The organism is Cyclobacterium qasimii M12-11B, from assembly GCF_000427295.1.
GTDB lineage: Bacteria > Bacteroidota > Bacteroidia > Cytophagales > Cyclobacteriaceae > Cyclobacterium > Cyclobacterium qasimii.
Map to the genome: position 1 here is coordinate 57,672 of NZ_ATNM01000003.1, position 49,679 is coordinate 107,350.

A 49,679-nucleotide genomic window follows, 5' to 3' on the forward strand; every position below is an offset into this window, starting at 1 on the left:
TTGGTATGCTTGTGTTTTTCATTGGAAAAAGGCTTTGCCCAAAAAATCATTTTAGACCCAGAGATGCATCATTTGCGTTTTGGAGACAGCCCGGAATGGGCGGATTTCTCCCGGGAATCAGAAGGTAATCGTATAGAAATTCCTTTTGTGGTAAAAAATTCTGCTGGAAATAAAACCCTACAAATCCGGCAACAGGATATAAAACAAACATGGCAGGTAAAGCTCAATGGCAATCAACTGGGGAATTTGGATAGGGATGAGAAGGACAAAATCATTTACCTGGAAATCCCCTCTGGATTACTCAACCCAGGCCATAATAGTATCCAAATTGAACAGCAGGGAACGGTGCCTGATGATATAATGGTTGGCCATATAGTCTTAGATGATAGGCCTTTGACAGAAGTATTATCGGAAGGTACGCTCCATATAGAAGTCTATGATAAAACAAGTGCCAATTTGCTTCCCTCTATAATTACCGTAGTAAACACCGAGGGAGCCCTGCAAACTGTAGGAGCATCGTCCTCTGATGATCTTGCGGTAAGACCAGGTGTTGTCTACACAGGAAATGGAAAGGCTTCGTTTGGACTTCCCTCAGGAGATTTTACCATTTATGCTACCCGAGGCTTTGAGTACGGAGTTGACTCTCTTCAATTGACCATAAAACCAGGAGATCGAATCCATAAAAAACTTTACATTAATCAGGAAGTTCCAACGGAGGGTTGGATCAGTAGTGACACCCATATCCATACCTTTACTCACTCTGGGCATGGTGACGCCACAATGCAGGAACGGGCCATTACCATTGCTGCTGAAGGGATTGAATTGCCAATCATGACCGATCACAATGTGCATATTAATATTGAACCCGCCTCCTGGGAAATGCGGGTGAATGCCTACTTCACCCCGGTTATTGGTAATGAAGTAACTACTCGCTTCGGACATTTCAATATTTTCCCTGTAACCGAAGAAGCTCCTATACCGGAAATAAAAGCGGAAAACTGGGATATGCTCTATCGAAACATGCAAAAAACAGTAGGCCAGGGAATCATCATATTGAACCATGCACGTGATGTACACGGTGGATTCCGACCCTTTGATCAGGAAAGACATATTGGGGATGCTGGAGTTAATCTGGAAGGTTGGGAAGTCCCTGCCAATGCGATGGAGGTGATCAATTCAGGTGCCCTTCAAACGGACATTATGCGTCTCTATAAAGACTGGTTTGGCATGCTAAATAGGGGATATTCAATAACACCTATTGGGGCCAGTGACTCTCATGATGTTAATAGGTATCGGGTGGGGCAAGCCAGAACCTATATTCGAAGCCAAAGTAAAGATCCAGGGAAAATAGACGTAGGTGAAGCCATTCAAAATATCCGTGAAGGAAAGGTTATGGTGAATTTTAGTCTTTTGGCTGAAATGGTCATAGATCAACAATATGAATCAGGGGATCTGGCTCCTAATGCGGGAGAGATCAATGTAGCTGTACGCGTTTTGGGTCCTGGCTGGTTAGATGCCGATACGGTAAGCCTCTACGCAAACGGTATAAAAGTACGTGAAGCAATCATTTCAGGGGAAAGCGAAAGTGGGACAGGAATAAAATGGACCGGCACCTGGACCCTTCCCAAGCCAGCGCATGATGTTTTTCTTGTAGTCATTGCCACAGGACCAGGAAAGCCCTTGCCTTTTTGGCAAATAGGCAAGCCTTACCAACCGGATTCACCTTTGTGGAAACCAAAGATAATGGGTTCATCAGGTGCCGTTTGGATTGACGCCGATGGTGATGGCCTCCGCACAAGCGCATACGAATACGCTCTTAAGTTATGGAAAAATACTGATGGTGAAATTATTAGCTTTATAGAAAAACTAGAACCCTATGATAAAGCGGTTGCAATACAGGCAGCTTCGATTTTAATGAAAGAGGGGTTTTTAGGTAAATTAATGAATAGCGAAAAACCATTGCATCAGGCATCACCAGCAATAAAGGCTGGATTTCATAAATATTATAAGGCATGGATGCTTTCAGAAGGTATTAAAGAAAATCCTTAACGGAAGAAATATTAACCAATGTCATATAGGTAGGATGACCCTCTAATGAAGAATAATAAACCCAGTCAATAAAAATTCAAATATGAAAAAACCATTTTATTTCTCAGCATTAGGACTTGTATGCCTTCTATTCTCTGTTTCTTGTTCTCCTAAGGAAGAAGAAACAGAGAATATCAAAAGGCCTAATATACTTTTTGCCATTGCGGATGATGCGTCCTTTCCCCATATGGGTGCCTATGGAACCAGTTGGGTAAATACGCCAGCATTTGACAGAGTCGCCAAAGAAGGCATTCTGTTTATGAATGCCTATACCCCAAATGCCAAATGTGCACCTTCAAGGGCATGTATCTTAACAGGCAGAAATTCCTGGCAGTTGGAAGAAGCCGCCAATCACAGCCCTAATTTCCCTGCCAAGTTCACAACTTTTATGGAGGCCCTCAAAAAAAATGGGTACTATACAGGCCATACAGCCAAGGGTTGGGCTCCTGGCAACCCCGGAGAAGTTGACGGAAAAAAGAGGGAACTGACAGGTCAAGCGTTTAACAAGCACAAGACCACTGCACCCACTAAAGCCATTAACCTCACTGATTACGCTGCCAATTTTGAGGATTTCCTGGATCAGAGACCTGAGGGTGAGCCCTTTACTTTCTGGTATGGCTCCACCGAACCACACCGGGCTTATGAATTCCGCTCGGGTATTGAAAAAGGAGGCAAGAAACTGGAAGATATTGATAAAGTACCCTCCTTTTGGCCGGATAACGATACGATAAGAGCAGATATGCTGGATTATGCCTATGAAATAGAATATTTCGATCAGCATTTACAAAAGATGCTTGAAGTACTGGAGGAAAGAGGAGAACTTGAAAACACCATTGTGGTGGTTACAGCTGATAATGGAATGCCTTTTCCTCGGATAAAAGGCCAGGAATATGAATATTCCAATCATTTGCCACTGGCAATCATGTGGCCAGCAGGAATCAAGAATCCCGGTCGAAAAGTGGACGATTTCATCTCATTCGTTGATTTTTCTCCCACATTTCTGGAGGTAGCCCAGGTTAGTGAGGAAGAGGGAAATATGCAGCCTATAACAGGGAAGAGCTTAACAACTATTTTCTCCAGTGAAAAGTCAGGCAAAGTGGATCCCAGTAGGAATGCTGTAGTGATAGGGAAAGAAAGACATGATGTGGGACGGCCACATGATTGGGGTTATCCCATCAGAGGAATAGTAACGGATGAGTACATTTACCTACATAATTTTGAACCGGATCGTTGGCCAGCAGGAAACCCTGAATCAGGCTATTTGAATACCGATGGTAGCCCTACTAAAACCTTTATTCTAAACCATAGAAGGAATACGGGGTCCACAAAGTACTGGGGGCCTTCTTTCGGCAAAAGGCCTCAGGAAGAACTTTACCACATCAGCAAGGATCCAGATTGCATGGAAAACCTAGCCATACACCCTGAATACCTGGCGGTGAAAAAGGAATTGAAGGAAAGCTTGTTTGAACAATTAAAGGGACAGGATGATCCAAGGATGTTTGGTAATGGTCATATTTTTGATGAGTATGAATACATAGGAGCCTCCTCCAATAGTTTTTATGAACGCTATATGAATGGAGAAGAAATGAAAGCGGGCTGGGTAAATGACACTGATTTTGAAAAAGACTTTGTCGAAAAAGATCAATAAAATGCTTTGTAAGGAATAAGGAAAGGGATCCGTCCCGTTACGGCGAATCCCTTTCCATTTAGGGGCTAAACCAACATAAAACGCAGGTTTTTAATAATTTTTTTACAGTCGGTCCAGAACAAAAATGGGCTGAGCAATTTATTTCAGTAAAAGTACAAAATTAAAAATAAGAAGCTTTTTGGTGCTCTACTTTCATCATTAACTTGTTATTTCGACCAAGAAATATCAATATGAAGCAAGTCATGAATAATTTCTATCTGGACACCCCATTAAAACCCAGTTAATTCTAAGATTCCAAAAGATTATTATAACTAAGTTTCTGATTAAGAAAAATAGAATCGGTTTTGCGAAAAATTGAAATAAAATCAAGAGACTTAAATAAAAAAGTGGCTTTATAAATTAATTCCCATTTTTTTTGTAGAAATTACAGTCAAGGAGAAATTTTTAGGATTCCATATTTTTCTTTATATAAATAATTCCGGCTAATTAAGAAAGGGTTGACTCTCAACTATCTTACTTGGATAACAAAAGAAATTTAGACCAAATAAAAAATGCCAATAAAAAGATTTACAGAAAATTCACCGCCTTTCCATGAACCAGAAGAAAATATCGATCTTGCTAGATATTTGGACATTACTAAGTTCTTGTCCCTACTTAAGAATAAGCAGTTGTTCTTTTGCCGACTTGATAAGTTAGAAGATAAATTTGAAGGGTCTATGCCAATAACATCAAGAAAAAATATGATTGATTGGTATAAACACATGAGAGATGTTGAAAACTTTTTTACAGATCCACCTACAAATGAAACTATTGATCAAATGGTAACTGAGGATTTAAAGTCTAAAGACAAGATAAAATCACTTACTTGTATTAATTGCTGGAATGAATTTAAAGATGAATCATACGCCTTGTGGAAGATTTATTCCGATCTCAACCAAGGCATTATGATTAAGTCTACTTTTGCAAGGATAATTAAAGCATTCCATGAGTCAGATGAAGAAATATATTGTAGCAGAATAAAATATATTGATTACGAAAATGATTCTTTTCCTCTAGGGAATTCGATAACCCCTTTCATACATAAGCATAAAGCATATTCCTACGAGGAGGAAATTCGTCTTATACATGAAGTAACACAAAAAGGATGGGAACACAATTGGGAAAAAGAAAAATATAATAATGGAGTAATGATTAATGTAAATGTTCAGGAGCTGATAAGTGAAATTGTGATTAGTCCCTTCTCTCCAGATTGGTTCCAAGAGTTAATTGAAGATATTCTTACTAAATACTCTATCGATTGTAAATTGCTTAGTTCGAAACTAAAATGATATTTAAATAAGAAAAAGTGATTCCTCATTTCCTAATTCTAAAATAACATGTCGGCAAATTTAGTGCAGAAAACGTAGCATTAACTTAACCAGATTTAATTAATACGGCAAGTACATCCATATTAAGCAAATACCTAAAACAGCCAAAAAATCAGCTTTATAAATATTTTTCCTTAAATTAATTCGTAGGTATCGTTTGGGCTTAGAATTTTTAGCCCACAATACCTACAAAAATGCTTTTAACCCCACCCCACTAAGCAATCACCTCATGAAAATTAGATATTACCTGCTATTACCTATAGTATTGTTAGCCTTTGCCTGTCAGAGCAATACGAAGAAAAAAACCATCACCGAAGAAAGTAAAAAAGCTGTTCCGGAAGGAGTTACCTTCAACAAGGAAACTTTAAAAAGATTGGGTGCTAGTGGTGACAATTGGTGTCTTACCTGGACAGCTGATGGTTCGCAAATGGTTTCAATGTGTGATGGCAACTGGCTGGATCAAAAAAATTACGCTTCACAAATTCACAACCACCTCTACAGAATAAAAGGAGGCCCGGAAAATTTTGAAAGGGAAGACCTGCCCAATTACCCTGAATTCAGTGGCAAGGAAGGCAGCTGGTTTGGCTATGGCATAGTGGCTGTAAATGGCACAATTTATTCTGCAGTATCCAAAACTCCGGGATCCGCTTGGTCAGGGCCCTTTACTGGCGTAAAACTTTTGAAGTCAACTGACAATGGGGAATCCTGGTCCCGTGTAGACAGGGAAGGAAATGAACTTTTACTTACTGCCATGGACAGCATGAGAAATGTAGTCAATGAACAGGAGATGTTTTCTTTAAAGGAGCATGGACTACCACATCAAACGCAGGAAGCCTACCCTTTTTCCTTTTTCGATTTTGTACAAAACGGCAAAGACAATTCCGCTGCCAAGGATGAATACGTATATATTTATTCCCCCGAGGGAGCCGCTGCCCATCAACTGACCTTAGCACGAGTACCTCATGATAAAATAGATTTTCGAAGTGAATGGCAATATTTCACAAAGTATGACCAAAACAACGAACCCCAATGGTCAAATAAAATTACTGATAGAGGTTATGTGCATACTTTTCCAGAAAAAAGTAGCAAAGACCATTACTTTGGATGGTATTCCTGGTTGCCTTCTGTAGTATGGAATGAAGGACTCGGACTTTACATCATGGTCAATGGAGGAACCTATGGCGGTCATGGCATGAGCAATTCGGATGAAGATTATTACCACAGTTGGATGCATACTGAGACGGGCAGCCTGGGTTTTTGGTATTCAGAAAATGCTTATGGACCATGGACGCAGTTTTATTATACGGATTATTGGACCGTTGATGACACAAAAAACAGGACCTACCAACCAAAGCTATCCCCAAAATGGATCAGTGAAGACGGTGAAAAAATGAACCTGATCTGGTCCGATGCGATGAAAAACGATCAGGGAAATTCTCATTCGATCAACTATATATGGAACCAAATGGAGATTGAGATTAAGGTTAAATAAAGCTGAACCCAAAATTAAGAATCAGCCATTCTATAACCGGATATAAACTAAATTCAGATATTTAATTATGTTCGGGTTGGTTGGCAAATCTATTGTTTCCAAATAAATAAAACGATACTTTTAACGCCAGTCCTATAATAATCCCAATATGAAATATATACCCAATCTCCTATTGCCTATTCTTTTGCTCGCTTTTGCTTGTAACAATAACACTGGTGAAAAATCTGATAATGATGTAACAGAGGATCCTTTAGAATTAGTAGCTTCCGCGGAGAAAATATTTCACTTAAATGATTCGACAGCACCTACATCAACTTGTTTTCAATTTGTTCCTGAATTGAACGATTATTTAATGTTAAATGAATTCACAAATGAGATCATTTTTTATGATTATGATAATGGTTCTATTGTGAATAAAATTCACTTCCCAGCACAGGGTCCAAATGGGATTGGGAAAAAAGGATTAAGTTTCCTTTATGCAAACAAAGATTCTATATTTATATCAAATTCTTGGACAAACAAAATATTTTTATTCGATGAAAAGGGAATTTACAAAAACTCCTATCTCCTAGAAAGAGAAGGATTGGAGGAAGGGTTTATGACTGGGAAGGATAATTTAATGTTTCTCATGAATGGCACCCTTTATATCCCAGCTGGAATGACGGGTGCACTTCTTGACGATAATACAGCGCTTAAAAATTTCTATAAATTAGATTTAACCACAGGGAATTTTTCAAAAGAATACAATCGGCCTGACATCTATAATAATGGGAACTGGGGAGCAAATTGTATGATGGACTTTAGTTATTCTGCAGTTAACCGTAAAGATGATTTTATCATTCGCTCATTTCCGATCGATGCTAATATTTACGTTTATCAAAATGATCAACTTATTGAAAAGCATCAAGTAAAGAGTCAATTTTTTGATGCAGTTCCTCCTATGTCAATGAACAGAGACAAGGTAATGGATTGGAAAGAATCGGTGGTCTACGATTATTCAACCTCCCACTATTACAATATCATTTATGATGAATACAGGGATGTCTACTATAGACTTACCCTACTTGGAAACACGATAGATGAAATAAGCAATCCAGAAATCCAATACGACCAGGAATTTACCATCATGGTATTGGACGACAAGTTTAAAGTATTAGGAGAAACAAAATTTCAAAGAAACAAATACTTGGTTTATAATACCTTTGTAAACGAAAATGGGCTTCACATCCAATTGAATCCAAAAAACTATACCGATGAGAATCAAATGGAATTTGAGGTACTTTCTTTTACCCGAAATTTGTTATAAGTACTAATAAATCTTTTACTTCCAGGCAGGGGTAAATTGTAAGCTAAAAAAACCAATTTGCTCTAACCAGATCATGATTTATGGTGCAGGACTTTTCCCTCATGGTATAATCACCTTTTCCAACATTCTTTCCATCACAGGCTTTTTTGGATTTCACTTTTAATATTTTGCGGGATGGAACATTCTTGATTCCTAAGGGTACCTACAAAAACAGAGGATATTCCGTAGAAGCTCCCTCTGCTCCATATAGAAAAATAGGTGGTACAACCACCCTTACCAATATAGAATTTTGGACAGGAAGACAAGTACAACTGGATGCAGATGTTTTTATTAGATCTTTCACCGGACTTGACATGACTCCAGCGTATAACTATAGTAGTGTCAATCTGGAACAAGGAAATTTTAAGCTTACCAAACTAGAATTGATCAAACCATAAGGGTTAAAATAAAACCTGCCCGAGCATACGAAGAAAATAGGCCTCTTATGGGACATAAATGAATCTTTCTTTCAGATTTCCTATTCAAAAAGTTTCAGAATTTAGGCATCAAAATTGGTAGAAGGGTGGTATTGAAAAGGCTTAGAAAATAGGTAAGTCTTTTCTAAGGTTAATCCGTAAAATCATAAAAATCTTCAAGGTGTTGGTTCTTATAATTAGGGGCGATCTTTTTAAATTAAACGAAACTTCATGATCGTAAATAAATCCATAAAAGGACTTCATATAATACTGCATGAGTCACATGGTTTGTTGGCTGGTAAAATTGCTAACGAAATTAAAGAAATTCATAGACCCATTCATTGGTTTGAAACCCTAATAGCCATTTGTGAGCATGATGACAGGCAACTTGACTTAAACGAAAAAGAGTACCTTTCTGATCTTGGCGTACCAATGGATTTTACTGAAGAAAGTTATCGAGTGGATGAAGTTATGGAAAGAATGCAGCGTATTTTAAGAACTTCAGAAAATAAGTCTCAATGGATAAAGTTATTGATTTCCTACCATTTGGAATTTATTTATGGCCCGTTCAAAAAAAAGAGCAAAAGAATTTCAGCGTTTTTTCAACAGCAAGCGTCGGAACGGAAAACAATGATCAAGCATTTTGGCCTCACTAATGCAAAAGCGAAGGAATACTATGCGTTCCTGCGCTTCTGTGATCGATTATCCCTAATACTATGCAAGGATGAAACTCCTGAATTGGAACGTCAGCTGGAAATCAACACCTCCATTGGTGGTAAAACCTATTTCATCAAAAAATCAGAGAATGGACATTTGATTATTACACCATGGATTTTTCAGAAAGATACTTTTGAATTATCAGTTGAAGAACGGATTTTAAATCAAACGCAGTTTAGCTCTTCAAAAAGCTTTAAAGAATCTCTCAAACAAACCATGCCAAATCTAAAAAGCTGGATACTTACAAAGGGATAATAAATTGATTGGTTTAGGCTGTTTATAAATAAATAAGTACCTATTTAATTATATTTTTATCAATATTCTTTTGGCAGTAACACCATGAAGAATGATTGAGAATAAAATAACCAATGAAACTATTGAATAGAGTTGATAATTTTCTCCGAAACTCCCATTTTTAAACGCATAGGTTAAATAAAACACAGAACCGATTCCTCGAACACCTAAAAAGGAGACTGCCATTTTCTTTTTTCGGGTCAAAGAGGTTTTAAATAGACTTACATACCCTAAAACAGGCCTTATAACCAATACAAGCAATATGGAAAATACTATCATTGGAATTGAGATGAAATTCAGTATTCCTGCCATTATAGAACCACCAAAAAAAACAATCCAGAACACTATTAAGACTTTTTCCAGATTAGTTATAAATTTTAAACCAGGCTCACTATGCATTGTAATGTTATGGGTGTGCATATGATAATGTGCAAAAAGTCCCGCAAAAAAGACACTCAAGAACCCATAACTATTTGCCATTTCAGCAATACTATAGGCAATTAGTGTAAGCGCAATGGCCACAAACTCATGATGGATAATTTTTCCCCTTTCGTCGGACAAGTTTTTAGTACACCAGCTATATAGAAAGCCGATGAAAATCCCAATTAAGGTCCCTACTACTATTTTATAAATCACATAATAACCAATCCATTCCATCCAAGTATCAAAACCAAAATTTGCATTTGAGGACCATAAAATAGCCAGGTACACAAATGGAAAAGCCAGTCCATCGTTAAGTCCTGCCTCTGCTGTAAGGTTGAATTTGACACCAACGCTCTTCTTTGCATCGGATTGTTTCTCGTTCAGTTGAATTTCAGAAGCCAATGCTGGGTCTGTAGGTGCCAAAACAGATGCTAGCAACAGCGAAATGGAACCACCAAAATCTAATAAAAAGTACGAAACTGAAAAGATGACCCCCATATACAATGGCATGGTAAAGACCAAAAGCCTTAAGGGTGTTTTCCACTCTTTCCAAGTATAATTGAGCCCAATTTTAAGACCTGCTATCATCAAACTGATAATGATAACCAGTTCTGAAAAACGCAACGACAATTCTACAGGCCAAACTGGGTCTGGCATAGGCAAGGGTGCATTGAGGCAATACAGTATGGCTCCAAAAATAAGCAGAAAAATCGTGTAGCTGAATTTGAAAATATCCTTGACTATCGGTAGAAAACTTACCATAAGTAATGTTCCCCCAATTATTAGAAATACCAAAAGAAAAATATCCATTAAAATGATATTAAGTTTGCCACTTAAAATACTAAGATTGTAAACTCATCTAAACAATGAATCAAATGGCTGCTGGATTTAGATGAGCTAAAATAAAATTAGATTTTTAAACAAGTGAAATTGATAATATCCCCCCGCATTTAAGATCATTATTGATAAAAAAATGACCCTTAAAAAAATTTAATAGGTAAAGAAAAAATTATTATTCTATGTAATTGGTAAAAATTCTCTCACTCCTTTTTTAAACAACCAAAAGGTGCTTTCCCTTATATCAACCTTCCTCTTTCAGGCTGAAGTTCTTTTGAAAAGGCAAGGAATGTAGGGTAACTTGATACGAGAATTTTCAAAAAGAAGGTAATACATCAACAACTTCCATTGCTGTTATCCGTATGTGCTCAATAAACGCACTATCAGCCAAATCTGGTTGGTACGTTGTCTCTGTGGGATTTTCACCAAACAAGAATGAATACCAAATGAGTGATCCAAGATAGCAGCCATAGGCATTAGCATGATTTGAGTCCAACCTAAGTACTTTTTCATTATTCCATTGGTATCCGACATGCAATGAATGGTCCTGTTTGGGCAATTCAGGATGTAGGTAATTGCTGAGGCTAACAGTTTCATCTTTCTCGTAGCCATACCTAGGATGTTGCCCAGCATACCAAAACCCATCGCCAACCGGTACCATGCGGACTCCCAATTCTGCAGCAATCGTATGATATGCCCGACGAGAAGCTTGCCACATCTCGTATTCAGTCGAGGTGTGTAAAGTATCTTTCAAGTTCCCAAAGCGAATAGCATCTGCACGATAAGCCCAAGTTTGATGAATAACCACCTCAGCATCGGGCACAAGCTCTTTAATGTATTCGTACATATTATGAGCATAGGGTCTGTAGGTAGAAATATTGGTAGAATTCATTGAATTTTGCTGAATAGAGACGAAATCCCAAGGTTCCTCAAGTAGTAAAGTTCGCAATGCCTTCCCTTTATATGCCCCTTGTGTACTATCTCCTTCCGCTTCCTCAACAAGTCTCCAGTGCCGTTCTAAGGAACAGCCTCCCAATTCCGCGCGGCCAATTATCAAGTGTTTTCCTTGTTCAGAAGCTATTTGCTGCAAATATGCTGTAGCATTTTTGGAAAAACTGTTCCCCACCAACATCAGCCGAACGGTATCACCGTTAGAAATTCGAGTCTGATCGGAATTTCCAGCCTCCAATTTGATCGAGCAAAACAAGATAATAATCAAAGCAACAAGATTTTTCATGACGCAAGCTAAAATTAAAAATTTAATTACCAACCAATTGGCAACACTATTCTAGTCAAAGAATTAGTGCATTTCCCATTAAGGCGACATAAATATCACGCGCATTATTTCCGCTGGTTTTAGTACGCTATTTTAATGTACGGGAAACCGATTCAATAAACAAAACAAGGAGTGACTCCATATTCGTCGGATTGTCCTATAGGTGATCCGGCAGGGGCTGCAAGTGGTTCCAGGAGTTTAAATTTTTCATTCGGATCCTTTTGGAATTTCTTCAGTTGATCCAGGCAATAAGCTCTATGCGCTATTTGAGCAAAATCACCATTCTTTCTCATACCAATCCAGTCTTTTAATGCCATTGCCTTTGCCATCGAAATGGCTCGAACCTGCACACTTCCTGCTGGATTTGTGGCCAATTCCATCAAGTGTTGAAGCACTAATTTCTCTACAGATCGCTTAATTTCTGCAGAATATCCAGATAGGCTTTGGCCTTTCCAAGTAGCTTCTATTATATAATCAAGGTATTCATCCAGCCGGAGTTGCTGCACATCCAGTGCACTTTGGGCTACCAGTCGGGAGGCCCTTTCGGGATGAAACAAGAATGTCAGGGTATGATGTGCCGCAATTTCAGCAGGTGCGAGCGGGTCAAAAACCAATCCCGTATGTCTTTTGAAAACTTCTCTTTCATCCGGTGCATAACCATATGGTCTGGGAGGAATCTGTTGGAGTATGGACAATGGTATGGCCAGTATATCGGGTTTTAGGGTTTGTAACAATTGATTCAAGGCATCCAATTGTCTCTTTCGTGAGACTACCTGATGACTTTCTCTAGCATCTCCTTTAACAGTATATCCATAATTAACCCCAGCAATTACTTTTGATGTAGCCTCCACCTGATAGCGGTGCAAAAGGTAAATCGGCACTAGCAATTCTTCCAATTCGGCAAGTGGCATTCCCTTGGAAATATTTTTCAATCCAAAATCATCCAGAGCTAACTTTCGAACTTCAAGCACATGCGCCAACTGCGCCACAGGATCGGTTCCATTGTCCCAAAGGTGGGTTTCCGGATGGGCGGATCCGGAAGGGCGGGCATCCTGATCGGACAGGAAATCCAAGCCCTGAGCAAGGTATTCGCTTATCCACTGATCCAAGACTTCCTGTTCCTCCAAACCTTCTGGAATGGAGGCATAGGCCATTTTAATGGCAACAATATCCCAACTGCCTATGCCCTCTGCATAAGCAGTTGAAAGATCAATGGCTCCATCTTTTATGGATAGGTAAGGATGAGGATAATCCATTACCGAAGTAAGGCCTTTGGCACTGGCAATGTAATTATGAGGCAATCCCAGCGTATGCCCCACTTCGTGAGCCGCCAATTGTCTCATTCGGGCCAAAGCCATGTCCATTAAAACTGCATTTTCTGGATTAGATGCATCAAAATTACCCGCCAACGCCTGAGCGATCAGGTAGTCTTGCCGCACCCGAAGAGATCCCAGGGTAACTTTGCCCTTTATTATTTCTCCGGTTCTCGGGTCCGTTACCCCACCCCCATAGGACCAACCTCTGCTGGATCTGTGTACCCATTGGACGAGGTTATACCTCACATCCATGGGATCGGCATCTTCAGGAAGTAATTTCACCTGAAAAGCGTTTTTAAATCCTGCAGCCTCAAAAGCTTCTGCCCACCAAGCGGTACCATCCATTAATGCAGTGCGTATGGGTTCAGGTGTTCCGGGATCTATGTAATAGATGATGGGTTTTACCACCTCACTCAAGGCGGCCGAGGGATCTTTCTTCACTAAGCGGTGTCTTCTAACTGTCTTTTTTTCAAAGTCTTGATCTATCGGAGAGGAGTAATCAAAATAAGTTATTGCATTCACCCCTGCTCTCGGATCGAAAGTTCGGCTATCAAATCCTGCCTCGGGTAATGCCACAAATGAATGATGAATGCGTAAACTAATGGCTTTGGGAACAGGCACAATCTGGCGAATGTAATTTCCAGGTTGTTCTCCAGTATAGGTAATGGTAGCCTCTATCTCTGTATTTTCAGGAAAACTTTTGGTTCTGGGTTTGTAAATGGCTGATCGGGAGAGGTCTGTTTTGTAGTTTCCCTGTCCTGACCTCTTTATGGCATCACTGGCCTCGATGACATCCTGAAGAAAAAAATTTGTCCCATCCACCAAAATTCGATCATTTTCTTTAACAGCTATTTTAAAACCCCAAATTACCGAAGCAGCAAAAGATTCTTCCACGGCTCGCTTTTCCAAAAGGTTTTGAGCCGAGGCGCGAAAGGTGTAATTTTCAGCCTGAAGAAGTAACTTGTCTCCTACAGGAATAAAGCGGACAATTTGAGCTGGATAGACCCTCCCCCTATCCAGCCCGATATCATTGGATCCCAAGCCAGCGGCTAATGAGGGATAATACAACAATTCTTTTCCATGGTCAGGAATTGCCATCCAAATCTTGCCCAAACGACTATCCCAATAGAGGTCAATTAACCCTTCCTGTTTTTCCATCCCTTCCGTGAATTTGGAAATGGTGGTCGCAGATGTAGCCGGCGAACCCGTGGGTTGCGCAGCAATTTTCATAATCTGAAAATAACTGCAAATAAGTAAGACAACTAGTTGGAGAGACCTTGAAGCATTCATGTTCATCAGTGTTAGTTCGAAATAAAAATAAACCAATTATCTGCAAATACCAATAAACTTAGACCTGCAAACCTTCCAGCTTTTATTGATAATCAGCCTGATGTTAAAATTAGGTAAGTGAAACCTAGGAGGTTTCACCCCTATATTAAATATTTGGTGAATTCGAGAATTTGATTTTGTTTTGGGGTTAAACATTCCCAAAACAATGATTTTATGAGGTTGATTTCCTATTTTCACAAATATTTACGACATCTCTGGCTTAAAACATTTAGGTAATGATCAAGATGAAAAAAATAAATTACGCTTTATTTCTACTACTATTTGCCAACAATTTATTTGCGCAGGCTCCATGGAAATTTCATGGTTCCCTCGAGGTCGCATCGAATGGGCATTATATCACACATCAAGATGGCACCCCCTTCCTTTGGATTGGAGATACGGGATGGGGTTTGTTCCAACAACTCAATAGAGAGGAGGTGGATAAATACTTGGATCACAGGCAAAAAACCGGTTTCAATGTCATTCAATCTGTGGCCTTTTGGTACCCACATGGCGGAGGAATAGATAGTGGCCCACACAACGCTGCAAATGCATACGGGCACCGCCCTTTTACTGGAGGAGAAGATTCACCAAATACATCAGAGCCATTAATAGTGGCTGGTGGGAGTCCTAGTGCCCCAAATGATTATTGGGACCATGCAGATTACATTATCCAAGGAATTAAAAAACGCAACATGTACATTGCCCTGCTACCAAACTGGGGAAGGTCCTATATCACTACTCAATTTGGAGGAACCCATTCCGAATTTAATATACAGGAAGCCAAGGAATACGGGGCTTTTCTTGGTAAAAGGTATAAAAATGAACCTCATATTCTTTGGGTGTTGGGAGGAGATGCCAAAGGTATTTCAACAGATAGTGAAAAAAACTTTGATTCAAGAGCAATTTTCAGAGCCATGGCTGAAGGTATTGTTCAGGGAGTCACCAATCAATCTCCAAAATGGAATGAAGCAGACCCTGCATGGAAAAAAGTTTTCATCACTTATCACCCAGATGGGGACGCAGACAAGAACTCCTCAAATTGGTTTCACGAGGATAAATGGCTTACGGCAAATGGAGTAGAAGTATGGAAGGAAGTAGAAGAAGTTTATCCCAGCATGTTGAGGGAATACAATTTGGATCATCCAAAAAAGCCAAGTTTATTCTTAGAAGGCTCTTATGAGTTTAGTGCTTATGGACATGATTGTGGTTGGGTTTCTCCAGTAAGGATCCGCCGACAAGTTTATCACACTTTTTTTGCTGGGGGAGCTGGACACACATATGGTGCAGGCCCTATTTGGCCGATGCGAGGTAATAAAGGAAACTACAGTTGTGGGTACACTTGGCAACAAGCCTTGGATTTCCCCGGCGCTTTTCAATTTGCTCAACTCGCAAAAAACTTTCTTGTCTCACACCAATGGGCAGAATGGGTACCCGATCAAAGCATTTTGCAAGGGACAGCCAGCGAGGGTGAAAGCCTTAGAGCAGCTGTAAAACTAGGCAATAGTGAAATGCTATTGGTCTATTTTTCCAATAACTCCAATGGAACAGTAAAAAACACTTTGACAAAACCTGCAGAAGCCAAATGGTTTGACCCAAGCGAAGGACGGGAAACAAAAGCAGATGCATTTGAACCTGATGAGCAACGTGAAATAAAACCTCCTTCGGGATGGGAAGATGCTATATTGGTCTTAACAGCAAAGAAGTAATTAAAAGTGGGAATTTCACCATCATTTTACTACATAGTCTTTCCTGTATTACCATTTAAAATTGCGCAATAGGTATTGGAAAATCACATACAATGGATCTCCTGCACTAACTCGGTAAAAAAGGGCTATTATTAGTGTATATTAATGGAGCGTTTAATTGATTTTCAATTACATCCTTCAGTCATAAATTTGTACTAACCAGAAAACCCTAAAAATTATTAATTGGCATCATTTTTATCTAATTTAATCCCAACCTCAACCAACAAAATAATTATGAATGAAGCTTATCAAAAACTAAAAGAGCTCTTAATGGGTGATCTGGAAAGTGTAGAGCAATTGGCCATTTCAATTTTCTTTGGGGCTTTGATCTTGATTTTCTTTATTTACCTATCCCGATGGATAAAAAACCTTGTCAGCAATAGACTGACTAGAAATACAGATGACAGGCTACTTGCCGATTTTATCAGCGCTGCCATTAGAAGCCTGGTGATGATTTTTGGGTTGGTCCTTTTGCTACGCTTTTTAGGGTTGACAGGTGTGGTTAATAGTATACTTGCCGGTGCGGGTATCACCGCTTTTATTATTGGTTTTGCCCTTAAAGACATCGGTGAAAATTTCCTTGCAGGGATTCTACTTGCCTTCAAAAGACCTTTTAAGATTGGTGACATGGTGGAAATCAATGGGATTAACGGAAAAGTGCTGGCCCTGAACCTTCGGGACACACAGGTCAAAACCGTAGATGGCAAAGATGTCTTTATCCCCAATGCCTCCATCATAAAAAACCCAATGATCAATTATACCATTGATGGTTACCTGAGCTACAGTTTCACTGTGGGCCTGGATTACGGATCCAACTATGTCGCCGCAATGAAATTGATTTCCGAACTCATTCAATCCATTCCTGGAGTACTGGATGGAGACAAAAAACCTACCGTTTTGGTGAAAGAGCTGGCCTCTTCTACCCTGAATGTGAAAGTCACCTATTGGGTAAACACCTATAATTATGACCAAACGGATGCCAAAATACATTCCAATGCCATCCTGAAAGTACTCACAGGTTTGGAACAAGAAGGCTTTAATCTCCCTGGGAATATCGTAGAAGTTAAAAACCGCTAATAATTACCACCAATAATAGCCTGATCAATCTTGAAAACAGGGTTAAACCCAGATTCTAAGACTTGGAGGGGATGTAATGACGCTAAAATAAGTTAATATCCATTTATAAAACCACGGGCTAAATCCGTGGTTTTAATTTTTCACCCTTTCGGGGCTGATAAATTCGTGCAATGACTCAATTTTACCATGATTACGCTAAGTCTATTGAGCGTTAGATGATATAATGTGACAGGGTTTACCTCAGAGATTAATCCTCTCCCAAGGCCCCCACTTGCCTATCTTCCTCTATGTATTTAATGCCCGAGATTTTCAAGTCGTCCAACTTGCTTTCATTTCCGGAACTACAGCCAGTGATGATTCCGGAAAGCTTCAAAATCTGCTTGATGGTACAGCCTTTTTGTCTTAATTCTCCTGCAATCTGCTCGATCTTTCCTGAAGCATTTTCTTCAACCGACGCAATAAAGTTTCTTTTCATGGTTTTTGAATTTATTGCGGTGCTTGCACTAGTCCTGTTCCGGCATCTCTGGCTGGTAAGCCCACATTTCGTGCACTAGTAGTAAGTTTGTTCCAAATCTCCTTTGGACTGGCATCCGGATAGGCTTCACACAATAAGGCTGCCACACCGGCTACATAAGGTGTGGCCATGCTTGTGCCACTAATGATGGCATACTCCTGAGGCTTCTTCCATGAGCTGTAAATCTCCACCCCCGGTCCAGCTATATCCACACTTCCTCCATCTGGGTTTAAACCTCCACATGAAAAATTGGCGATAGCAGAATTCTGGTCCAAAGCTCCTACCGCTATGATATTGGGGCAATTCCCAGGATGATTGACAGGTTTTATAGAGTCATGGCTTCGCTGACTGTCATTTCCCGCTGCGGCAATAATCAGCGTCCCCATGTCCATGGATCTTTTGGCCAGGTCATTGTAGATATTGGAATACCTGTCATTCTCTCCTACAGAGGCCCCAAGCGACATCGAAATTACCTTGCAGCCGTTATTCACCGCCCATTCCATTCCTGCCAATATTCCGCTATCGCTGCCCACACCTTTATTGGACAACACTTTCCCAGCATAAAGCGTGGCTTCACTGGCGGTTCCATATCGAATACCAGTGCTGGCATTTACACCCCCTGTGGCTATCCCCGCACAATGTGTACCATGTCCATTAAAATCATCAACTGTCTCACCAGCTATAAAGGATTTAGAGAATACCTCACGGTTTAGAAAATCAGGATGATCAAGGGTCATGCCCGTGTCCAATATGGCTAAATTTACACCCCTACCTGTTTTGTTACTTTGCAATGCACCCAAGGCATGAATGGCCCAGTAAGCCACAGCATCGTTTTCAAAAACTGGAGGAACCACCACAGGTGGATCAGTAGGCCCAGCCACTGGCTTTTTGACGCCGAAAATCTGGCAAATAAAATTCCAAAGCAACATCCCTATATTTGTTTGCGGGGGAGCATCCAAAGCATAAACAAAGCGCTCTGGTTCCATGTATTGAAAGGATTGTTTTGCTGCCATCAGGCTATTCACCTGCTCATCATGGTCCGCATTGATAACGGCTACATTGAATTTTTCAAAGACAATACCGTCGCCTTCTGAAAAAGCTTTTTCATAGTCTTCTTCCTTGCTTTTGTAAGCCCCGGAAGGCGCCAACCTAAGTGCAGCTCCTGTAGCCTCTTCATTGATGTTTTTAAAACTTGCATCAGGATGAAGCAAAACCAATTTTTTACCAGTGAACTTAGGCTTGTTGCCCGAAGCTGCCTGGTTGTTGATATAGGGATTCATAATATGTAGTGGTTAAAGGGTTTGGTACTAAAATTAAAAACTTAAATCACTGTTAAGTTAACAAAAAATTCGTGAATTCAACCAGCCAAAAACCACATAACTTACTGAATTACTGATTAATTCAAGGGAGTTCCTGTTGGGGTTATTCCACAAGGTGTGCATTTCAATAAAGAAAATCGGGAGTTTTTTAATTAGCTATTCGAATGACTATCTATTCCGAGATGGAATCAATTCAAATTCTTGGTCAGAAGAAAATAACCAAATCATTTTAATAAATATTAACCTCCATTTATGATGGCTAAACCTTCGTGAGCCAGTTCCATTGTTTCAATGGCTATTTCGCCGGTATCCGAGTTTAAGTCTGTCCCAGTGATTTTGGTTGGCCAGGCGTTGGATAAGTTCCAGGTCATTGTAGGATTTCCGGATTCATCTACCAATTCAATAATGACATTCTCCCGTTTTACCGAATTCATCTTAAAAGAATTGAACCAATCATTGAATTTACCCTCATTTGAAAAAACGCCTTTTTTCAGGTTTACAATGCCACTATTTGAAATTCCCGGCAATTTTATGGTGGAAAAAGTCTTGCTTCCACCCTTTCTGTATTCCAAAGGAGCTGCTTCTGTATCCAAACCTGAAACCTCCTGAAAAGACACCGGGCTATCAAGTGTTTTAAACTTTATAGTAAAGTAAAACTTAGGTTGTGGCCAAACTGAATCCTGTATTTCTCCTGCCATAATTTATTAGGTTTATAACTAAGGACTAAATTAATGTTTGCAATTGTTTACCAGGGCTTGTTTGAGTCGCTCCGGCTCAGCGGTTCCCACCATCACCCTCTTACTTTTCCCATTGCTTTTGTACTTTATCCGCAATGCTTTCCAGCCATGTATGCTGTAAAGCATGCCTTTTGGCGTAATCCTAATTCCAATACCATAATACCATGGCACCCTGATAATCTCCGTTTCTTCCAATTCATCAATATCAAATTTGAAGTTTATTAGCCCGATGCCATAGGACAGTCTGAGCGTAGCTCCATTAACTTCAACCGTAAGTTTGTGGAGCATAAATCCCAAAATAACAAGAAATGAACTTAGTACCAGAAATGGAGTAAAAGTAAGTGGATTGTCTCCCCACTGCAGCGCGTAGGCCAGGCAGAGAAAAACAACCAATAGTGTAAACAGTATGATTACAACCCATCCGAATTGCGATTGCTTGTATTTCATAAGTGACTGATATTAAAACCGGTATGACAGACCAATATATTGATTTATCTTAGCATTTCCATTTTATTGTAGCGCATTCTAAACAATAAGTAATCGACTATAATAAAACATTCCAATGCCCCAATTTCCTTGCCTACATAAGGTATGATGATTTGGCAAACCACAAATCTCACTTATTAAAAAAATAAAAGTTAACAGTTTTACCGCTATTAAAACCGTTTGTTTTACTTCCTTAATCTCTGTTTTAGTGTTTATTAGTTAAAACTTTTAAAATTTCGACGGGTGTCATCCTTTCTGTATAATTGGCTTCAACATGTGAAGCAATTACCCTGAAATCTTTACCTATTACAAAAGTTGCTGGGACAGGAAGGGTTATTGAACCATCACCATTTAGGGCAGAAAGATCTCGTCTCTGGTGATAGTCTTTACCAGGGTCAAATTGCAGATTATATGCCTTGATTACCTCTTGATCACTATCGCTTAATACTTCAAATCCAAGTTCATTTTTTTGAGTAATGGTTAGCGCATCATCAGGTTTCTGTGGGCTTATTGCTATTACTTTTGTATTAAATCCATTGAATTGATCCACATATTGTTGAATTTCTCTCAGGTCAAGATTACATATGGGACACCATTCTCCTCTGTAAAATTTTAATATAACTGGCCCTGATTTCAAACAATCAGAAAGTGAAATCATATTACCAAACGCATTGGGTAAAACAAAGTCTGGAGCCCTATCTCCAACCTTTAATCCTTTTACGTTGGAAGCATTCGCTATAACTAATTTCTGGAATTCTTGTAATTTACTCATGAATATTTTTTAATGTAACAATACCATTTTAAAAATTAAAACGCTTTATAAATGTCACTGAAATTCAAAGTGAAATTATTGATTGTAAACGCTATTAATTTCCTTTGTTCCAATGAAGGATATCAGTCAGGTAAAGCCTACCCTGCTCTTTATTCGCCTTATAACTCACCACTAAACTAACTAAGTTCACATGATTATGAAAATATTGGTTAAAGCTAGAGATAGCATTTTTTTATGGGTAACATTTCACCTCCTTAATTACGAATTCACAAATTGGCCTTTCTACCCAAGAGGTTTATTAAAATTGACCAAATGCAATGGTTAGAATTCACTAGGCATGTTTAATCCCCATTAACAATAGTCTAATCTCCAAGGCTATCATTTGGTTAAACCCTAAGCTGTTGAAAATCCCATGGCACCTCAAGCTCAAGCAGGAAGCTATTCAATATCAAAGCCCTATATCTTATCTTACTGCCTTTACCTTAACTCTTTATAAAAAAAAATCAATGGGAATAGACTTTAGTCCATTTATAAGAGGGTATTTTTAAAACCCTGTCTTTAGCTAAAAATTACCCGATAAATTGGTTTTTAATAAACCCCAATTTGTCGGCAGCTTAGGTCCATTACCTGCTATTTATTCCTCTAAAAAAAAAGCGTCTAAGGGAGGAAACTTTTCCTCCCTTAGACGCTAAAAGCCAAACGGTATTCTTGATGTGTTCGGTTTAATTTATTTTTTCAAAAATCAGTTACCTTCTTCCTCCCTCACCTGGTTCTCCTGTAGGTCCCAATTCCCCTCCGATTTGGTTAACCGTACTATTAATGGTAAAGGATACACCTGAATCTGTTCCCCCATTGTAGGTTCCAGCCGTATACAATCCATTTACTTCAGTACCTCCACTGACGGTTCCCCCAGTGTAGATAGCATAGCTAGTACCCGTTACTAATTTTGCATTGGAATAAATGATGGTATTTACCCTATTTGGCACTTCAAAAGTTAGGGCTTCTGTACCATCTTCCGATTGGATGTTCATCAGGGTGTTGGAACTGATGCCACCAAAAATTACTGTGTTTTGTGTGCTTTCACTTACTGTTGGAAACGATGAGTTCAGCCCCAAACCTAAAATGGTTCCTCCTGTGATTTTAAATAAATTGTCATCAGTATCAAAACTACCATCAGGTTCATCTGTTCTAACTGCTATAGCAATAGTTATACCCCCTGTAATGGTAATTCCGGTATTGCTATCAATGGCATCATTGAGGGTGCTATAAACATAGGTATTCCCTCCATTTATGTACAAAGACCCAATTGCGTTAAGGCCATCATCATAGGCATTGATATTTATGGTACCTCCATTTATGGTCATTATTCCTTTTGACTCCATCCCTTCACCTTCAGTAGTATTTATCACAAAATCACCCCCATTTATGGTTACATTAGGCGTAATTGAATCATCTGGCTCGTCCTCCTCATCAATATCATAAGAGGCAGCAATGCCATCATCGATAGCATTTATGACAAAGGTACCATCGTTGATAATAACATAGCCTTCTGCGCAATCTATTCCGTCGCTAGCTGCTGTTAAATTTAGGCTACCCCCATCTACAATTATGTAATCGTTGGCATGTATAGCATCCGATGCGGCTTCAGTAACAGTGATGGTGCCACTAATTACCCTTATATAATCATCACTTGTAATACCATGCTTGAACTTTCCAGCTACAGTAAGTGCTCCGGAACCACTGAATACCAATTGTCCTTCGCTAAAAAATGTTGCTTTTGCATCCTCATCATCTGGTATATTGCTATAGCTCGAGGCATCTGTCAAGTTATTTACGCCATCCAATACAACAAAAACCGTTTTTGAGGATTGGACATTAATCGCAGGACCATCGTTATTCGTTATGCTTAAATCACTTAAGGACAACTTGAATTTCTTGTCACTATAAATTTTCAACATTCCATCAGTGGTTGTGCCTGACACTTCATAAGCCACTTTTGAAATGGTGGAATTAACCGTTACATCCGCTCCATCTTGTGTAATTACTACATCATTAGGAACGGGGTTTATTATTGTAGCTGATGTATTAGAAAACACAATTTGCACCGTGCTTTCAAAAGAAGCATTCTCCAACAAATCATCTTCATCGGCACCTGTATTACCGACGTCTCCTTCTGCCGTTCCTGTTGTGTTTGTATCTGTTATTTCAATGTCCCCTGACGTTGCAATGATTACAACATCTTCTTCGTCACTACAAGCAGTAAAAGCAGCCAATGCAATAGCTAAAACTCCTACTTTTTTTAATGCTTTGTATTTCATAATACTATAATTTAAAAATGAACTCCCTGTTTTCTTATTAGACGAATGTTTTTATAAAATCCCTCGAAAGAATTTTATTCTATGCTGGCAAAAAATCAAAAATGTGTAAAGATTTGAGTATCGATACTGATATTTTATTAAGTGTTAATAAGTAAAAGAGTGGATTTATTTATGTAATTATTTCTCGTTCATAAATGAACATGCATAAATAGACCTTTCATTTCCTTAGGTTTGAATGGATTTGACCAATTGCGATGTTTAGGGATAGTATGGCTTGTTTAGCATCCATTAATTTGAGCTTAGATTTGCCTAAAGCCAGAGCCGTAAAAAATCTTTAGACACCTCCAGCTAAAGCAGGAGGCTATTAAAAAACAGCATGCGGCACCTTTCTCTTAGGTTTTAGTCCTATCCGATGGATCAATGAGAAAACGTCTTTAGAAATCAAACACCCAAAAATCCGACGTTCAATTGCAAGCGCTAAATCTTTGCGGCTATAATTGTGGTTCACTAAAAATCAATTATTCAGCATCTCCTCCCAACTTGCTCTTGATAAAAGATGCTGCATTTTCAAGGTATGTCTGTTGTTTGTCTTTATCCATTTTATCAAGGGAATAAACCAGCATATTGGTACGGTGGTTCTTACGGAAAAAATTCTCGTGTTTCAGGACGAACCGCCAAAACATACCGTCCCATATTTCTTCCCATTCTCCACCGGGATAATTGCTCATCTTTCTTATATAATTTGACCCACCAATATACGGTTTGGTTGCAAAGGTGCCTCCATCAGCAAAAAGACACATGCCATAAACATTGGGTACCATCACCCAATCATAAGCATCAATGAACATTTCCATAAACCAACGGTAAACGGCATCGGGATCAAATTCGCAAAGAAGCATGAAATTCCCAAGCACCATAAGTCTTTCAATATGGTGGCAATAACCGGTCTGAAGGACTTTTTTAATGGTTTGGTCAATAGGAACTATTCCTGTCGTTCCTTCATAGAAGGATTGAGGTATTTTTCGTTTAAACTGCCAGAAGTTGCGCGTTCGTGAATACCGACCTTTACATTCATACATCCCCCGAATAAATTCCCGCCAACCTATAATCTGTCGGATAAACCCCTCGGTAGAGTTGATCGGAATATCCTCTTCTTGCGAAAATAAAAGCGCACGCTTTACAACTTCAGTCGGTAGTATTAGCCCGCTGTTCATCAAGGGTGAAAGCAAACTATGGTTGATAAAGGACGGCTCTTTTAATATGGCATCTTCGTATTTCCCGAAATCGTGGAAGCGATAAGTCAAAAACTGCTCCAACCAGCCCCTGGCTTCTCTGTGATTAATTGGGTATATCCTGTCCTTTGAAACATCACCTGGATTATCGCCGAACCATTTCAGGGTGTAATCACAGGCTTCTTCCCATTCCCTTGATTTTTCCGGAAAATTTATGGACGGAGGCGTTTTTCCTTTCGGGAATTTCTTCCTGTTTTCTGAATCGTAAGACCATTTTCCTCCCACAGGGTTTTGCTCTTCATCGATCAGTATTCCAAGTCTCTTGCGTTGCTGCTTGTAAAAAGTGGCCTGCAAAAATGACTTTTTCTCTTTTCTGAAAAAACCCTCCAAATCTTCTTCATTGTTTAAGAATTGTGGAGTAGGGAAAATATTGACTTTACAGATTGGGGTGAGGGATTGGATCCTTTGCATCAGCCAATCATCAACAGGGTCTATTAAGCGGATTGTCTCAATTCCTTTATCTTCAATTTCCTGGTAAAACTTTCTGATATCGGACAAGGCATTGTCGGAAGCTATATAGTGGACCTTTAAGTTCAGGTCTTGCAGGTATTTCTCATAAGCCTTCATGGAAGCCCGATGAAAAGTTATTTTCTGTTTGTGAAATTTGTATTGCCGGAAGAAAAGGTACTCTTCAATCAGGTAAGTCTCATTTCCACTTTTTATAAGTTCGCTATTTTCAAAAAGCTGATGCGGAAAAATAATATTAATGGCTTTCATGACTTTTATTTCGTTTGCACTTTTCACTGCAGTATTTCACATACTCCCAATCCCTTTCCCATTTTTTGCGCCAGCTAAAAGGGCGTTTACAGGTAAGGCAAATTTTGTTTGGAAGGTCTTTTTTCTTCATTTCATGAGTTCTTTCTTACACTTTTTCCAAAAAGAAAAAAGGAAGGATAGTACCCTGTCACGGTGCTGAGCCAATCTCTGGGCTCCTGAAAGCCTTGGTAATGCGCATTGAGCGGATGTTCTTTGTAAATGATATTCTCCGAACTTACTTGGACCAAAAGTTCATCAAGCTCTCCCACAAACACCTTGATTTCTGGAATATTTTCAGACAAACCAATCATAAAATCGATACATTTTTGATGGACAGGATAGGTTTCAAACTGAGACGGTTCCAATAGAAGCACCCGCTGGAAACTTTCACCTTTATGCCAATCCGGGTTTACATTATAGTAATTGTAAACAAGCGTAGGTTGATCCACCAACGCAGGTGACCTTTCAATATTAGGCAAATGAAGGCCTACCTTTAAAGAAATATTCTCTCTCAAAGCGATAGGAGTTTCCATGTTCTCAAAACGCTCATAAGGGACATCCAGAAAAGTGTTTTTCTGATCACTGTGAAAAAATCTATTGATATTTTCCTGATTGGCATAATATTTGTTATTGGAAAATGCACCAGCCACCCATTGCCAGCTAAGCTGATTACTCGCTATATCTCCATCCAAAAGATGTGAATACATCCATTTCGCTGGGGCCAGCCAATGAGAATGTGCCATGTTACAACAGATGGCTGCTACATACATGCGCATGTGATTGTGCATGTAGCCAGTTCTGTACAATTCTCTGATGGCGGTATCGACCACTTCAATCCCGGTGGATGCCTCCACAATTGCCTTTGGTATCTGAAAATTTGACACTGGCTTTTGCGCCTGCTTCAGGTGGGTATGAATGGCATCTCCTTTGGCTATCCATACCTGCTGCCAGTAATCTCTCCAGGCAAGCTCTTGAATAAGTTTTTCTGAAACGGCTTCTGATATTTCTAAGGAAACGATGTATTCATAAACATGACGGGTGCTAATCACCCCCCTGGAAATATAGGGACTTAGTCGTGTTACTGCTCCATCTCCATAATTTCTCGATTGGGCATAGCGTAAAGGGTCTATCTCCCTAACTCGCATTCTAATGGCTTCTATGTCGGTTGGAAAGGCTATCTTTTTGAAATTTTATTGTTGGAAATAGCTCTTTGTCTGGAAGACTTAAAACGATTAATAGCGCTACTTCTCTTGAATAGGTGCTTTTTGCTTGTCCCACTGTTTACACGCTTTCTCCAGTTTCTGAATGAACTGGGCTTTAATTCCCTGCGCATGCAGACAATCACTTCGGCTTCCGAAAGCCCAAATTGAGCACTTATGGCTTCAAATGGCGTTTTATCCTCCCATGCCATCTCGATGATTCTGTCTGTATCAGTTCCTGTCATTTCTTAGGATATAACTGATTCGTCCACGGGTTGTTTTGGAAATGCCCAGATACTTTTATGGCAATGTTTAGTGAAAAGGTTTGCGCTTAATCTTCCCTCTCAATTTTATGGGTTTTATTACCCTTGATTTTATTCATAGCCAAGTAGTGAAACCCATAAATTCTGGCTCAATATTTACATTTACGATTTCCTGTTTTTCTATAATTACTGAACACAGAAATATTTAATGCTTAAATTTAAAGAATGATGTATTTGAATTTGCCATTGTCAATGCCATAAAAAGGAAAATGATGCAAAACGGCTTTATATTATTACCCAAATTGAAAAAGAACAGTCTATTGTGCTTTACAATTCTGACCTTGGCCTGTACTAATGAAAACCATTTCAAACCTATACCTGTGGAATACCCAATTACTGAAAAATCTGATCATGTTGACCTATATTGGGGTGAAGAAATAGCCGATCCTTACCGATGGCTGGAGGACGATTATGCCGATAACACCAAAGAATGGGTCATCGCCCAAAATAAAGTCACTTTTGATTACCTTGACAAAATCCCTTTTAGGGACGCTATTAGAGACAGGCTTGAAAAAGTATGGAATTATGAGAAAGTAGGCGCTCCTTTTTTCTATGGTGACTGGACTTATTATTTTAAAAATGATGGATTGCAAAATCAGTCTATACTGTACAGATCCCGGGGAGAAGGGAATGAAGAAATCTTTTTGGATCCCAATCAGTTGTCTGAAGATGGCAGTACCTCCTTGTCCAGCATTGCTTTCACCAAAGACGGAAGCCTATTTGCTTATGCTGTTTCTGTCGCAGGATCGGATTGGAGGGATATCTACGTCATGGATACCGAAAGCAAGACATTATTGAAAGACCAAATCAAGGATGCAAAGTTCACCGGCATTTCTTGGGAAGGTAAAAAAGGCTTTTACTACAGTACCTATGCCCAACCTGACGGATCCAAACTGTCTGCATTAACCAATGACCACAGGCTTTATTTTCACCAATTGGGCACCACACAAGCTGAAGACCTATTGGTGTTTGGAAATGATGCCACACCGAGAAGGTATGTTTCTGGTAGTGTTACAGAGGATGGACATGTCCTTGTCATAAGTGCAGCTAACAGTACCACCGGAAATGAATTGTACATCAAAGATTTAAGCAAAGAAGGGAGTACCATTAAGTCAATTGTAGCAAACATGGACAACAACCATGGCGTATTGGATCATCAGGAAGGATGGCTATTGGTCCAAACCAACATGGATGCTCCCAACAACCAACTTGTGAAAATTGACCTGAACAACCCCCGACCAGAAAAATGGCAAGTCCTCATTCCTGAAATAGCACAAGTCATGCAGGTATCCAAGGGTGGCGGAAAACTATTCGCTACCTATCTAAAAGATGCCATTAGTGAAATTCGCCAATATGACTATGAAGGCAATGAAGAAAGTACAATCGAGCTTCCCGGAGCAGGGACTGTTAGTGGTTTCTCCTCCAAAAATACGCAAGACAGCATTTATTATTCCTTCACCTCCTACGTGCAACCTGGAAGCATTTATAAATATTCAATCAGAGAAGGGAAGAGTAAACTTTACCGGCAACCCCAACTGGATTTTGATCCGGAGTCCTATGAAAGCCATCAGGTTTTTTACAATTCCAAAGATGGCACGAAGGTACCTATGATCCTCACCCATAAAAAAGGCTTGGCCTTGAATGGTAAGAACCCGACGATATTGTACGGATATGGCGGTTTTAATATTAGCCTCACTCCTGCTTTCAGCATAGCCAATACCGTATGGTTAGAAAATGGTGGTATTTATGCTGTCCCTAATATCAGGGGAGGTGGAGAATATGGTGAAAATTGGCACAAGGCTGGCACTAAACTTCAGAAGCAAAATGTATTTGATGATTTCATAGCTGCTGGAGAGTATCTAATACGTGAGGGATACACTTCAAGTGAATACCTGGCCATCAAAGGTGGTAGCAATGGTGGTTTGCTCGTAGGCGCTACGATGATCCAAAGACCTGACCTGGCCAGAGTGGCCTTGCCTGCTGTGGGTGTGATGGACATGTTGAGGTATCATCAATTTACATCAGGCGCAGGCTGGGCCTATGATTATGGGACATCCGATGAGAGTGAAGAAATGTACCGATACCTTAAAAATTATTCGCCTGTTCATGCTTTGAAGCAAGGAACAGCCTACCCGGCAACTTTGGTCACTACGGCCGACCATGATGACCGTGTAGTCCCGGCCCATTCCTTTAAATTTGCTGCAGCACTACAGGAAGCACATAAGGGAGAATTGCCCGTTTTGATCCGCATCGAAACCAATGCAGGCCATGGTGCTGGTAAGCCTACTTCTAAGGTAATTGAAGAACAAGCTGATATCTTTGCCTTTACGCTTTATAATATGGGAGTTGATTTTGGTGGAAAAAGTGAGTAGAAGAGGAATGTTTGTAATCTATTTAGGTTTTAAAATAATCATTTGCGATTATTGCCAGGACGGATGATACAAGTTTTCAGAAAACCTGATATGGAATGGTAAAGTACCAATCGCCAGCAGGTATTGGTATTCGTTCATCTCTTTTAAACTCAAGTTCTTTTATTTTTTCATCTATTAGATCAACATATGGTCTTATCGGGAGAGGATAATCCTTCCATTTATAGCCTTTATTTATAGCATCTCTATACTGAATAAACCAATTTCCTCCACCGTCTTTTAATAATAACACTACCCATTCAATATTTACAATATTAGCATGGGTATCCATTTTTAAATGAGTAATAATTTTACCGTTAATTCCTTCAACACGAAGAGTAGGAGGTAATTTTAATCGAGGATAATTATTGAGACCTAGATAATAAGGATCTCCAGTTTGACCATGGGAGGTATAAATGATCATGGTTAGAAAAAATAGGATTGTAAAACTCCTCATTTAATACGCTTTAGTAAATGTGCAAAATATCGGATCTACCTCCTACTTGTTTTAATGTCACCAGTTTATAACAGACTAGCATTTACAAAAGATTTTATTTTCGGATGGATACAAGAATATGGATATTTTCCCCGTAAGCTTTGTCATCCTTTCATTCCGAGGTATTCCTTGGCAGACAATACTGGAATCTTCGAATGCTTAAAATCTTTTTGGTTTCTCGTAATGATTATTCTAACTCCATTTTCAATAGCAGAATAATACTGTATCGCATCTTCAAAATCTTTAAATTCCGAATCAAGCGCCAATTCAATCACCTTATCATCTATGGGAACAACTTCAACCAATACCTTGAACTGCCTCAGTACCTTTCTCGCACTTGAAACCTTCAATTGCTGAGAAAGGATATAATAGGTATTGGCAAAAGTAAGTGCTGACACAAATAATTTCACCTTTCCTTTATCACCCAGGGTAAATAGCTCCTGAGCCTCTTTTAAAAAACTTTCCCGTTTCCCTAATAAATCCAAAACCACATTGGTATCTACAAGTATTCTATCCATTAGTTATACTTATTGGATAAATAATCAATGTATTTTCTATTCTCTGCACCTTCTTTCAATTTAACCACACCTGTTAAACTCTCGACCAACGGGCTTACTTCTGCCTTTCCAGCATTTCCCTTTGTAAGTGTATCCAAATAATTTTCAATTAATTTTGACAAGCTAATGTTCTGTTCTTTGGCGTACATCTTCGCACGCTCAATTACACCATTATCCAGTTTTAAGGTCAGTTTTGAATCCATAGCTCTAAATTGTACGTGCAAATTTAAAAATATCATACGTTATACGCAACACTTAACTATGATTTCACTTATACGACGTTGGGTTTTATAGGACCATCAGTTTACTGCAGTAGCAGGAGTACCATCATAAAGGTTTTAAATTACAAGCAACTCTTGCTCAGGATCTTCAGTCAGTAATTTTTCTTAAGAAAGATTTTTCAGGGCCTCAATAATCTCATCGGGTTCTGAACGTGTTCTATAATCAACATTGACATAGCTCCACTTGACTACACCATCCTTTCCCAACACAAAAGTGGCAGGAATCGGCAATATACTCCCATTACCATTATTAATCTTTTCTAAATCAAGATTACGGTCTACTCGCATATGGTCTATCAAAAACTCCGGTATTTCCCAGGCAACACCATATTGTGACGCCACTTTTGCATCTTGGTCAGACAATACAATAAACTCCATTTCACTAATCTCGTTTTTTGTCATTGATCCGTCAGGTACTTCTGGGCTTATCGCAACTAAAGTAGCGCCTAGTGCATGAATGTCGCTTAGTTTAGCTTGTAAAGCCCTAAGCTGCAAGTTGCAGTACGGGCACCAGCTGCCACGGTAAAAGGTAACAACAATAGGCCCATTATCTAGTAAGGCAGATAAGGATATGGTTTCCCCATGAGGATTAGGTAGCTGAAAACTTGGTGCCTTTTCCCCTATTTTAATAGCATTTCTTCCCTCTTCGAAAGCTTTTGCTTTAATAATAATTTCATCAACACCTTTCATGAAGTCAGGATTGGCTTTTCGTCCTGCTGCAATTTTAGCGTCCGTTTGTTCTTTTAATTTTTTCATTATCTTCCTATTTATATATTACTGATAATAAAGCTATATGTCTTGTTTGCTATCGCTTCTTTCAAAGAGAAAATCGCCTTTGAATTTAGGCAACAAATTACTTTTTCAACTTCAATAGACAGTAACAAGTTACTAATTCATGTAAAAATCATTCTCAGCATTCTTATTTGCAATAAGAACCTATTGCAATGCAGTTGGGCCAAAAAACAGTAAAAATTGCGCTATCTAAAGTTAAAAAAAAATGGCATGACTTTAAAAATTTCTTAAAGCCATGCCATTAATAATGATTAATTCGGTAAAATGATTCTTCTGATCAGACTTAACACGCCCTCACAGGGTTATCACTGTATTTCCTAAGATTTAAAACCTTAGAACGCCAGTAAGTGACCCGGTTTTGATGTCATTTTCTTAATTGGCGGAGCAAATTGCGTAAGCTTAATACCCTTAATTGCGGCCATGTATTCTTCCATCGTAGGTGTTCTTCCTAAAATAGAAGAAAGAACAACAACAGGTGTTGACGCCAATAATGATTCCCCTTTCTTACGATCAGAATCTTTTACTACTCTACCTTGAAATAAACGGGTAGAAGTTGCCATAACGGTATCTCCTTTTTCCGCTTTCTCTTGGTTACCCATACATAGGTTACAACCAGGACGTTCGAGATACAATATATTGTCATATTCCGTACGTGCTACACCTTTAGGCGCTGAATCATCAAATTCAAAACCAGAATATTTTTGCAAAATTTCCCAATCTCCTTCTTCCTTCAATTCATCAATAATGTTATAAGTCGGAGCTGTCACTACCAAAGGAGCTTTAAACTCAACTTTCCCTGAATATTCTTCCAGGTTTTTCAACATCTTGGCAACAATCTTAATGTCACCTTTATGTACCATACAAGAACCTATAAAACCTAGGTCTATGTGTTTATTTCCTCCATAGAAAGAAAGTTCACGAATGGTGTCGTGCGTATAACGTTTTGATACATCTTCATTGTTAACATCCGGATCTGCAATCATTGGTTCATCAATGACATCTAAATCTACCACAAATTCTGCGTGGTATTTTGCGTTTTCGTCTGGAGTTAATGGTGGTTTTTCACCTGATTGGATATCAGCTATTCTCTTATTGGCTTTATCGATAAGACCTTGGAGAACTTGATTATCATTGTCCATTCCCTTGTCGATCATTATTTTAATTCGACCTTTGGCAATGTTTAGGGATTCGATCAAGGTATCATCTTGAGAAATACAGATAGAAGCTTTCGCTTTCATTTCTGCTGTCCAATCTGTAAAAGTAAAGGCTTGATCTGCAAGAAGTGTCCCGATATGGACTTCAATAATTCTTCCTTGAAAAACATTTTCGCCATTAAATTTCTTCAGCATTTGATATTGCGTAGCATGCACAACATCACGGAAATCCATATGGTCTTTCATTTTACCCTTGAAGGTAACCTTAACCGATTCTGGGATAGGCATAGAAGCCTCACCTGTAGCCAGTGCTAAAGCAACTGTTCCTGAGTCTGCACCAAAAGCTACGCCTTTAGACATCCTTGTGTGAGAATCTCCTCCTATAATTATAGCCCAATCATCAACAGTAAGGTCATTCAATACTTTATGGATAACATCCGTCATTGGCAGATATTTATGCTCTGGATCGCGAGCAGTAATAAGGCCAAAGTCATTCATGAACTTCATTAATTTGGGGATGTTTTCTTGCGATTTTTTATCCCAAACAGAAGCTGTATGACAACCCGATTGATATCCAGCATCTACTATTGGAGAAATGACAGTTGCAGCCATCATTTCTAATTCTTGAGAAGTCATCAAACCTGTTGTGTCTTGCGAGCCAACAATATTTACTTCTACCCGAACATAAGAACCTGCATGAAGTGTGGCACCAGAGGTACCTACAGCATTTTTATTAAAAATTTTCTCTACAGCAGTAAGTCCTTGGTTTTCTATAGAAATTTCTTTCGAAGGTGCATAAACAGTCAATACATCTATTCCGAGTGTTTTTGAAGCAAAAGCTTGTAATTTTTTCCCAAAAACAATGGCGTAAGAACCTCCAGCTTTCATGAACTCCATTTTTTGAGGAGTAAAGGCGGAAGAAATATCCATTATTTCCTTTTCGCCATCATAGAGCTTCTTTGTTTTGGTATTGATGGTAAGAACAGTACCTGTAGCTACAGAATAGATTTGCTCCAAAATAGGATCTCCATTTTCATCAAGGACAAGGTTCCCTTCTGCGTCGTATTTCTTTTTCCAGTTTTGTAAATCTAGCCCAATACCACCTGTAACACCAACGGTTGTAAGGAATATTGGCGATATACCATTAGTACCTGCAACTACTGGTGCAATATTTATGAATGGTATGTATTCACTTGCTTTCCTACCAATCCATAGTGCCACATTGTTTACACCGGACATTCTAGAAGAACCTACACCCATTGTGCCTTTTTCAGCAATTAACATCACTCGTTTGTCAGGATGTTCTGCTTGAAGTGCTAACAATTCTTTCTGCTGTTCTTTATTATGCTCAAACATACATTGACCATGTAGTTCACGATCAGATCTTGAATGCGCATCACCACCTGGAGACAGTAGATCAGTTGAGATATCACCTACACCTGCAACGAAAGTAACAAGCTTAATTTCCTCAGGAGGCTCAGGAAGTTTGGTGAAAAATTCTGCCTTGGCATAACTTTCTATTATGTCTTTAGCAATAGCATTGCCATCTTTAAATGCTTCTTCTAAACGATTAGTGTCTGCTTCATAAAGGAAAACTTGCGTTTTAAGCACTTTAGCAGCTTCTTCAGCTTTAGAAACATCCTCACCTAAAGCAACATCTAATAGTACTTCTATAGAGGGACCACCTTTCATGTGGGACAATTGCTCTAAGGCAGAAGCTGGTGAAATCTCGTCTAATACGCTTTCACCAAGAATAATTTCCTTTAAAAACTTGGCTTTAACAACAGCTGCACTGGTAGTACCCGGTAAGACATTGTAAATAAAGAAGTTAATGGATTGTTTTCTATGAATGTGCTGTAAGTCTTTAATCTGTGTTATGATTTCACTTAATAATTCAGCATCATCAATTGGTTTTGGTTGAAGATCTTGAATTTTTCTCTCTTCAATTTCTTTAAGGTATTCGCTATATCTGCTCATAAATTCTAGTTCTATTTGTAAAGTTAAAAATTAAACTCTTTTATATAGGCTAATAGGTACCATATTTTTTTAAAAAAAATGTTTAAATCTTGATTGGACTTGAATAATGAGGGCTATCATTCGGCTTTCAGTGAGATAGTTTAATGTATTGTTCTTCCAAATTCTTCAATAAAACCCCATCCCCAAATAGGGCAAAGCACAATTTATTCCTAAATCATATTCAGTTACAGAAAACCCTTCAGTGCATCATTTCAGCTAACCCTACAAAGGGTTCGTCGTAATTGAAATTTCAGGTCAAGTGAGGTTACACAAAAAAAGGCCACTGTAACAGTGGCCTTTTCATATAATAAAAGAATGTTTTTCTAATCGTTAAGCAGCATTTCTTGCGGCATTAATGATTCCAAACATGGTTCTTAAAATCAGGTTTTGTAAAGCCCTGTCTTCTTTTCCAGTATCTAATATGGTCTGAATGGCATATTGCTGGATGGTGATCAATGGCAAAACAATCCTTTCCCTAATGGCAATGGATTCTTTACTTACCGGACTGTCCTCCAATAAAGTCCCCATACCTGCTACAGCTAGAATTTTATCATATGACCTTTGGTATTCACCATACATCAACTCCCAAAAACCTCCGTATACAGGATCTTCCTTAAGGTAGGCTGTTGCTGGGTAGAATGCCTTGGCAAGAGACTGCATAGAGTTACCGAGTAGTGAGCGGAAAAACAAAGAGTCTTTGTAAAGTTGCTGCACTTCTCCTAACCTGCCTTCTTTCTCAAGCTCTTCAATGGCCTTACCTACACCATAGAAACCAGGGATATTTTGTTTCATTTGAGCCCAAGCACCCACAAATGGAATCGCTCTTAAATCCTCAAACTTCATGCTACCACCTTTACTCCTTTTAACTGGCCTTGACCCAATATTGGTCATTCCAAAGAATTTCAAAGGGGTTACTTTTTCCAAATAAGGAACAAACTGAGGATGATTTTTAAGCTCCTTGTAAGCATTATAGCTTATGTCTGCCATCTCATCAATGAGAGACTTTTGTTTCTCAGTCAGACTGTTTTCACTCGATGGATACAAATGACTTTCCATCCCAGCACTTAACAATTGTTCCAGGTTGTAGGAGCAACTTACTGGTTTGCCATAATTGGCACTAATGGTTTGTCCCTGTATCGTGATTTGAATCTCACGGTTTTCCACATTTGGTCCGAGTGAAGCATAGAAGTTATGGGTATTCCCACCACCTCTGGCAGGTGGTCCACCTCTCCCATCAAAGAAGACAACATCTATCCCATCCTGTCTGGCTACTTTCGTCAGCTCCTCCTTGGCCCTGAGTATAGACCAGTTGGCTCTTATATAACCTCCATCTTTGGTTCCATCAGAAAAGCCCAGCATAATAGATTGCTTATTGCCTCGCTTACGCAGGTGTTCTCTGTAGATTTTGTTGTTATAAAGGGCCTCCATGACGCCATGGGCAGCAGCTAAATCATCAATGGTCTCAAATAATGGTACAATGTCGAGTAAAAGATCGCCACCATTCGATAACAATAATTTATTCAACTGAAAAACTTCCAAAACATGCAGTAAAGACTGGTTGTTGGAAATAATGTACCTGTGGCACCCCATCGGTCCATTGTTTTTCTGAATATAAGCTATGGAGGATATGCTTTCAAGCATCTCTCTATGAAAAGGATCTTCCATAGAACTAATTTCTGGCAATTGCTCTACAGAAAGAATTTTTTGGATTTTTGAATCCTCATCACCTTTATGGTAAGCCTCTAAAGCTGCTTCTCCATCATTTTTAGTGATAAGGGCATCCCAAAGGTCATCATGTTTCCTGCTGTCCTGTCTTACGTCCATACTGGCAAAATGAAAGCCAAAAACCCTCACTTTTAGTATGAACTCATCCAACAACTCCAGGGACAAGCCACCATGTTCTTCAATTATACCTTTTCTTGCGGCATACAAAACTTCAAGCAATTCATCTTTAGATTTAAAGACTTCACCACTACCTTCACCTCTAAATAAGGTATTGTAAATACCCTTTTCAGCTTTGATCAGATAACTTTCCACATTATGAAAAGTTAATCTCCGTCTGACTTTTCGGATATCTCTATAGTAACATTTTAGAATACTGTTTTGAAGCTTATCTGCTACCTTTTTTGTTATTTCATGGGTAACAAAAGGATTCCCATCCCTGTCACCACCTGGCCAAAAGCCTACTTTCAGCAAGTTGGGGTTTTCCCAATCATGAAGTGGTATATTCAACTGGTTAAGGATGCGAATCATGATATCCGATATACTCGGGTAGAACACATATTCCAAAAACCAGGTTAAGCTTACCGCCTCTTCATAAGGAGAAGGTTTCTCTTTATTAATAAAAGCAGTTTTACCAAGTTGGCGAAGTAAAAGATCAACATCACCCAAGTCATTTTTCCTTATGGCTTGTTCCAGGTCAGTAATAATGGCCAGTACATTGCCAGGATAGAATTGTGTAGGATGAGCGGTTAAAGTCAATCGAACAGAAAAGGTTTTTAGCTTTTCTATGAGTTCTTCTTTTTTATGATCGTTTTCTGCCCTAGCAATCAATGCCGTCATGGTACCTTTACCTTTGATGTCATTGAATTTTTCGAAAGAAGCATCTTCTATCGAATCAAATAAAACAACCTGACGCTCGATATACTGGACCATTTTGAAAAGGAGGTCATGCCTTTCTTCTTCGGATTTATCCGTCATTAACTCCTCAAAGAATTGACGGATTATCTCTTTTGGCGTTTTATTTTTTTGAAACCCACTTTGGCATGCCTCAGATAAGATAGGCAATAGTGTGCCTGTTCTGTATATTTGGTCAAAGGGCAGGTCTAAAAACAGACTGTTATAAATCGTGAAACGCTTTGCGACTTCAGTCTCGTAGATGTTTGCCATGGTTGAAAAGGTTAAATTTATTCTTTGCTATATCTCAAAAATGCACATTTTTTTGTTTCTATGCATCAAAACTCTGGTATAATTTCGCTACTAATTGCCTCACTTAATATATTTTGCTTACAATCAGTGGCTTATTAAAGTTTCCAACTAACCATTGATGTAAAGGACAATATAAGACCTGTCTAATCACATTATTTTTCGTATTTTAGGCTTTCGTTAAACAAACTCGTTAAATAATCGCTGATGTTGATTGCTGTAATTTCGGGATTTATTTTTGCTTTAGTAATCCCACTGATCATGGGCTGGCTGAAGCCTAAATCTACCATTTGGGCTGCTATTCTGCCACTTTCCATTTTTGGGTTTTTCCTTTCAAAACTGCCGTTAATATTAGCAGGAGAAACTTTAAAGATTAGTTACCAATGGGTTCCGTCCATAGGTGTAAACCTGGACCTTTACCTTGATGGGTTGTCCTACCTTTTTGTTTTACTGATCAGTGGAATTGGTACCCTGGTATTTATTTACACTTCAGCCTACCTTAAAGGACACCATTACCTGGACAGGTTCTATGGCTACCTTTCCATGTTTATGGCTTCCATGCTTGGATTGGTATTATCAGACAATATTTATACCCTTTTTATATTCTGGGAACTTACTAGTATCAGTTCTTTCTTTTTGATCGGCTTTAATAATGACAATCCTGATTCCAGAAAATCAGCCATAACAGCTTTGGCAGTGACAGGCATTGGCGGGTTGTTTTTGATGGCAGCAATGGTCGGTCTGGGTCAAATTACAGATGTCTATCAAATATCTGCTCTTGCACCTCTAGCGGAATCCATTCAATCCAACAGCCTATATGGTTGGGTATTGTTCTTCTTATTTATTGCCGCATTTACTAAATCTGCTCAATTCCCATTTCATTTCTGGTTGCCAGGAGCAATGAAAGCCCCTACGCCTGTGTCCACTTACCTGCATTCAGCAACGATGGTGAAAGCAGGGATCTATTTATTGGCCAGGTTTACACCAATTTTGGGAAACCATGAATGGTGGAACAGTACACTTATTATAGTTGGTGCCATTACCATGACTTATGCAGCTATTCACTCATTATTCAGGTTGGATCTTAAGGGAATATTGGCCTATTCCACCATTTCGGCGCTTGGTATATTGGTTTTTCTAATTGGTCTCGGCACAGAAGAGGCTTTGCTAGCTGCTTCCGTCTTTATTTTAGTTCACGCCTTATATAAGGCAACGCTATTTTTGGTCACAGGCATTATTGACCATGAAACTGGCACCAGAGATATTCGACAACTCGGGGGGTTAAACAAAGTCATGCTTCCTGTCGGAATTGCTGCCATGCTCGCAGCCATATCCAATGCAGGAATACCTCCCTCCTTCGGTTTCGTTGGTAAAGATTTAATTTACGATGCCACCCTTGGGATGGGTGATATCGCCTGGCTGCTCACCGGCCTGGCGATCTTCACCAATGTTGCCTTATTATTTGCAGGGTTTTTGGCAGGTATAAAACCATTTGTTGGCAAGCTGCCAGAGAAATTCGAGAAACTTCATCTTCCAAGCCCTGCCATGTACATCCCGCCTTTACTTCTAGGGGTATTGGGTATCGTCTTTGGGCTTGCTCCAGGACTAATCGAAGGAAGTATCATAAAACCTACCGTTCAGGCAATTACCGGAGCTACTCCTGATTTTCATTTGAAATTATGGCATGGCTTTAACCTGATCTTGTTATTAAGCGCCATTACCATTGGCTCAGGTACCACTTTGTATTTTCTTTTAAAGCCTTCCGAAGGATTGCTTGCGAAAGTGACCCGATTTGAAAAGATTTCTCCACAATCAATCATTACTAACCTAGCCAATGGCTTTGTTGGGTTTAGTAGAAATTGGACCAAGTTTTTCCAAAATGGTTATTTAAGGTTTTACCTGATCACCATTCTTTCCTTTTTATGCATCTTACTGGGGTATCGTTTCTTCACAGGTGTAGAGTTGTATATAGATACGGCAAAACTCACTGAAGTATCCTTTTATGAGGCAATCGTAATCATCATAATGGCTACAGCCATTTTCTTTACTGTCTTTTCTAAATCAAGGCTCACCGCAGTGGCTTCATTAGGTGTCGTTGGCTATTCCTTTTGCATGATATTCTTATTCTATTCTGCACCGGATCTGGCCATGACTCAGTTTTCGATAGACACCTTGACAGTGATCTTGTTTGTTTTGGTTTTATACAACCTCCCCAGGTACCTTGTTCTTCCCGACAACAATGACAAAATAAGGGATGGATTGTTGGCGCTTGTATTTGGTGCGCTCATCAGTGTATTGACATTAGAGGTGATGAACGAATCCGTTACCAAAGAGATCAGTGAGTATTATGCGAAGAACGCCTATATTCTTGGGAAAGGTAAAAATGTTGTCAATGTGATCCTAGTTGACTTTAGAGGCTTTGATACCATAGTGGAAATCACCGTATTGACTATTGCTGCCATTGGCGTATTTGGCCTTTTAAAACTCCATCTTAAAAGTACTGAAAAAGAATAATTATGAAAACCATCATATTCAAGACTGCCTCGGTATACTTGCTTCCTTTATTATTACTCTTTTCCATCTTTATATTATTGCGTGGGCATTATCTTCCAGGCGGTGGTTTTGTTGGAGGTCTGATGGCATCTATTGCTTTCGTGATCCATTCATTTGCCAATGGAATAGAGAAAACTAAAAACATCATGTCCATTCACCCTGGTTTCTTGATGCCAGTCGGGTTGCTCCTGGCCCTGGCCTCTGGTGCTTTGCCCCTGTTTTTTGGCGAATCATTTATGACCGGTCTCTGGATGGAAAATGCTGTTCCGGTAATCGGATCAGTTGGTACCGCCTTGTTCTTCGACACTGGTGTTTACCTTGTTGTTATTGGTGTCACCCTCACCATTATTTTCACCATATCAGAAGGTTTATAGTATGGAAATTTTATTGGTAATAATTATAGGACTCCTATATGCCGCCGGCATCTACATGATGCTTAGAAGAAGTTTGGTTAAGCTGATTATCGGCTTAATTTTACTGGGAAATGGAGCCAATTTATTGATCTTTTTATTAGGAAAAATAGTTAAAGGAAAGCCTCCTATTATCGGAGCTTCAGAAAAGATGCTGGGAGAAATATATGCCGATCCGGTACCTCAGGCACTTATCCTTACCGCCATAGTAATTAGTTTTGGACTACAGGCTTTTGCCATTATTTTAATCAAGCGTGCCTATAAAGTGGTTAAAACGGATGACCTGGACGAAATGAACGCAACCGACGAAGACTTATGAACAACCCCTACATTGTTTTACCGGTAATTTTACAGCTCTTCATCGCAATATTGCTGATGTTTTCTTGGAGCAGTAAGAATATTCAAAAGCTAATTTCTGTAACCGGATCTTTAATAGCTCTCGTAATAAGCTTGTTACTCCTTATAAAAGTGGACAATGAAGGCATTCAGATCATGCAAGCAGGCGGATGGGAAGCCCCCTTTGGGATTACTTTTGTAGCCGATACATTTAGTGCTCTTCTTGTATTGCTTACAGCTATTGCTGGTCTGGCTGTCAGCGTTTATTCTGTTGGCAGTGTAAGAAACGCTCGTATCAAATTCGGGTATTTCCCAATCTTTCACCTACTTATAATGGGATTAAGTGGTGCTTTCCTTACAGGGGATATATTCAATCTTTATGTTTGGTTTGAGATCATCATTATCTCCTCCTTTGTGCTGCTTACCCTCGGTGGTGAAAAGGCCCAAATAGAAGGTGCCATAAAATATGTCACCATGAACCTACTGGCCTCGGTCATTTTCCTTACAGCCATCGCTATACTGTATGGTTTGACGGGGAGTTTGAACATGGCCGATCTTTCTCTTCGGGTGGCAGAAATAGAAAACAGGGGTTTGGTCAATGTAACAGCAATTCTATTCCTTGTTGGGTTTGGAATTAAATCAGCAGTGTTCCCACTCTATTTTTGGTTACCTGCTTCCTACCATACCCCACCGCCAGCCATTTCAGCTATCTTTGGTGGCTTACTCACCAAGGTAGGTGTATATGCCATGCTTCGGGTATTTACCTTGATTTTCATCCCTGACACTTTCCTTTCCACAGTGATCATGGTCATTGCAATCTTCACCATCCTATCTGGAGGGATTGGGGCATTGATTCAAAATAATATTCGAAAAGTCTTTAGTTACCTCATCATTTGCCACATCGGTTTTATGCTCGCGGGATTGGGTGTATACAGCACCCTAGCCATTGCAGGTGCCATATTTTATCTGGTACATGACATCATTGTTAAGACCAACCTTTTTATGGTAAGTGGCTTAATTTTCAAATTCAAGGGTACCTATTCCATGCGTTTACTTGGAGGCTTTTATAAAGAGCATCCAAAGATGAGTCTGTTGATGGCTATTCCTCTCTTTTCATTGGTAGGTATACCTCCATTATCAGGTTTTTGGGGCAAACTCTTAATGATTCAGGGAGCCATCGATCAATCAAATATGTTAGTGGTGTTTTTCATAATCTTGGGAAGTTTCCTTACCTTATTCATTATAGCCCGCTTGTGGTCAGAGGTTTTCTGGAAGGATGGTCCTGAGTTGCCAGAGAAAAAACACATTAAATATTACAATGCTTTAAAACCTCTGAAAAGAAAAGCAATGGTAGGCTCTATCGTTTTCCTTTCTCTAATTTCTTTGGGTATAGGTTTTGGAGCAGAATGGGTAATGCGATTATCAATAAAAATTGCGGAGAACCTAATGGATCCTACCCTATATATTCAAGCAGTTTTGGGCAATTAATTCAATAGAAAAATGATAAAAACCAGGTTTCTTAGTAACCTATTGCTTTCCTTTATCTGGCTCGCAGTGACAGGTACTTTCTCTTTTGTTAATTTCGTATTTGGTTTTGCGTTAAGCTTTTTTCTGCTTTGGCTTATTTCCAGGGACGAGCAAAATAACCGTTACCTCTCCAGAGGGCCAAAGCTTGTAGCTTTTATCTTTTTCTTCTTGTATGAATTGGTTAAAGCCAACTTACAGGTTGCTTACGATGTGATTACACCCAGTTATTTTATGAAACCTGGAATCATAAAGATTCCTCTAGATGCCAAAACTGATGTGGAAATCACTTTATTGGCCAACCTCATAACGCTGACACCTGGCACACTTAGTCTTGATGTTTCTGATGACCGAAAAGTGCTTTACGTACATGCCATGTATGTAAAAGATAAAGAAGCCTTTATTGCTGATATAAAAAATGGATTTGAACGTAAACTTTTGGAGATATTGAGATGAGTGTATACGACTTCCTATACTATATAATACTTCCTGTTTTGGCCATTTCGACCTTACTAATATTTATTAGGTTTCTAATAGGCCCTACACTTTCAGACAGGGTGGTAGCCCTTGATCTATTGCTTACCACTGGTATTGGTATCATTACTATTTATAGTATTTATACTGATCAGCCGGCATTTCTGGATATCGCCATGATCATGGCTTTGATAGCCTTTTTAGGCACTGTCGCATTTTCTTATTATTTAGATAAAAGAGAGAAAAATGAATGATTACCTGATCATAATACTAAGTGCTCTAGGAGCAATATTCATATTACTAGCCGCAGTAGGCGTTATTCGAATGCCTGATCTTTATTTGCGAATTTCAGTAACCACCAAAGCCGCTACATTAGGCATTGGCTTGTTGTTAATTTCTGCTGCAATTTATTTCAATGAAATTGGGATTACTTCCAGAGTGTTGGCAATCATTACTTTCATTCTGTTAACAGCCCCAGTAGGTGCACACATGATAGGTAGGGCATCCTATTTTTCAGGCGTGAAATTATGGTCAAAATCAAAAGAGGATGACCTCAAAGGAAAATACCATCCCAAAACGCATGGGTTGGCCAGTGGCATGGACGAAATCAAAGAAAAAAATGAAAGTAAAAAATCTATTTAATAGCAGCTTATTAATGCTATGCATTGCTTGCGGAACAGCCAACACTGAGAAAGCAGAAATGAAAGTCAAAGAGAGCCCAGTTACCCATAAGTTCTTGCTAGGAACTTATACCAATTCTCCTGAACAAGGCATACACCTTATGGAATTTGATCCGGCAGCTGGAGAAATAAAAACCCTTTCTTCTGCTTCAGATCCTGACAATCCATCTTTTGTAATCGCAAATAAAGCGCAGGACCGTGTCTATGCAGTAGAAGAAACTGGTGGGGATGAAGGAGGAAAAGTAAGTGCTTTCAGTCTTATTGATGGAAAGCTAAAGATATTAAACACAGTGAAGGCTGAAGGTAAATCTCCTTGCTACATCACCTTAGATCCAAGTGAAGGTTTTGTCGTAGCTGCCCACTATTCATCAGGTGATTTTTCAATTATCCCAATTTCTGAAGATGGGCAACTTGAAACTGTTGCCCAGGTAATCGTACATAAAGGAAGCAGCCTGATTCCCAATAGGCAAAAACAACCGCATGTACACTCTGCTATATTCAACCCAAAAGATGGCAACTTATTCATAGCTGATCTAGGTACGGATGAAGTAGTCGTTTACGATTTTGATAGCAAAAAGGAAGAACCTTTAAACCCAGAACCAATATTCAGCTTAAAGGTCGCTCCAGGAGCTGGACCGAGGCACATGGTGTTCAATAATGCTGGAGACAGGCTTTATCTGATACATGAGATTTCTGCAGAAGTCGGTGTTTATGCCTACAATGATGGAGAATTGAAGCATATAGCTACACATAAATTGACAGAAGACAATTTCGAAGGAAATGTAGGTGCTGCTGAAGTAAGATTAAGCCCTGATGGGAAATTCTTGTATGCCTCTAACCGTGGAGATGCCAACGAGATAATAGTCTTTAAAATCATAGACAAAGGTGATTTGGTTCATGTACAAACAATTTCTTCCGGAGGAAAATCTCCAAGAAATTTCAATATTACCCTCGACGGAAAGTACTTATTAGCTGCAAATCAAGGTTCAAATTCAATCATTGTCTTCGAAAGAGACCTGACAACTGGTGAGATAAAACCTACTGATATACAAACAGAAATACACAAACCCGTTTACATCAACTTTCTGCCTTAATACCTGGGTAAGAACCATGATATTTTCTTGAATCAATTCTTTTCTTTAATATTGAGGCGATTTTGAGAAAAATGACAAATAGTGAACATAGTAAATATAAAAACATGCTGGCAACTAGTGAGCTGAAATACAATTGCTTATTAAACAGGAGAGAGACAGAAAAGGCAATAGACCTTATCAAAACAAAATTTCCTGCATTGATGTCTGAAAAGCTAAACCTTTTCAAAGTATCATGTCCACTAGTGATAATGGATGGTACAGGAATTAATGACGACTTGAGTGGTGCAGAACGCCCTGTAAGGTTTCCAATAAAAAACCAGTCGGATGCTCCTGCGGTAGTAGTTCAATCACTAGCCAAGTGGAAAAGATGGCAATTAGCTGAACTTGAAACGGAAAATGGAGAAGGTATTATAACTGACATGAGAGCCTTAAGGCCTGATGAAGATTATTCTCCTCAACATTCCCTTTATGTCGACCAGTGGGATTGGGAGCAGAAAATTAGTAATTCGGACAGGAGTTTGGAATACTTAAAAGAAGTTGTAGAAAGTATTTACGGCATCTTTCAAGAATTGGAAAAAAACATATCCTCTCTTTTTCCAGAGATAGCTCCTATTTTACCAGAGAAAATTAAATTCATCCAGGCAGAAGACCTTTTAAAGGAATTCCCGGACTTAACGCCAAAAGAAAGAGAATATCAGGCTTGCAAAGCCCACGGTGCGGTTTTCCTTATTGGTATAGGGGATGAATTAAGTAACGGTGAAAAACATGATGGTCGAGCACCTGACTATGATGACTGGAGTAGTTTCAATTCAGAGGGATATAAAGGACTAAACGGAGATATCTTAGTTTGGAATCCCCTACTTGAAAACTCATTCGAGCTTTCATCTATGGGAATAAGAGTAAATGCAGAAACTTTAGCCCACCAATTAAAAATTTCTGGTGAAGAACAAAGAAGCAGTTTATTCTTCCATAAAAAATTATTGAACGGAGAATTACCACAAAGTATTGGTGGTGGAATTGGTCAATCAAGAACTTGTATGTTTTTGCTAAGAAAAAAACATATTGGAGAAGTACAGTCCGGAATATGGCCAGAAAATGAAGTTCAAAAGTGCCTTAAAGAGGGCGTAGAATTGATGAAATAATAATCCTATAAAAGGGTTGAATCTTAATGTTTATGTCAAATGTATGGCCACAACATTTTATGCAATCTTTTAATTCCTGAAAATAAATTTATTCAAGAGTTTTATTTGCGAAAAGAATTCTTATCTTTACCCCAGTAAATACAATCAATTAATATTATTATGAACACAGGAAAAGTAAAATTTTTTAATGAATCCAAAGGATTCGGTTTTATTATCGATGACGAATCATCAAAAGAGTATTTTGTGCATGTCTCTGGACTTATCGACGAAATCAGAGAAGACGATGACGTATCCTTCGACCTTAAAGAAGGAAGAAAAGGTCTGAATGCAGTGAATGTGAAGGTAGTTAACGCATAACATAACATTGACATCAGTAGTGAAAAGCAACCTTAAAGGTTGCTTTTTTTTTGTCTATACTTTTTTAAAAGATGGTTTGGTACGTTATCTAAACTATTTTAAAATACCTAAAAGTCATTAGTCCCTACTACACAGGACAAAACATACCAAACCACGATTACTAATTATTCACTGATTACCATCTTTCCAGATTGTATTCGTCCCTTAATTGTGACATCAGCATCATTGTTCACATACATATCATCACTGCTGGACTGATCACCAATGTTAAGCCTTCCACTACCAACCTTAAAGTCGAAATTGAAATTTTTCAGGGAAGAAGTGGTGTTCACAGTCATATAACCTGAAGAAGCTGACAAATTCGTTTCTGCCCCTATCCCACATTTTGAAGCCTCTAACATCCCTGAAGAAAGGCTTATCTCACCTAATCGACTAACCCTATTAAGGTCTGCTTTACCAGAACTCATACTACCTGAAAGAAGTCCATCAATATTAGACAAAACAACCATCCCACTAGATCCTTTAAATTTAACATCCCCCTTCATACCTTCCAGGGTCCCCATGCCTGAAGACACTTCCATGTTCAAACCTCCTTCAATGTTTTTCAACTCAAGCTTACCTGATGATATTTTTACCTTTAAATCCGGGGATTTTAAATTTCTTCCTACAATCTTACCTGAGCTTCCATTCAATACAATGTCATCATTAGTAACATTGATTACTTCCAAGGTTCCAGATGAATTGTTAATATTTACGGCCATGTCCACTGGTCCAGTGAGGCTTATATAACCTTCCACATTAATAGCTGAAAAAAAAGAACCATTACTACCTGATTCAAAATTAACATTCAACTCATCCCCCACTCTTCTTACAATTACACCTTCCATCTCAGTATCACTGGCTTCTACAAAAGCTTCTATATTTACAGCTTTTCTATCCTCACCTCCAATATAACTGATTTCAAGTGAGCCTCCATTTACATTCACTTTAGTAATTCCATCATAGGAATTTTCCATATCTGTAATGGTTTCCATAGGCAATGGATTACAACCAAATGGCAGCCCTGAAAAACCCACCAATACAAACAGAAACAATATTGGATACCTATTCATCTTTTTTAGTTTTAAAGTCATTGCTCAAAGCTAACAAGGTTAAGGTTTCTTGCGCCATTTTAATATTGTATTCATAAGTGAGGCTTTTATAATTGACCAAGTCCACTATGGTACCCACAAAACATAAACCCACGGTAAATAAGTATAGGATTCCAAGACCAATTTGACCCAAAATAAACCGATGTAAACCAGCAAACCCGAAGAACCCAATTAGTGTCAGGATTAAAATCATTTGACTATCCTTTCTTCTGGCCCTGTAAACCTGAGCAAATAAACCTGCCTGCTCTTCATTCATGTCCTTCAATATCCCTTGAATATAACCCAATTCCATACCTTCCAATTCTGGTAGGTGTCTCAATACATTTGCCATAATTTCTTTTTATTTTGGTTTGAACAATTCAATAATTCTAAACGATATAACCCCTACTGCAAACCATCCCAATGGATGATAATTCCAGGAATTTATGAAATCACCATGCATAAAATAATGCATGGAACGACCTATCCCACAGCCAGGACACCAGGTAAACCCAAGATTATCCAATGGGCATAGACTAAAAGTATGAACTGAAGCACCTCCAAAAGCGTATAAGCTAATCAGTGCAAGCAGCCATACAATCAATTCCAGATTTCCTGATTGGTTAACTTTCATACCAATGAATATACGAATAGAGTGCCAGTTATAAAATAGGGTATTTAAGCTTGTAGAAGCCATATATTAAAGGAGATGTGTTCGCATAGAGTACAAATATTGTTCATTAACGAACACTGATCGACACTAAGGGAAATGAAATTGTGATCCTGGGTCCTCCCAATAAAAGGACTAATTGAATTCTGTCAAATTTGGTAATGAATTCCGGTAGCATTTTGTACATTAGAAAATTAATCGAATTATCAAAAACATGTTTATATTGAAAATGTTCAGCAGCACAATTAAACCTTACAATCTACTTTTAGCAACTATTTTTTTCTTTACTTTAACCTATGCTCATGCTCAGAAGTCATCAGACTTATTTTTAATCCAGGCAAAAAAAGGCCTGTTTGGATTTACTATTTTTTCGGAAACAGCTAAGAAAATCACTTCAGGAAAGTATTACGACAACCAGCCTACTTTTATAAATAAAAGCCAATTGGCATTCACCTCACAAGATGAATCAGGAAATTTTGACATTATAATGTATAACCTGAGCAATGACAAATTCACTAATATGACCAGAACTTCGGATATAAGTGAATTCTCTCCTGACATTACAAGTTGCGGGCAATACATCTCAACCGTAACCGTGGAGAAAGACAGTAGCCAGCGCTTATGGTTGTACCCAATAAACTTCGGAGAGCCCGAATTGCTATACGATGACATTAAACCAGTGGGTTATTATGGTTGGCATGGAGAAACAGCAGCCTTATTTCTATTGGGAACACCGAATCGATTGGTTTATCCCTATAGCAGAGAAGATATATTTGAAGTGGCGCAAAACCCAGGACGTTGTATCAAGCGTCGCCCAGGCACAGACGAAATCGTTTACCTGGATAAAGGCTCAAATATTGTCTCAGATGGCAAAGAGGTATTTGAATTAAAAGCATTCGATATAAAAAACAGACAATCAGCAACTATAGGCACTGCACTAGGGAATGCTGAAGATTTCTTTTGGTTGGACAAGAACAATCTAATAATGGCAAGGGATAATTCCATCTACCTTAAAAACATTAGCAAAGGTACAGATTGGGAAGAAATAGCAACCCTGAATATTCCCGGTTACAAAAACATTAGCCGTATTACCTTAAGTCCCGACAATAAGAACCTGGTCATAGCAATGGAACCGTCAAAATGAATGGGGATTTTGATCTCCAACAAAATAGAAGTTAAAAGAGGAGACCTTCACCAATAAGGTCACTTTAATACGCATTAAAAAGAACCTTTCAGTAGGCCTTTTCAATTAAATGTAATGCTGGAAGTGATTAGCATTATCATAAATCGAAATACATCCATCTTATATTTAATAAAAAAAAGCACTAGGTGTAGATTGCATCTACACCTAGTGCTTTTTTATAAATGTATTTTTTCTGTTGCATACACTTTAATTATAATCCTTGATTCGATTAAGTCTGGATTTCACCTGTATATAGAGCCATATACAGATCAATAATTTGCTGAGTAATTACCTTATAAAGAATATTTCAAAACGTTAAACCCTACTTTAGAGCAGCGTTCTTAAAAAAGTTAGGGGTATTAAGCAGGTTTATTTACAAAAAAGGGCAAAAAAAAGACCCGCAGAGTG

The 49,679-nt window shown here is 38.8% G+C and carries 44 protein-coding genes (1 of these 44 only partly in view); 22 read left to right on the forward strand and 22 right to left on the reverse strand.

The window, feature by feature from the left end:
* The 7 genes from ADICYQ_RS00235 to ADICYQ_RS00265 form a co-directional block, all read left to right on the forward strand.
* On the forward strand, window positions 1-2,049 hold the 3' portion of the coding sequence (locus ADICYQ_RS00235; protein ID WP_146947943.1) for a CehA/McbA family metallohydrolase. Its footprint begins 69 nt before the window's first position; only the last 2,049 of its 2,118 coding nucleotides appear in the window; the start codon falls outside the window, past its left edge; it ends in the stop codon at window positions 2,047-2,049.
* 82 nt (window positions 2,050-2,131) lie between these two features.
* A complete protein-coding gene (locus ADICYQ_RS00240) occupies window positions 2,132-3,736 on the forward strand; it encodes a sulfatase family protein (protein ID WP_020891394.1) in 1,605 nt (534 codons plus the stop codon).
* Window positions 3,737-4,287: 551 nt separating this feature from the next.
* Entirely contained in the window at window positions 4,288-5,064 is a 777-nt protein-coding gene (locus ADICYQ_RS00245; protein WP_020891395.1) for a DUF2971 domain-containing protein, read from the forward strand.
* Between the two features lie 268 nt (window positions 5,065-5,332).
* Complete coding sequence (locus ADICYQ_RS00250; RefSeq protein WP_146947941.1) at window positions 5,333-6,595, forward strand: glycoside hydrolase family 183 protein; 1,263 nt, start codon at window positions 5,333-5,335, stop codon at window positions 6,593-6,595.
* A 148-nt stretch (window positions 6,596-6,743) separates the two neighbouring features.
* On the forward strand, window positions 6,744-7,901 hold the full coding sequence (locus ADICYQ_RS00255) for a DUF4221 family protein (RefSeq protein ID WP_020891397.1): 1,158 nt from the start codon (window positions 6,744-6,746) through the stop codon (window positions 7,899-7,901).
* Window positions 7,902-8,047: 146 nt separating this feature from the next.
* On the forward strand, window positions 8,048-8,338 hold the full coding sequence (locus ADICYQ_RS00260) for a hypothetical protein (RefSeq protein ID WP_020891398.1): 291 nt from the start codon (window positions 8,048-8,050) through the stop codon (window positions 8,336-8,338).
* Between the two features lie 249 nt (window positions 8,339-8,587).
* The gene (locus ADICYQ_RS00265) at window positions 8,588-9,328 is read left to right on the forward strand and encodes a DUF3891 family protein (RefSeq protein ID WP_020891399.1); all 741 of its coding nucleotides are present in this window, start codon (window positions 8,588-8,590) and stop codon (window positions 9,326-9,328) included.
* A gap of 48 nt (window positions 9,329-9,376) precedes the next feature.
* Here ADICYQ_RS00265 and ADICYQ_RS00270 read toward each other — a convergent pair whose 3' ends face one another.
* The 3 genes from ADICYQ_RS00270 to ADICYQ_RS00280 form a co-directional block, all read right to left on the reverse strand.
* A complete protein-coding gene (locus tag ADICYQ_RS00270; RefSeq protein WP_040413642.1) occupies window positions 9,377-10,600 on the reverse strand; it encodes a cation:proton antiporter in 1,224 nt (407 codons plus the stop codon).
* A 343-nt stretch (window positions 10,601-10,943) separates the two neighbouring features.
* Window positions 10,944-11,846: a DUF4886 domain-containing protein gene (locus ADICYQ_RS00275; protein WP_235114196.1), complete on the reverse strand. Its 903-nt coding sequence runs from the start codon at window positions 11,844-11,846 to the stop codon at window positions 10,944-10,946.
* A 170-nt stretch (window positions 11,847-12,016) separates the two neighbouring features.
* Window positions 12,017-14,449: a zinc-dependent metalloprotease gene (locus tag ADICYQ_RS00280; protein WP_235114198.1), complete on the reverse strand. Its 2,433-nt coding sequence runs from the start codon at window positions 14,447-14,449 to the stop codon at window positions 12,017-12,019.
* Window positions 14,450-14,784: 335 nt separating this feature from the next.
* Here ADICYQ_RS00280 and ADICYQ_RS00285 point away from each other — a divergent pair, with 335 nt between their 5' ends.
* Together ADICYQ_RS00285 and ADICYQ_RS00290 are read left to right on the forward strand one after the other, a co-directional pair.
* Window positions 14,785-16,257: a glycoside hydrolase family 140 protein gene (locus tag ADICYQ_RS00285; RefSeq protein WP_020891403.1), complete on the forward strand. Its 1,473-nt coding sequence runs from the start codon at window positions 14,785-14,787 to the stop codon at window positions 16,255-16,257.
* 273 nt (window positions 16,258-16,530) lie between these two features.
* Window positions 16,531-17,373 carry a mechanosensitive ion channel family protein gene (locus ADICYQ_RS00290; protein ID WP_020891404.1) on the forward strand — a complete coding sequence of 281 codons (843 nt, stop codon included), beginning with the start codon at window positions 16,531-16,533 and terminating at the stop codon, window positions 17,371-17,373.
* 247 nt (window positions 17,374-17,620) lie between these two features.
* On the opposite strand, the gene ADICYQ_RS00295 is transcribed toward ADICYQ_RS00290, so the two are convergent.
* The 5 genes from ADICYQ_RS00295 to ADICYQ_RS00315 form a co-directional block, all read right to left on the reverse strand.
* Window positions 17,621-17,848: a hypothetical protein gene (locus ADICYQ_RS00295; protein WP_020891405.1), complete on the reverse strand. Its 228-nt coding sequence runs from the start codon at window positions 17,846-17,848 to the stop codon at window positions 17,621-17,623.
* An 11-nt stretch (window positions 17,849-17,859) separates the two neighbouring features.
* Window positions 17,860-19,167 carry a S8 family serine peptidase gene (locus ADICYQ_RS00300; protein ID WP_020891406.1) on the reverse strand — a complete coding sequence of 436 codons (1,308 nt, stop codon included), beginning with the start codon at window positions 19,165-19,167 and terminating at the stop codon, window positions 17,860-17,862.
* Window positions 19,168-19,445: 278 nt separating this feature from the next.
* Window positions 19,446-19,904, reverse strand: coding sequence for a phage tail protein (locus tag ADICYQ_RS00305; protein ID WP_020891407.1), 459 nt, complete (start codon window positions 19,902-19,904; stop codon window positions 19,446-19,448).
* A gap of 30 nt (window positions 19,905-19,934) precedes the next feature.
* On the reverse strand, window positions 19,935-20,390 hold the full coding sequence (locus ADICYQ_RS00310; RefSeq protein WP_020891408.1) for a hypothetical protein: 456 nt from the start codon (window positions 20,388-20,390) through the stop codon (window positions 19,935-19,937).
* A gap of 244 nt (window positions 20,391-20,634) precedes the next feature.
* Window positions 20,635-21,201, reverse strand: coding sequence for a peroxiredoxin-like family protein (locus ADICYQ_RS00315; RefSeq protein ID WP_020891410.1), 567 nt, complete (start codon window positions 21,199-21,201; stop codon window positions 20,635-20,637).
* Between the two features lie 51 nt (window positions 21,202-21,252).
* Here ADICYQ_RS00315 and ADICYQ_RS29210 point away from each other — a divergent pair, with 51 nt between their 5' ends.
* The gene (locus ADICYQ_RS29210) at window positions 21,253-21,381 is read left to right on the forward strand and encodes a hypothetical protein (RefSeq protein ID WP_020891411.1); all 129 of its coding nucleotides are present in this window, start codon (window positions 21,253-21,255) and stop codon (window positions 21,379-21,381) included.
* Window positions 21,382-21,947: 566 nt separating this feature from the next.
* Here ADICYQ_RS29210 and ADICYQ_RS00320 read toward each other — a convergent pair.
* The 5 genes from ADICYQ_RS00320 to ADICYQ_RS00335 form a co-directional block, all read right to left on the reverse strand.
* The gene (locus ADICYQ_RS00320) at window positions 21,948-23,519 is read right to left on the reverse strand and encodes a carbohydrate-binding domain-containing protein (protein ID WP_020891413.1); all 1,572 of its coding nucleotides are present in this window, start codon (window positions 23,517-23,519) and stop codon (window positions 21,948-21,950) included.
* A gap of 518 nt (window positions 23,520-24,037) precedes the next feature.
* On the reverse strand, window positions 24,038-25,528 hold the full coding sequence (locus ADICYQ_RS00325; RefSeq protein ID WP_020891414.1) for a cryptochrome/photolyase family protein: 1,491 nt from the start codon (window positions 25,526-25,528) through the stop codon (window positions 24,038-24,040).
* On the reverse strand, window positions 25,515-25,658 hold the full coding sequence (locus ADICYQ_RS26495; RefSeq protein WP_081652253.1) for a DUF2256 domain-containing protein: 144 nt from the start codon (window positions 25,656-25,658) through the stop codon (window positions 25,515-25,517). Before ADICYQ_RS26495 ends, ADICYQ_RS00325 begins: the two co-directional genes overlap by 14 nt.
* Window position 25,659: 1 nt before the next feature.
* Complete coding sequence (locus ADICYQ_RS00330) at window positions 25,660-26,712, reverse strand: FAD-binding domain-containing protein (protein WP_020891415.1); 1,053 nt, start codon at window positions 26,710-26,712, stop codon at window positions 25,660-25,662.
* A gap of 29 nt (window positions 26,713-26,741) precedes the next feature.
* Window positions 26,742-27,011, reverse strand: coding sequence for a TIGR03643 family protein (locus ADICYQ_RS00335; protein WP_020891416.1), 270 nt, complete (start codon window positions 27,009-27,011; stop codon window positions 26,742-26,744).
* A 287-nt stretch (window positions 27,012-27,298) separates the two neighbouring features.
* Here ADICYQ_RS00335 and ADICYQ_RS00340 point away from each other — a divergent pair, with 287 nt between their 5' ends.
* The gene (locus ADICYQ_RS00340) at window positions 27,299-29,461 is read left to right on the forward strand and encodes a prolyl oligopeptidase family serine peptidase (protein WP_020891417.1); all 2,163 of its coding nucleotides are present in this window, start codon (window positions 27,299-27,301) and stop codon (window positions 29,459-29,461) included.
* A gap of 76 nt (window positions 29,462-29,537) precedes the next feature.
* On the opposite strand, the gene ADICYQ_RS00345 is transcribed toward ADICYQ_RS00340, so the two are convergent.
* The 6 genes from ADICYQ_RS00345 to ADICYQ_RS00370 form a co-directional block, all read right to left on the reverse strand.
* Window positions 29,538-29,921, reverse strand: coding sequence for a hypothetical protein (locus ADICYQ_RS00345; protein ID WP_020891418.1), 384 nt, complete (start codon window positions 29,919-29,921; stop codon window positions 29,538-29,540).
* Window positions 29,922-30,097: 176 nt separating this feature from the next.
* A complete protein-coding gene (locus tag ADICYQ_RS00350) occupies window positions 30,098-30,511 on the reverse strand; it encodes a type II toxin-antitoxin system VapC family toxin (RefSeq protein ID WP_020891419.1) in 414 nt (137 codons plus the stop codon).
* Window positions 30,511-30,753 carry a DUF6364 family protein gene (locus ADICYQ_RS00355; RefSeq protein WP_040413645.1) on the reverse strand — a complete coding sequence of 81 codons (243 nt, stop codon included), beginning with the start codon at window positions 30,751-30,753 and terminating at the stop codon, window positions 30,511-30,513. Before ADICYQ_RS00355 ends, ADICYQ_RS00350 begins: the two co-directional genes overlap by 1 nt.
* Window positions 30,754-30,936: 183 nt before the next feature.
* Complete coding sequence (locus tag ADICYQ_RS00360; protein ID WP_020891421.1) at window positions 30,937-31,587, reverse strand: peroxiredoxin-like family protein; 651 nt, start codon at window positions 31,585-31,587, stop codon at window positions 30,937-30,939.
* 368 nt (window positions 31,588-31,955) lie between these two features.
* The gene (locus ADICYQ_RS00365; RefSeq protein WP_020891423.1) at window positions 31,956-34,754 is read right to left on the reverse strand and encodes a bifunctional aconitate hydratase 2/2-methylisocitrate dehydratase; all 2,799 of its coding nucleotides are present in this window, start codon (window positions 34,752-34,754) and stop codon (window positions 31,956-31,958) included.
* A gap of 369 nt (window positions 34,755-35,123) precedes the next feature.
* Window positions 35,124-37,682 (reverse strand): phosphoenolpyruvate carboxylase, encoded by a 2,559-nt coding sequence (locus ADICYQ_RS00370; protein ID WP_020891424.1) that lies wholly within the window; start codon window positions 37,680-37,682, stop codon window positions 35,124-35,126.
* A 243-nt stretch (window positions 37,683-37,925) separates the two neighbouring features.
* On the opposite strand from ADICYQ_RS00370, the gene ADICYQ_RS00375 reads away from it, so the two are divergent.
* The 10 genes from ADICYQ_RS00375 (at window position 37,926) to ADICYQ_RS00420 (ending at window position 46,288) form a co-directional block, all read left to right on the forward strand.
* Window positions 37,926-40,232, forward strand: coding sequence for a putative monovalent cation/H+ antiporter subunit A (locus tag ADICYQ_RS00375; protein WP_040413646.1), 2,307 nt, complete (start codon window positions 37,926-37,928; stop codon window positions 40,230-40,232).
* A gap of 2 nt (window positions 40,233-40,234) precedes the next feature.
* A complete protein-coding gene (locus ADICYQ_RS00380; RefSeq protein WP_020891427.1) occupies window positions 40,235-40,645 on the forward strand; it encodes a Na+/H+ antiporter subunit B in 411 nt (136 codons plus the stop codon).
* Between the two features lies 1 nt (window position 40,646).
* Window positions 40,647-41,000 carry a Na+/H+ antiporter subunit C gene (locus ADICYQ_RS00385; protein WP_020891428.1) on the forward strand — a complete coding sequence of 118 codons (354 nt, stop codon included), beginning with the start codon at window positions 40,647-40,649 and terminating at the stop codon, window positions 40,998-41,000.
* Window positions 40,997-42,505 (forward strand): proton-conducting transporter transmembrane domain-containing protein, encoded by a 1,509-nt coding sequence (locus ADICYQ_RS00390; RefSeq protein WP_020891429.1) that lies wholly within the window; start codon window positions 40,997-40,999, stop codon window positions 42,503-42,505. Before ADICYQ_RS00385 ends, ADICYQ_RS00390 begins: the two co-directional genes overlap by 4 nt.
* Before the next feature lie 12 nt (window positions 42,506-42,517).
* Complete coding sequence (locus ADICYQ_RS00395; protein ID WP_020891430.1) at window positions 42,518-42,997, forward strand: Na+/H+ antiporter subunit E; 480 nt, start codon at window positions 42,518-42,520, stop codon at window positions 42,995-42,997.
* The gene (locus tag ADICYQ_RS00400; protein ID WP_020891431.1) at window positions 42,994-43,269 is read left to right on the forward strand and encodes a cation:proton antiporter; all 276 of its coding nucleotides are present in this window, start codon (window positions 42,994-42,996) and stop codon (window positions 43,267-43,269) included. The genes ADICYQ_RS00395 and ADICYQ_RS00400 overlap by 4 nt, the downstream gene beginning before the upstream one ends.
* Window positions 43,262-43,657, forward strand: coding sequence for a monovalent cation/H(+) antiporter subunit G (mnhG, locus tag ADICYQ_RS00405; protein ID WP_040413647.1), 396 nt, complete (start codon window positions 43,262-43,264; stop codon window positions 43,655-43,657). The genes ADICYQ_RS00400 and mnhG overlap by 8 nt, the downstream gene beginning before the upstream one ends.
* Window positions 43,635-44,789, forward strand: a complete 1,155-nt coding sequence (locus ADICYQ_RS00410) for a lactonase family protein (protein WP_020891433.1) — start codon at window positions 43,635-43,637, stop codon at window positions 44,787-44,789. The genes mnhG and ADICYQ_RS00410 overlap by 23 nt, the downstream gene beginning before the upstream one ends.
* A 71-nt stretch (window positions 44,790-44,860) precedes the next feature.
* Entirely contained in the window at window positions 44,861-45,931 is a 1,071-nt protein-coding gene (gene asnA / locus ADICYQ_RS00415) for an aspartate--ammonia ligase (protein WP_235114200.1), read from the forward strand.
* A 159-nt stretch (window positions 45,932-46,090) separates the two neighbouring features.
* Complete coding sequence (locus ADICYQ_RS00420; RefSeq protein ID WP_014020889.1) at window positions 46,091-46,288, forward strand: cold-shock protein; 198 nt, start codon at window positions 46,091-46,093, stop codon at window positions 46,286-46,288.
* A gap of 164 nt (window positions 46,289-46,452) precedes the next feature.
* Here ADICYQ_RS00420 and ADICYQ_RS00425 read toward each other — a convergent pair whose 3' ends face one another.
* Genes ADICYQ_RS00425 through ADICYQ_RS00435 form a run of 3 tightly spaced genes read right to left on the reverse strand, consistent with a single transcriptional unit; the run spans window position 46,453 to window position 48,052 of the window.
* Entirely contained in the window at window positions 46,453-47,400 is a 948-nt protein-coding gene (locus tag ADICYQ_RS00425; protein ID WP_161625559.1) for a DUF4097 family beta strand repeat-containing protein, read from the reverse strand.
* On the reverse strand, window positions 47,393-47,770 hold the full coding sequence (locus tag ADICYQ_RS00430; protein WP_020891437.1) for a TM2 domain-containing protein: 378 nt from the start codon (window positions 47,768-47,770) through the stop codon (window positions 47,393-47,395). Before ADICYQ_RS00430 ends, ADICYQ_RS00425 begins: the two co-directional genes overlap by 8 nt.
* Window positions 47,771-47,779: 9 nt before the next feature.
* The gene (locus ADICYQ_RS00435; protein ID WP_020891438.1) at window positions 47,780-48,052 is read right to left on the reverse strand and encodes a DUF2752 domain-containing protein; all 273 of its coding nucleotides are present in this window, start codon (window positions 48,050-48,052) and stop codon (window positions 47,780-47,782) included.
* A 250-nt stretch (window positions 48,053-48,302) separates the two neighbouring features.
* Here ADICYQ_RS00435 and ADICYQ_RS00440 point away from each other — a divergent pair, with 250 nt between their 5' ends.
* A complete protein-coding gene (locus ADICYQ_RS00440) occupies window positions 48,303-49,232 on the forward strand; it encodes a TolB-like translocation protein (protein WP_235114202.1) in 930 nt (309 codons plus the stop codon).
* Window positions 49,233-49,679 lie beyond the last annotated feature (447 nt).

Coding starts and splice junctions, on each gene's coding strand:
- ADICYQ_RS00240 (WP_020891394.1), top strand. CDS start 2,132: ATGAAAAAACCATTTTATTTCTCAGCATTAGGACTTGTATGCCTTCTA.
- ADICYQ_RS00245 (WP_020891395.1), top strand. CDS start 4,288: ATGCCAATAAAAAGATTTACAGAAAATTCACCGCCTTTCCATGAACCA.
- ADICYQ_RS00250 (WP_146947941.1), top strand. CDS start 5,333: ATGAAAATTAGATATTACCTGCTATTACCTATAGTATTGTTAGCCTTT.
- ADICYQ_RS00255 (WP_020891397.1), top strand. CDS start 6,744: ATGAAATATATACCCAATCTCCTATTGCCTATTCTTTTGCTCGCTTTT.
- ADICYQ_RS00265 (WP_020891399.1), top strand. CDS start 8,588: ATGATCGTAAATAAATCCATAAAAGGACTTCATATAATACTGCATGAG.
- ADICYQ_RS00270 (WP_040413642.1), bottom strand. CDS start 10,600: ATGGATATTTTTCTTTTGGTATTTCTAATAATTGGGGGAACATTACTT.
- ADICYQ_RS00280 (WP_235114198.1), bottom strand. CDS start 14,449: ATGAAAATTGCTGCGCAACCCACGGGTTCGCCGGCTACATCTGCGACC.
- ADICYQ_RS00285 (WP_020891403.1), top strand. CDS start 14,785: ATGATCAAGATGAAAAAAATAAATTACGCTTTATTTCTACTACTATTT.
- ADICYQ_RS00290 (WP_020891404.1), top strand. CDS start 16,531: ATGAATGAAGCTTATCAAAAACTAAAAGAGCTCTTAATGGGTGATCTG.
- ADICYQ_RS00295 (WP_020891405.1), bottom strand. CDS start 17,848: ATGAAAAGAAACTTTATTGCGTCGGTTGAAGAAAATGCTTCAGGAAAG.
- ADICYQ_RS00300 (WP_020891406.1), bottom strand. CDS start 19,167: ATGAATCCCTATATCAACAACCAGGCAGCTTCGGGCAACAAGCCTAAG.
- ADICYQ_RS00305 (WP_020891407.1), bottom strand. CDS start 19,904: ATGGCAGGAGAAATACAGGATTCAGTTTGGCCACAACCTAAGTTTTAC.
- ADICYQ_RS00310 (WP_020891408.1), bottom strand. CDS start 20,390: ATGAAATACAAGCAATCGCAATTCGGATGGGTTGTAATCATACTGTTT.
- ADICYQ_RS00315 (WP_020891410.1), bottom strand. CDS start 21,201: ATGAGTAAATTACAAGAATTCCAGAAATTAGTTATAGCGAATGCTTCC.
- ADICYQ_RS29210 (WP_020891411.1), top strand. CDS start 21,253: ATGTCACTGAAATTCAAAGTGAAATTATTGATTGTAAACGCTATTAAT.
- ADICYQ_RS00320 (WP_020891413.1), bottom strand. CDS start 23,519: ATGAAATACAAAGCATTAAAAAAAGTAGGAGTTTTAGCTATTGCATTG.
- ADICYQ_RS00325 (WP_020891414.1), bottom strand. CDS start 25,528: ATGAAAGCCATTAATATTATTTTTCCGCATCAGCTTTTTGAAAATAGC.
- ADICYQ_RS26495 (WP_081652253.1), bottom strand. CDS start 25,658: ATGAAGAAAAAAGACCTTCCAAACAAAATTTGCCTTACCTGTAAACGC.
- ADICYQ_RS00330 (WP_020891415.1), bottom strand. CDS start 26,712: ATGCGAGTTAGGGAGATAGACCCTTTACGCTATGCCCAATCGAGAAAT.
- ADICYQ_RS00335 (WP_020891416.1), bottom strand. CDS start 27,011: ATGACAGGAACTGATACAGACAGAATCATCGAGATGGCATGGGAGGAT.
- ADICYQ_RS00340 (WP_020891417.1), top strand. CDS start 27,299: ATGATGCAAAACGGCTTTATATTATTACCCAAATTGAAAAAGAACAGT.
- ADICYQ_RS00345 (WP_020891418.1), bottom strand. CDS start 29,921: ATGATCATTTATACCTCCCATGGTCAAACTGGAGATCCTTATTATCTA.
- ADICYQ_RS00350 (WP_020891419.1), bottom strand. CDS start 30,511: ATGGATAGAATACTTGTAGATACCAATGTGGTTTTGGATTTATTAGGG.
- ADICYQ_RS00355 (WP_040413645.1), bottom strand. CDS start 30,753: ATGGATTCAAAACTGACCTTAAAACTGGATAATGGTGTAATTGAGCGT.
- ADICYQ_RS00360 (WP_020891421.1), bottom strand. CDS start 31,587: ATGAAAAAATTAAAAGAACAAACGGACGCTAAAATTGCAGCAGGACGA.
- ADICYQ_RS00365 (WP_020891423.1), bottom strand. CDS start 34,754: ATGAGCAGATATAGCGAATACCTTAAAGAAATTGAAGAGAGAAAAATT.
- ADICYQ_RS00370 (WP_020891424.1), bottom strand. CDS start 37,682: ATGGCAAACATCTACGAGACTGAAGTCGCAAAGCGTTTCACGATTTAT.
- ADICYQ_RS00375 (WP_040413646.1), top strand. CDS start 37,926: ATGTTGATTGCTGTAATTTCGGGATTTATTTTTGCTTTAGTAATCCCA.
- ADICYQ_RS00380 (WP_020891427.1), top strand. CDS start 40,235: ATGAAAACCATCATATTCAAGACTGCCTCGGTATACTTGCTTCCTTTA.
- ADICYQ_RS00385 (WP_020891428.1), top strand. CDS start 40,647: ATGGAAATTTTATTGGTAATAATTATAGGACTCCTATATGCCGCCGGC.
- ADICYQ_RS00390 (WP_020891429.1), top strand. CDS start 40,997: ATGAACAACCCCTACATTGTTTTACCGGTAATTTTACAGCTCTTCATC.
- ADICYQ_RS00395 (WP_020891430.1), top strand. CDS start 42,518: ATGATAAAAACCAGGTTTCTTAGTAACCTATTGCTTTCCTTTATCTGG.
- ADICYQ_RS00400 (WP_020891431.1), top strand. CDS start 42,994: ATGAGTGTATACGACTTCCTATACTATATAATACTTCCTGTTTTGGCC.
- mnhG (WP_040413647.1), top strand. CDS start 43,262: ATGAATGATTACCTGATCATAATACTAAGTGCTCTAGGAGCAATATTC.
- ADICYQ_RS00410 (WP_020891433.1), top strand. CDS start 43,635: ATGAAAGTAAAAAATCTATTTAATAGCAGCTTATTAATGCTATGCATT.
- asnA (WP_235114200.1), top strand. CDS start 44,861: ATGACAAATAGTGAACATAGTAAATATAAAAACATGCTGGCAACTAGT.
- ADICYQ_RS00420 (WP_014020889.1), top strand. CDS start 46,091: ATGAACACAGGAAAAGTAAAATTTTTTAATGAATCCAAAGGATTCGGT.
- ADICYQ_RS00425 (WP_161625559.1), bottom strand. CDS start 47,400: ATGAATAGGTATCCAATATTGTTTCTGTTTGTATTGGTGGGTTTTTCA.
- ADICYQ_RS00430 (WP_020891437.1), bottom strand. CDS start 47,770: ATGGCAAATGTATTGAGACACCTACCAGAATTGGAAGGTATGGAATTG.
- ADICYQ_RS00435 (WP_020891438.1), bottom strand. CDS start 48,052: ATGAAAGTTAACCAATCAGGAAATCTGGAATTGATTGTATGGCTGCTT.
- ADICYQ_RS00440 (WP_235114202.1), top strand. CDS start 48,303: ATGTTTATATTGAAAATGTTCAGCAGCACAATTAAACCTTACAATCTA.